The sequence below is a fragment of the Streptomyces sp. 8N616 genome (assembly GCF_052246385.1).
In the GTDB taxonomy this organism is placed as follows: Bacteria; Actinomycetota; Actinomycetes; order Streptomycetales; family Streptomycetaceae; genus Streptomyces.
In genome coordinates this window covers 1-57,671 of the sequence record NZ_JBQQBY010000024.1, presented here as the reverse complement: position 1 = coordinate 57,671, position 57,671 = coordinate 1, and the positions used below count along the sequence as shown (strand labels likewise).

Below are 57,671 nucleotides of genomic sequence, written 5' to 3'. Positions count from 1 at the left end.
TCGGCGGCGCCGACCTCATCGTCGGCACGGCCTTGCTGGACGCGGCGGGCATGGCCGCGGAACGCGCGGAGGTGGCGTAGGTGTTGAGCTACGACCCGTCGAAGGAGCCACAGCTGTGACCGCCGAGTACGACGCCGACGACGTCCCGTACTCCGCCGGGGAGCGGGAGTCGGGCGCCCTGCCCGTGGCCGGGCCGTATGCCACGGGCGGTCCCGGGCGCGATCCATCGCACCCCGGGTCCGCCGGATCCGGCGGACCCGTCACGCCCGCCGACGCGGCCGACGCCGCCCGGCTCGTCGCCTTCGGCCTCCAGCCCAAGCTCATCCCCGCGCGCGACGCCGAGTACGCCGAGCTGCTGCGGCGGCACCGCGAGGACCCCGCCTTCGCCCGGCTCGCCGATGCCGTAGCCGCCGGGCTCGGCCTCGTCGTCCTCGAGGTGTCCACGCGCGCCGGCATGGCCGTGGCCGCCGCCGAGGACTCCGTCTTCGCGGTCCGCATGGGCGACTACGCGCGTCGCGCCTCCTCCGACTCCGCAGACCGCTTTCTGCACGGACTCGCCCATCTCGCCGTCGCCGCCCTGGCCTTCCCCCGCCCCGACGACCTCGCCGACGACGGCTACGTCGGACGGATCACGGTCAACGGCGTCGATGCGTTCGTACGCCAGGCCTGCCGCCGTCTGGAGGAGCGGGCCGAGGCGGCGGGTGAGAACACCGACCCCACGACCGACGCCCCCGGCCTGGAGGCGGCCTGGCGGGTGTGGGCCCGCCGCAGTGCCACCGGTGCCACCAAGGACGCGCGGCGGCTGGCCGGTTCGACCACCGGGATCGTCGGCAAGGCCGTCGCCTTCCTCACCGACTCCGGTTTCCTGCAGCGCACCGGAGACGACGCCGGAGGCGCGTACCGCACGACCGCGCGCTATCAGCTGCAGGTCCGCGACATGGCGGGCAGCGCCGCCATGGCCGAGCTCCTCGAGCTCGGGATCGTGCCCGTCAGCGACGGCACCGCGACGCTGCTCCCGCCCGACGACACCGACGACCTCGGCCTGGTCGCGGACGCCGGTCTGCCGTTCCACAGCTGACCCTTCCGAAGCTCATCCTTCCGAATTCACGACCACAACACGACCACAACACGACCACAACGAGAGTCCGCCGCCATGTACGAGCTGTCCCGGGTCCGCCTCTACTCCATCGGGCCTGCCGGTGCGCGTTACGCCGACACCGTGCTCGACCTGCGCGGCGTGGGCGAGCCCGTGGCCAGCCCCGCCCCCACGCAGGCGGACTTCTTCGAGGACGAGCCCACGGGACCGCCGCGCAGGCCCGCGCCCGCGGGCGTGCTCTTCCTGGAGAACGGTGGTGGAAAGTCCGTACTCCTCAAGCTGATCTTCTCGGTCATGCTGCCGGGTCACCGCAACACCCTCGGCGGCGCAAGCTCCGGCGTACTGCGCAAGTTCCTGCTGGCCGACGACTGCGGGCACGTCGCTCTGGAGTGGCAGCACACCGTCACCGGCGAGTGCGTGGTCGTCGGCAAGGTCAGCGAGTGGCGGGGCCGGCAGGTCTCGGGCGATCCGCGGAAGTTCGCCGAGGCGTGGTACTCCTTCCGGCCCGGTCCCGGGATGTCCCTCGACTCATTGCCGGTCGCCGAGGCCACGGCCGTACGGCCCCCCGTAGAGGGCGTGTCCGGGGCGCGGGGCCGCCGCCGCACCATGAAGGGGTTCCGGGACGCCATCGCCGAGGCCGGCAAGGCGTATCCGAACCTCGACGTCGTCTGGGAGGAGATCCACGAGCGCTGGAACGAGCACCTCGGCGACCTCGGCCTCGACCCGGAACTCTTCCGCTACCAGCGGGAGATGAACGCCGACGAGGGCGAGGCGGCCGGTCTCTTCGCCGTCAAGAACGACTCCGACTTCACCGATCTGCTGCTGCGGGCCGTCACCGACACCCGGGACACGGACGGGCTCGCCGACCTCGTGCACGGGTTCGCGCACAAGCTGGGCCGACGGGCGGAGCTGACCGCGGAGCGGGACTTCACGGCCGGTTCGCTGGACCTGCTGTCCCGTATCGCCGAGGCCGCGGAGCAGCGCGAGCGGGCCCGCGGGGTGCACGCCGGGGCGGAGCGCCGCACCCGTACGCTCGCCCGCAGGCTCTCCGCCCGCGGCGCGGAGGAGCGCGGGCGTGCCGCCGAGCTCGCCCAGCAGGTGACCGCGGCTGCGGACGCCGCCGGTGAGGCCGAGGAAGCCAGGGGCCGCAGCCGCCTCGTCGCGGCCGAACTCGCCTACCGGCACGCCTCGCTGGCGCTCGCCGAGGGCGAGAAGGCCGCCGCGGCGCAGCGCCGCGAGCTGGCCGACGCGCGGACGCTGCACGCCGCATGGCAGGCCGCCGAAGTCGTGCTGCGGCACCGGGCCGCCGCCGACCGCTCCGCGCGCGTGGCCGCGGCGATCCGCGAGGCCGAGCGGGACGCGGCCCCGGCGCTGGCCGCCCGCGCGAAGGCCGCGTCCGACCTCGTACGGGCGCTGCACGCCGCCGCGGCGGACGGCGAGCGGCTCGCCAACGAGGAGGAGGAGCGCTCCGCCGCCCTTCAGGAAGCGGGCGAGGCGGCGCACCGCGACGCGACGGCCGCGGCCACCGGGGCCCAGCGCGCCCGCAGCGAGGCGGAGCACCTGCGGCAGCGGCTCGCCGAGGTCGAGCAGGAGACCGCGGAGGCGGTACGCGCGGGCTGGCTCGACGTCCCGCAGCCACCGCCCGGTGGTGCCCCCACCGCGCCCGACGCGGACCCGGCCCGCGCGGCGCTCGCGGCGAGCGACGCCGAGAAGTCGGCGGTCGCCGCGTGGGACAGCGCGCGCGAGACGGCCCGTCAGACCGCGGACCGCGCCAGTGAGGCGGCCGCGGACCAGAGCCGGGCAGAACTGGCCGCGGCCCGCGCCGCGGACGCCGCCGAGGCGGCGGAGTCCGCCTACGCGGCGGAGCGGCGCGCGGCGGAGTCCCTCGGCGCGGAGGAGCGCCTGGCGGAACTGCTGAGCCTCCCGAACACCCCGCTGGGCCCTGTGCCCCGGCCCCGCCGCGGCGGGGCTCCGGGCGAAGGCCAGGGCACGGTGACCCCACCTCGCCGACGCACAACTGACGGCACTGACGGCCAGGACGGCAGGCAGACCCACGCGTCCACGGACGGCACGTCACGACGCGTCGCACGCGCCGAGGCTCCCGCCGCCGCCGACCGGACCGACGCGCGGGCTGTGGCTCCCTCGACCGCCGACACGCCCTCGGACGTGGCGTCCGCCGACGCCAACGGACGCGCTGCAGACGGCGCCGGCCCGCAGACGCCTGACGGCTACTCAGCCGATGGCGATCGAATGCCGACGGGCGAGGCTCACGGTGGCCGTGTCGTCGCGTCCGAAGCCGCGGGCACCGGGACCCCGGGCACCGCGGACGCCTCCGGCGCGGACCCGTCGACCGCCGGGACCTCGCCGCGCGCGGCCGGACCCGGGGCCGCCGGCGGCCGAGCACCGGGGGTGCCCGAGGCTGACGGCCGCTCAGCCGAGGACGGCCACCGTGCGCGGGCGGACCAGCTCCTCGGAGCCCGGGGCGGGCAGCCGGGCAGCACAGGTTCGCCCGGCACGGGCACCTCCCCGCACGGGGCGGATCCGGGCGCCGGTGGGGGCGCCGCGGGCCCTGGAATCGGTGCGTCCCCAGGCGGGGCCGGGGTTGACCCCGATGACCCCGATGACCCCGATGTCCGAGCAATCAGCGGCGCGGACGCGGATGAGACAGGGAGTTCGCCAGGGGTTGACGGCAGCTCAGCCGAGGACAGCGTCCGCATGGGGGCAGGACGGCCGCATGGGGCGCGGGGCGGCCATCGCGGCACGGAGGGTTCCGGCGCGGGGGCATTCGGCAGCGGCGCGTCCTCTCGCACGGCCGGGGCTCACGGCGGTGGGCCCGCTGCTGATGGCCGCGCTCGGGCCGGGGACGGGGTCGGTGACCCCCCAACTCCGGGAGCTCACACGGCCGGTGCTGCCGACCGATCCCGGGGCGCCGGGGGCGGGGAACCGGACGCCCGTGGTGCCGACTCGTCCGACAGCGGCGCGTCCTCCCGCCCAGGCGGGCTCGGCGCCGATGAGTTCCCAGCCCGCGGCGCGGAAGGCGGTGGCGGGCGTTCCGGCGCCGGGGAGGTGCCCGCTGGTCCGGGCCGGCCGACCGCGGGTGCAGGCCCTCGCGCCGCGGACGCCGACTTCGGCCCTCTCGGCGCCGAGGAGCTCGACCGGAGTGCCGAGGCGCTCCGTGACGTGATCGAGGAGACCGTCGCGGCCGCCGAGCGGCAGCTCTTCGAGCTGCGCACCGCCGCCGCCGACGACGCCCGGATTCTCGGGGCGCTCGGCGACGGCGGGCTGCTTCCGCCGGGGCCGGACGTGCTGGCCGCGGTGGAGTACCTCGGCGAGCACGGCATCCCCGCCCTGCCCGGCTGGCGGTATCTCGCCCAGGCCGTCGACCCGGCCGACCACGCCGCGGTCATGGCCGCCCGCCCCGAGCTCGTCGACGGCGTGGTCATCACCGATCCCGATACGCACGCCCGCGCCCGCGAAGTCCTCGCCGGGGCCGCTCTCCTGCCGCGGTCCACCGTCGCCGTCGGGACCGCCGCCGCGCTGCTCGCGCCGACCCCGGGGCCCGGTGCGCAGGACGGCGGAGTGTTCCTCGTACCGCCGAACCCGGCGATGCACGACGAGCGCGCGGCCGACGACGAGCGGCTGGCCCTGCGCGCCCGCGCCACCGCGCGCGACGAGGAGATCCGGGCGCTGGCCGCCCGGCTCGCGACCGACCGTGCGCTCGCCGCGCGGCTCGCCTCCTGGCGTACGGGCTGCCCGCCCGGCCGCCTGGCCGAGCTCGCCGAGGCGGCCGGTACGGCACGCGCGGCCGCGGAGAGCGCCGAGCGGGAGCTGGCGGAGGCGCGTACGGCGCGTGCCGAGGCGGACGAGGTCGCCGCCGAGGCGGCGAGGGTCCGCGACGAGCGGCAGGAGGCCGCACAGCGGGCCCGCCGCGCGGCCGACGCCCTGGCCGGGCTGGCCTTCCGGCTCCGCGAGCGCGCGTCCTGGCAGCCGCGGCTGCGCGAACTGGCCGACGAGGCCGCCGAGTCGGAGGCCAGGGCCGCCGCCTGCCTGGAGCGGGCCAGGGCGGCGGACGAGGACCGCAGGGCCGCGCAGCGCGCGGCCGACGACGCGCGCCGCACCGCCCGCGCCCTGCGCGCCGAGCGCGCGGAGATCGCGGGCGCCCCCGAGGACGCCCCTGCCGACGCGGCCCCGGCGGGCGCCGCGCTGCCCGCGCTGCGCGAGGCGTACCGCGCGGCCTCGCAGCTGTACGAGAAGGTGGGCGTCGGCGCCGACCTGCGCGCCGAGCAGGCCAGGGCCGAGAGTGACGAGAGCGCGGCCCTCGCCGAACTCGACCGGCTCACCAACAAGGTCCGCACCCGCGCCGCCCAGCTCCTCGAAGGCACCGACGGCGCAGACGGCCCGTCCCGTCAGGCCGCCGCAGCCCGCGCGGAGTCCCTCGTACAGATGCTGGAGTCCAGGGCCTCCACCGCCAGCGAGCAGCTCGGCCGCCTCCGTGGCGAGGCCGAACGGCACGCACCGGCCGAAGGGGACGCCCACACCGAACTGCCGGAGACGATGGTCCCGGGCGACGCCGAGCACGCGAAGGAGCTCCTGCGGGTCGCCACCGCCGAGCTTGCGGCCCGTGCGGACGACCTGGAGACGGCCCGCGCCGCGTACGCCGCACTGCTGCGCGAGCACCGGGCGGCCGAGGACGCGGCGGGCGGCTTCGACGAACTGGCCGCGCTGCTGCGCGATCTGCTGCGGGATGGCCACCAGGCCCAAGCCCAAGCCCAAGCCCAGGCTCAGGCCGGGGACCAGGACGCTGAGACGCCGGAGCCGTACCGGGGCGGCCTCGAGGAGGCGCGGCAGGCCGCTGCCGAGGCCCGCCGCTCGCTGCGCGGCTGCGGGGCCGACCTCTCGTCCGCCGAGTCGGCCGTGCGCGACGCGAGCGACGTGCTCGTACGGCACGCCAACTCCACCCGCTACGAGCAGGTCCGCACCCCCGCCCGCCAGCAGATCCGCGAGCTGCCCGCCTCCGCGCTGCCCGAGCACGCGGCGGCCTGGGCCGAGGCGTTCGCGCCCCGGCTGCGCGTCCTCACCGGCGAGCTGGTGCAGCTGGAGCGGAACCGGGACAGCATCGTCGACCGGCTCCGGGGCCTGGTGGATTCCTCGCTCGCCACGCTCCGTTCGGCGCAGCGGCTCTCCAGGCTCCCCGAAGGGCTGGGGGAGTGGTCGGGGCAGGAGTTCCTGCGGATCCGCTTCGACGACCCGGATCAGGCCACGCTCACCGAGCGGCTCGGCGAGGTCATCGACGAGGCGACCCGGGCCGCCGTACGCAAGAACTCCGACCTGCGCAGGGACGGCATGTCCCTGCTGCTGCGCAGCGTCGCGGCGGCCCTCGAACCCAAGGGCGTGTCCGTCGAGATCCTCAAGCCGGACGCCGTACTGCGCGCCGAGCGGGTCCCGGTCGGGCAGATGGGCGACGTCTTCTCGGGCGGGCAGCTGCTGACCGCGGCCATCGCGCTGTACTGCACGATGGCGGCGCTGCGCAGCAACGACCGCGGCCGCGACAAGCACCGCCACGCGGGCACCCTCTTCCTGGACAACCCCATCGGCCGCGCCAACGCCACGTATCTGCTGGAGCTGCAGCGGGCCGTCGCGGATGCGCTCGGCGTCCAGCTGCTCTACACGACGGGTCTGTTCGACACCACGGCGCTGGCGGAGTTCCCGCTGGTCATCCGGCTGCGGAACGACGCGGACCTGCGGGCGGGGCTGAAGTACATCAGCGTCGAGGAGCATCTGCGCCCCGGGCTGCCGCAGCGGGCCGCGGGCGAGGAGACGGTGCACGGCGAGATCACCGCGACCCGGATGTTCAAGCGCCCGCCGGTCCCCGCGGACTGACGAGGGGCGGGGCGTTCGAGGACTGGCCGGGGACTGGCCGGACGCGACCCTTGACCCGTGGGCGTTTCCTCCTCAATGTTGCCCTTGCGGTTGCGAGCTAAGAGACACGTACCGCATGAGGAAACAACATAGGAATACGCAGAAGCCCAGGGATCCGCCCACGACGAGGAGTACCCATGGCTCACGAGGTCCGCGCAGTCGTCGCCCGACAGAAGGGCGAGCCCGTCTCGGTCGAGACGATCTCCGTACCCGAACCCGGCCCGGGCGAGGCGCTGGTGAAGGTCGAGGCGTGCGGCGTCTGCCACACCGATCTGCACTACCGCGAAGGCGGCATCAACGACGACTTCCCCTTCCTCCTCGGGCACGAGGCGGCGGGCCGGGTCGAGGCAGTCGGGGAGGGCGTCACCCACGTCGCGCCCGGCGACTTCGTCATCCTGAACTGGCGTGCCGTATGCGGCCAGTGCCGGGCCTGCCGCAAGGGCAAGCCCTGGTACTGCTTCGCGACGCACAACGCGACCCAGCCCATGACGCTGCTCGACGGCACGCCGCTCGCCCCCGCGCTCGGCATCGGCGCGTTCGCCGAGAAGACCCTGGTCGCCGCCGGGCAGTGCACCAAGGTCGACCCCCGGGCCCCCGCCACGGCCGCCGGCCTGCTCGGCTGCGGCGTCATGGCCGGCTTCGGGGCCGCGGTCAACACCGGCGCCGTGGGCCGTGGCGACTCGGTCGCCGTCATCGGGTGCGGCGGCGTCGGGATGGCCGCGGTCGCCGGATCGAGGATCGCCGGTGCGACCACCGTCATCGCCGTCGACATCGACGAGCGCAAGCTCGAACGGGCCATGAGCATGGGCGCCACCCACACCGTCAACGGCTCCACGGCCGATGTGGTGGAGTCCGTACGCGAGCTGACCGGAGGGTTCGGCGCGGACGTGGTCGTCGAGGCCGTCGGCCGCCCGGAAACCTACCGCCAGGCGTTCTACGCCCGTGACCTGGCGGGCACGGTCGTGCTCGTCGGCGTCCCGACCCCCGAGATGAAGATCGAGCTGCCGCTCCTCGACGTCTTCGGGCGCGGCGGCGCGCTCAAATCCAGCTGGTACGGCGACTGTCTGCCCTCGCGCGACTTCCCGACGCTCGTCGATCTCCATCTGCAGGGGCGCTTCGACCTCGACGCCTTCGTCTCCGAGACGATCGGGCTCGGGGACGTCGAGAAGGCCTTCGAGAAGATGCACCACGGCGATGTGCTGCGCTCGGTGGTGGTGCTGTAGTGGCCGGCGCGCTGCGCATCGAGCACCTCGTCACCAGCGGGACCTTCCGGCTCGACGGCGGCACGTGGGAGGTCGACAACAATGTGTGGCTCGTCGGAGACGACGATCAGGTCCTCGTCGTCGACCCCGCACACGACGCCGACGCGATCCGGACTGCCGTCGGCGACCGCCGCCTGGCCGCCGTCGTGTGCACCCACGCGCACAACGACCATGTGGACGCGGCCCCCGCCCTCGCCGACCGTACGGGAGCGCCCGTACTCCTCCACCCGGACGACCAGGTGCTGTGGAAGCTGGTGCACCCGCACCGGCAGCCCGACCGCGCCCTGGCCGACGGCGATGTCCTCGAGGTCGCGGGGACTGCGCTGCGTGTCCTCCACACGCCCGGGCACGCGCCGGGCGCGGTGTGCCTGTACGCGCCGGAGCTGGGCGCGCTGTTCAGCGGTGACACGCTCTTCGCGGGAGGGCCCGGCGCTACGCGGCGCTCGTTCAGCGACTTCGGCACGATCATCGCGTCGATCCGCGACCGGCTGCTCACGCTCCCGGGCGAGACGGTCGTGCACACCGGCCACGGCGAGACGACCAGCATCGGCGCCGAGGCCCCGTATCTCGAGGACTGGGTCGCCCGAGGCCGGTGACCCGCGGCTGACAGAGGCCCCGCGGCCGTCGGCTGACGGGGCCTCGCGGCCGTCCCGGCGCATCCCAGCGCGCCGACGCTTCCAGCGCGCCGACGCTTCCAGCGCGTCGGCGCCCCGGGACGCCGACCGTGAGGCTCTCCGCAGTACGGGCTCCCCACGGCCCGCATCCGGCCGTGACGAGGGAGAAGACCCCGATCGTCACGGCGAGTTCCGTGCGACAGGGTTGTTTCCTGCTGCGCAGAAAGTTGCGTGACAGTAAACGCCGCGCGTGCCGTTCCGCGTCGATTTCGGCTTCTTGACAAGGCATAGGGGCACCCTCACACTGGCGTTGCGTTCTTCGCATCCTGTTTCGCTATACGCACCGAGGTGGTCATGATGATTCCCGTGTGCCGTCTCGCTGATCTGCCGCGAGGCGAGGCCTACCGGCTCGAGACCGACCCCCCTGTCGCGGTGTTCCACACCGAGGACGGCGAGGTCTACGCGATCGACGACACCTGCACCCACCAGGACGCCGCGCTCTCCGACGGCTGGCTCGAGGGGTGCGAGGTCGAATGCCCGCTGCACGCCTCGAAATTCGACCTGCGCACCGGCAGCGTGGACGCACCCCCGGCCAGGTTTCCGGTCCGCACGCACCAGGTCCTCGTCGAGGACGGCGTGATCTACGTCCTGCTGTCCGACGCCGTGCCGAACCTCCCGCCCTGCGCCGTCGCCCGCCTCAGCGGAGGCGTCGCGTGAGGAGCGTGGCCGTCGTCGGCGCCTCGCTCGCCGGTCTCTCGGCCGCCCGCTCGCTGCGCAAGCACGGGTACGACGGGCGGCTCGTCATCATCGGCGACGAGACCCACCGCCCGTACGACAGGCCGCCGTTGTCGAAGGAGTTCCTCGCCGGAAAGGTGGACGAGGACGGCCTCGGGCTCGAGGCGGACGGCGAGGACCTCGGCGCCGAGTGGCTGCTCGGCGCGCGGGCCGCCGGGCTCGACCGCGGCGACCGCTCGGTGCGGCTCGCGGACGGCCGCGAGGTCAGGGCCGACGGGGTCGTGATCGCCACCGGGGCGGCGGCGCGGACCCTGCCGGGAAGCGACGGTCTCGCGGGGGTGCATGTGCTGCGCACCGTCGAGGACGCCCGCGCGCTCCGCGACGACCTGGCGCGCGGCGGCGGCCTGGTCGTCATCGGCGGCGGGTTCATCGGCGCCGAGGTGGCCTCGACCGCGTACGGACTCGGGCTCGACGTGACGGTCGTCGAGGCGGCGCCGACGCCGCTCGCGGGCCCGCTGGGACCGGAGATGGGCGGCGTCGTCTCCGCGCTCCACGCGGACCACGGCGTCCGGCTGCTGTGCGGCACCGGGGTCCAAGGCGTCGTCGGCAACGGGCGGGTGGGCGCGGTCCTGCTCCGGGACGGCCGCCGCATCCCGGCCGACACCGTCGTCGTCGGGGTCGGTGCCCGCCCGTGCACCGACTGGCTCGAGGGATCCGGCGTGCCGCTGGAGAACGGCGTGCGGTGCGACGCGGCCGGCGCCACAGGCGTCCCCGGCGTCGTCGCGGTCGGCGACTGTGCTGCCTGGTACGACCCCGCCGTCGGGACCCACCGCCGGGTGGAGCACTGGACCGGCGCGCGAGAACGCCCGGCGGCGGCCGTGGCGGCCCTGCTCTCCGGCGGCACGGCCGCGCCCGCCCCGCCCCGCCCGCCGTACTTCTGGTCGGACCAGTACGGCGTACGGATCCAGTTCGCGGGGCACGCCGCGCAGGCCGACAGCGTCGCCGTCGAGGAGGGCGCGGCGTCCGACCGCAGCTTCCTCGCGGTCTACCGGCGCGCGGGCCGACCGGTGGCCGTGCTCGGCGTCGACCAGGCACGGCAGTTCACCCGCTGGCGCCGGCAGCTCACCGCCCCCTGACGACCCGACCCGACGACGTCTTCTGCGAGGAGTGCACTGTGACAACAACCGGCCTGCCCGAGAGCCTGATCACCACTCTTCCGGGCGGCTTCTACACGGACGCGGACATCTTCCGCCTCGAGCAGGAGCACATCTTCGAGTCGATGTGGTTCTGCGTGGCCCGCGCCTCCGAGCTGGCCGGGCCGGGGGCGTTCCGGACCGTGGACGTGGGGCGCGAGAGCGTCCTGCTGACCCGCTCGCGGGACAACGCCGTGCGCGCCTTCTTCAACGTGTGCCGGCACCGCGGCGCGAAGCTGTGCACGCAGGAGTCCGGCGAGGTGAAGCGGGCGTTCCAGTGCCCGTACCACGCGTGGACGTACGACCTCCAGGGCAAGCTCGTGGCCGCCCCCAACCTCACGAAGATGCCGGACGTCGGCCGTACGGAATACGGGCTTGTGACGGTGGCGGTCCGGGAGTGGCTCGGCTACGTCTGGGTCTGCCTCGCGGACGCCCCGCCCTCCTTCGAGGAGCAGGTGGTCGGCGACGTCGTCGCGCGGCTCGGCGACACCGGGGCGATCGACCGGTACAACATCGCCGGTCTCGAGCTCGGGCGCCGCATCGTCTACGACGTCGGGGCGAACTGGAAGCTGATCGTCGAGAACTTCATGGAGTGCTACCACTGCGCGACGATCCACCCCGAACTCACCGAGGTGCTCCCCGAGTTCGCCGACGGCTACGCGGCGCAGTACTTCGTCGGGCACGGTGCCGCGTTCGGCGCGGAGGTCAAGGGGTTCACCGTCGACGGCTCCGAAGGGCTCGACCGCATCCCCACGGTCTCCGACGACCAGGACCGCCGGTACTACGCGATGACGGTCAAGCCGCAGGTCTTCATCAACCTGGTGCCGGACCACGTGATCTTCCACCGGATGTTCCCGGTCGCCGCCGACCGCACGGTCGTCGAGTGCGACTGGTTGTACCTCAAGGACGTGGTGGACAGCGGCAGGGACGTCAGCCGCTCCGTCGAGCTCTTCGACCGCGTGAACCGGCAGGACTTCGCCGCCTGCGAGCGCTGCCAGCCGGCCATGAGCTCCCGCCTGTACGCCAAGGGCGGCGTCCTGGTGCCCAGCGAGCACCACATCGGCGCGTTCCACACATGGGTGCTCACCCGGCTCGGCAGGCGCTGACCCGGGCAGCGCCCGTGCTGCCGACGGGTCTTCGGTTCAGGGGCAGGGGCCCGCCGACGCCGAGCGTCGTGGGCGGCGGCTCCATGGGGCGGCTCAGCCGAGGTAGCCGAGGCGGTGGCTGATCTCCTCCGCGCCCTCGAGCAGCAGCGGGGCGAGCTCGTGCATGCGCTCCTCGGTGAAGCGGTAGCCGGGCCCGGACGCGCTGATGGCGGCGACGACATCGCCGTACCGGGAGCGGATGGGCGCGGCCATGGCGTGCAGCCCCACCTCGAACTCCCCCAGCGTGAGCGAGTACCCGCGCTCGCGCGCCTCGGCGAGGGACTTCTCGAGCCGGGTCTTGGCGGTCACGGTGCGTGGTGTCACCTTCTTCATGCCGGTCTTCGCGAGCAGTTCCGCACGCTCCTTGGCCGGCAGATAGGCCAGCAGGATCTTGCCGCTGGAGGTGGCGTGCGGCGGCGTCAGCTGCCCCACCCAGTTGTGCGCGGTGACCGCTCCGGGGCCGCGCACCTGGTACAGGTTGATCGCATAGTGCTCCTGGAGGATGGCGATGTTGACCGTCTCGCCGATCTCCTCCGCAAGGCGTTCGCAGACCGGCCGGCCCTGCTGGGTGATGTCGATACGGTCGGTGACCGCACCGGCCAGGCGCACGATGCCGAAGCCGAGGCGGTACTTGCCGCGCTCCGCCGCCTGCTCGACGAGTCCGCGTGACTCCAGCGCCCCGAGCAGGCGGAACGCGGTCGATTTATGGACGTCGATCTCCGCCGCAACCTCGCTGACACCGGCCTCGCCGCGCTGGGCGAGGATCTCCAGGACGCTGACCGCGCGATCGACGGACTGCACCCCTCCGGCAGGCTGGGCTGCGTTGTCGACAGCTGCACTGTGGTTGCTCATGGTGCAACTATACGCGCGGTAACGAACAGGCCATGGGTGGTACTGCCGGAGGACCCTTGAGTGCAGGTTGCGCTGTTCGCAACCTAGTGCGTATGGCGCTACTCACGCTAGCATGCCCGGCGTATCGACGGCTCGGGGCACCCGGCCGAAGTCCCCCTGGGCCGGGCGGCCCGGGTCGGGTCCCCCAGCAGTAGCCGGGGAGTGCCCCAAGGGAGAGACGAGGCAGCAATGGTGGCCACGCAGTACGACTTCGTCATCGTCGGCGGCGGCTCGGCGGGCAGTGCTCTGGCGAACCGGCTCTCCGCGGATCCGGGCAACCGCGTGCTGGTCCTGGAAGCGGGCAGGCCCGACTACCGCTGGGACGTCTTCATCCACATGCCGGCCGCGCTGCCGTTCCCCATCGGCAGCCGCTTCTACGACTGGAAGTACGAGTCGGAGCCGGAGCCGCACATGCAGGGCCGGCGGATCTTCCACGCCCGCGGCAAGGTGCTCGGCGGGTCCAGCAGCATCAACGGGATGATCTTCCAGCGCGGAAACCCCATGGACTACGAGCGCTGGGCGTCCGACCCGGGGATGGAGACCTGGGACTACGCGCACTGCCTGCCGTACTTCAACCGGATGGAGACCTGTCTCGCCGCCGGCCCCGAGGACGCGTTCCGCGGTCACTCCGGACCCCTGGTCCTCGAGCGCGGCCCGGCCACCAATCCGCTCTTCCCGGCCTTCCTCGAGGCGGCGCAGCAGGCCGGATACCCGCTGACCGACGACGTCAACGGCTACCGCCAGGAGGGCTTCGCGCCCTTCGACCGCAACGTCCACCGCGGCCGCAGGCTGTCCGCCGCGCGCGCCTACCTCCACCCGGTCATGAACCGGCCCAACCTGGAGGTGCGGACCCGGGCCTTCGTCACGCGCGTGCTCTTCGAAGGCAAGCGCGCCGTGGGCGTCGAATACCGCCGCGGCCGCGGCGCGCCACGGCAGGTGCGCGCGGGCGAGGTCATCCTGTCCGGCGGCGCGATCAACTCACCGCAGCTGCTCCAGCTGTCGGGCGTCGGCAACGCCGGTGAACTGCGGGCGCTGGACGTCGATGTGGTGCACGACCTGCCGGGGGTGGGGGAGAACCTGCAGGACCACCTGGAGGTGTACGTCCAGTACGCCTGCAAGCAGCCCGTATCGATGCAGCCGTATCTGAAGTGGCGGCACCGGCCGTGGATCGGGCTCCAGTGGCTGCTGCGCAAGGGGCCCGGGGCGACCAACCACTTCGAGGCGGGCGGCTTCGCCCGCAGCAACGAGGACGTCGCGTACCCCAACCTGATGTTCCACTTCCTGCCCATCGCGGTCCGCTACGACGGCTCTGCGCCGTCCGGCGGGCACGGATACCAGGTGCACGTCGGACCGATGTACTCCGACGCCATCGGCTCGGTGAAGATCAGGAGCAAGGATCCGTACGTCCACCCGGCGCTGCGGTTCAACTACCTGTCCACGGAGCAGGACCGCCGCGAGTGGGTCGAGGCGGTCCGGGTCGCCCGCCACATCCTCGGGCAGGCCGCGCTGGACCCCTACAACGGCGGAGAGATCTCCCCGGGGCCGGATGTGGCCACCGACGAGGAGATCCTCGACTGGGTCGCGAAGGAGGGCGAGACGGCCCTGCACCCGTCCTGCACCTGCAAGATGGGCACCGGCGAGACGGCCGTGGTGGATCCGGGGACGCTGCGCGTTCACGGCCTGGACGGACTGCGCGTCGTGGACGCCTCGGTCATGCCGTATGTCACCAACGGCAATATCTACGCGCCGGTGATGATGGTCGCCGAGAAAGCGGCCGACCTCATTCTGGGCAACGAGCCGCTGCCGCCCTCGACGGCGGAGTTCTACCGGCACCGGCCCGGCGAGCAGCCGCCCGTCGGCCAGGAGCCCGTCGGCCAGGAGCCCGTCGTCCGGGAGCCCGCCCAGCAGACGCCCGCCGAGCACGGGCAGCGCCCCGGACCCGCCTGAGAAGGCGAGGCCATCTCACATGCGGCCCGTGCCGTATCCCCGATGCGCCGTGCAGGTCCCCCTCGCCGGGGGCCTGCCGGAGCTGCTGCGCAGGGTCCGCTACGAGGTCCTGCCCACGCAGTCCGCCGAAGACCGGGTGGTCGGCTGCGTCCCGGCCGACGTTCCGGTCGCCGTCACGGCCTCGCCCGCCAAGGGCCTCGGCCCGACCCTGGATCTGGCGGTCGCGCTGGCCGGGCACGGCTACCGCGTCGTGCCGCACCTGTCCGCCCGGCAGCTCGTCGACGACGCGCACCTCGCAGACGTCGTCGACCGGCTCCTGGCGGCCGGCATCGACGATGTGTTCGTGCCGGCCGGTGACGCCGATCCGCCGGCCGGCCGCTACGACGCGGCCCTGCCCGTGCTGCGCCGGCTGACCGAGCTGGGCAGCCCGTTCGGCCACGTCGGCATCACCGGCTATCCGGAGCGCCATCCGCATATCGACGACGACATCACCGTCCAGGCGATGTGGGACAAGCAGAGCCACGCCGGCTACATCGTCAGCAACCTGTGCCGGGCGGCTACTCCCCGGACCGGCTGCTGCGGCAGCGCCGCTGCGCTCACCGCGGCCGGGGGCTCGGGTCGTGGGCCTGCACCCGTTCACCTGCCGTCTGGCGAGGATGCCCCGGCGTTCATGCCGGGGAGGAATCGCCTCCTGAGCACGGCGATGCGGAGCATCGCCAAAGCGCGGTCGCGGAGCGTCCCGAGGCGCTACGGTCGGTGTGCGCCGGGCGAGAACCAAACCCAGTGCAGTGCAACACCTTTGTCTTTCAGGGCACCGGGCAGGTTCCGACCCGGCTGGCGTTGATCGCGTCAGACTCCCTCACTCGTCGAGCGGGAGAGCAGCGTGAGTCAGGAATCTCCCCCGCTTGCGGGGGAGAGGGTTCAAGTTCAACCAGGTCGCGGAGACGGAGCGTTGGCGCCGGGCCATGCTGAGCGGCTCGGCGCCTGAGCGCCGTCGGCGCGGGGCCTCAGCGGAAGACGACGGTCCGGCTGCCGTTGAGCATGACCCGGCTCTCGCTGTGCCACTGCACCGCGCGGGCGAGGACCTGTGCCTCGACGTCCCGGCCGATGGTGACCAGATCGTCGGGGTCGCGTGAGTGGTCGACGCGGACGACGTCCTGCTCGATGATCGGGCCCTCGTCCAGGTCGGGGGTCACGTAGTGCGCGGTGGCTCCGACGAGCTTGACGCCGCGCTCGTGCGCCTGCACGTACGGCCGTGCGCCCTTGAAGCCCGGCAGGAACGAGTGGTGGATGTTGATGGCCCGCCCTTCGAGCCGCTTGCACAGATCGTCCGAAAGGATCTGCATGTACCGGGCGAGCACCACGAGGCCGATGTCCAGTTCCTCGACGAGCGCCATCAGACGCGACTCCGCCTCGGCTTTCGTCTGCGCCGTCACCGGGATGTGGTGGAAGGGGACGCCGTAACTCTCCGCGAGCGGCTCGGCGTCGCGGTGGTTGGAGACGATCGCCGGGACATCGATGTTGAGCGCGCCGGTGCTCCGGCGGAACAGCAGGTCGTTGAGGCAGTGGCCGAACTTGGACACCATGATCAGAGTGCGGGTCGGGGCCGACGCGTCGTACAGCCGCCAGGAGATCCGGAACACCTCGGCCACCGGGACGAAACCGCGGCGCAACTCTTCCAGCGCAGTGTTCGGGTCCGAGACGCCGAACTGCACCCGCATGAAGAAGCGGTCCTGCAACCGGTCGTCGAACTGCCTGCTCTCCAGGATGTTCCCGGAGTGCCGTACCAGGAAGCCGGTCACCGCATGGACGAGCCCAGCCCGGTCGGGACACGAGAGCGTGAGGACGAACTCGCGGCCGGGGAGTGGTCGAGGGGACATCTCTCCTCCTCCGTTGATGCGTATTGCACAACAGGGTGGGTCATACGCAACATGGTCGGGGCCGTGGCGCGGCGGGTCAAGGCCTGCCGGGCAACCGCCCGGGGTCACAAATCCACAGCTCACCCCCTTGACGTACGCCCGAGCGGTGGGTGAGGGTGTTCCGACTCCAGAAAACCGATGCGTGATACGCAACGAGACCCCCTCCGCGGACGGCGGAGGGGGAGCGCGGCGCGCCGCCGCTGCGTGCAGCCGATCAGAGGAAGAGGTCGATCGTGACTGCCACCGAGACACAAGGCCCGCCGCAGCGGGGCGCGTCCGAGGGCACCACCCCGGTCATATCCGTGCGCGGGCTGTGGAAGGTCTTCGGACCGAAGACCGCCGCACAGGTGCCGGGCTCGCCCGAGCTCCGCGGTCTCTCCCGCCGCGAGCTCATGGAAAGGGCCGGCTGCACCGCGGCCGTCCGGGACGTCACGTTCGACGTCTCGCCCGGCGAGGTCTTCGTCGTCATGGGTCTGTCCGGCTCGGGTAAGTCGACGCTGGTCCGGTGTCTCACCCGGCTGATCGAGCCGACGGCGGGCGAGGTGGTCTTCGAGGGCGAGGACATCCGTGGCGCGGACGAGAAGCGGCTGCGCGAGCTGCGGCGGCGCAAGTTCTCGATGGTCTTCCAGCACTTCGGACTGCTGCCGCATCGCCGGGTCCTGGACAACGTCGCCTACGGCCTCGAAATTCGCGGGACAAACAGGGCGGAACGGACAAAGCGGGCCATGGATGTCATCGAGCTCGTCGGTCTCGCCGGGAACGAGAACTCCTACCCCGACCAGCTCTCCGGCGGCATGCAGCAGCGGGTCGGACTGGCCCGCGCCCTCGCGGTCGACCCCGATGTCCTGCTCTTCGACGAGCCGTTCTCCGCGCTCGACCCGCTCATCCGCCGCGACATGCAGAACGAGGTCATCAGGCTCCACCGCGAGGTGGGCAAGACCATGGTGTTCATCACCCACGACCTGTCGGAGGCGCTCAAGCTGGGCGACCGGATCCTGATCATGCGGGACGGCCAGATGGTCCAGTGCGGCACGGGTGACGAGCTGGTCGGCGCACCCGCCGACGACTACGTCCGGGATTTCGTCTCGGACGTACCGCGCTCGCGGGTGCTCACACTCCGCTGGATCATGCGCCCCGCCGAGCCTGACGACCCGCTCGACGGGCCGGAGCTGGGCCCGGACGTCGTGGTCCGCGAGGCGACGCGTGCCGTGCTCGCCGCCGACAAGCCCGTGAAAGTCGTCGAGGACGGGAAGCTGCTGGGCATCGTCGGCGACGAGGAGATCCTCGCGGTCGTCGCGGGTGCGGAGGGCGGGGAGTAGTGGCTGCCCTCGCCGAGACGACGGCGCGCCTGACCGCGCCGCTGAGAGGGGGCCGCAAGCTCGCGGCGGCCGCCGTCCTCGCGAGCTGGGTCGTGCTGTGGCTCCTGCTGCGCGGGACCCATACGCTCCCCCTCGGTACCGCGGAACTGACCCCGCTGCACCGCGAGTTCAACGAGATCAACGACGCCATCGGCGCGAACCGCAACAGCAACCCGGTCTTCCTCTACTTCTTCAACGAGATCCGGCTGGTCATCGACAATCTCGTGACCTTCATCCAAGCCCTGATCTCGCAGCCCGGATACGGCCGGCCGGTCCCCGTCGTCGGCTGGCTGGGCGTCGTCGCCGTCGCGGGGTACGTCTCGTGGGCCTTCGGCAATCTGCGGGTCGCGGCGCTCGCCGTCGCCGGGTTCGTCCTCCTCGGCCTTCAGGGGCTGTGGCAGGAGAGCATGGACACCCTCGCCCTCACGGTGGCGGCGGTGCTCGTCTCCCTCCTCATCGGCATCCCGCTCGGCGTGTGGGCCGGACTGTCCGACCGGGTCAACCGCCTCATCACGCCGGCGCTCGACTTCATGCAGACGATGCCGACCTTCGTCTACCTGGCCCCGCTGACGCTGTTCTTCCTCATCGGCCCGGCCTCCGCCACCATCGCCACGCTCATCTACGCGACGCCCCCGGCCATACGCCTCACCGCGCACGCGATCCGCGGGGTTCCCGAGACGACGGTCGAGGCGGCGGAGTCGATGGGCTCGACCCGGCGGCAGACGCTCCTCAAAGTGCTGCTGCCCATGTCGAAGCGCACCATCGTGCTGGGCGTGAACCAGACCATCATGGCGGCGCTGTCCATGGTCACCATCGCCGCGCTGATCGACGCGCCGGGGCTCGGCAAGACGGTCATCAAGGCCCTTGAGACCCTCGACGTGGGCGTCGCCTTCAACGCCGGACTCGCCATCGTCGTCATGGCCATCGTGCTCGACCGGGTGACGACCGCGGCCAGCGTGCGCGTCGAGGAAGCCCGGCGCAAGGGCGGCCGCTTCCGGACGTGGCGGCGTCCGCTGCTGCTGGCCGGCGGTGCGGCCACCGCCGTCTGCGTATGGCTGTCCCACACCTACGTCTGGGCGGCGGAGTTCCCCGGCGGCGTCGACCTGGGCGGCGCCATCGCCCGTACGGCGGACTCCGTGACCGCGTGGGCGCAGGACAGCCTCGCCGGGGTGACGGAAGCCCTGCGGAATGTCACCACCACGCTGCTGCTCAATCCGTTCGAGGAGCTGCTGACCGGCTCCCCGTGGTGGCTGGTCGGAGCGGTGCTGGTGGCCGTCGGCGGGCTGCTGGGCGGGTGGCGCGCGGGCGTCACCGCTGCGGTGTGCGTGGGGCTGATCGTCGCCTCCGGCCTGTGGCGGGACGGCATGACGACGCTGGCCTCCAGCCTGGCGGCGACGGTGATCGTGCTGGCCCTCGGCGTCGTCGTGGGCGTGTGGATGGGGCGCAGCACCCTGGTGGACCGGCTGATCAGGCCCGTCCTCGACGCCGGCCAGACCATGCCCCCCTTCGTCTATCTCGTGCCGTTCCTCGCCCTGTTCGGCGCCAGCCGCTTCACGGCGATCGTCGCCGCGATCGTCTACGCGGCCCCGGTGACGATCAAGATCATCGCGGATGGGGTGCGCGCGGTGCCGCCGACCACGGTGGAGGCGGCGACAGCGGCCGGCTCGAGCAGCTGGCAGATCATCACCAAGGTGCAGCTGCCGATGGCCCGCACGTCCCTGACGCTCGCGACCAACCAGGGCCTGATCTATGTGCTGTCGATGGTCGTGGTGGGCGGTCTCGTCGGGGCCGGCGCCCTCGGTTACGACGTCGTCGCCGGATTCTCGCAGGGACAGCTGTACGGCAAGGGCCTGGCGGCAGGCCTGGCCATCGTGCTGCTCGGTGTCATGTTCGACCGCATCACGCAGGCGGCGGCGCACCGGGCCGGAAGAGCGCCGCACGGGCGCTGACGCAAGAAGGGCAGGACATACGTGGTGAGGAACGTCATGACAGCAGGGCCGGCGGCGGCGGTTCGGCGCGGCGGACTGGCAGGCCTGGCGGCGCTGGCCCTCGTGCTCAGCGGCTGCGGCGGAGCCAAGGTCGGCGAGTCCGGCTCCGGAGGCGGCAAGGCCGGAGAGTGCGGCACCTTCAATCTGGCCATCAATCCCTGGGTCGGTTATGAGGCCAATGCGGCCGTCATCGCCTATGTCGCGAAGAAGGACCTCGGGTGCACGGTGGAGAAGAAGGATCTCAAGGAAGAGGTCGCCTGGCAGGGATTCGGGACGGGTGAGGTCGACGCGATCGTCGAGAACTGGGGCCACCCCGACCTGAAGAAGAAATACATGGAGCAGCAGAAGACGGCCGTATCCGCGGGAGAGACGGGCAACAAGGGAGTCATCGGCTGGTACGTGCCGCCGTGGATGGCCAAGAAGTACCCGGACATCACCGAGTGGAAGAACCTCGACAAGTACGCCAAGCTGTTCCGGACCTCGGAGTCCGGTGGCAAGGGGCAGCTGCTGGACGGGGATCCGTCTTTCGTCACCAACGACGGCGCTCTCGTGAAGAATCTGAAGCTCGACTACAAGGTGGTGTACGCGGGCAGCGAGGCCGCGCTCATCCAGGCGTTCCGTAAGGCCGAGGCCCAGAAGACGCCGGTCCTCGGGTACTTCTACGAACCCCAGTGGCTCTTCTCGGAGCTGAAGCTCGTCAAGGTGAATCTGCCGGAGTACAAGGACGGGTGCGACGCCGACCCGGAGAAGGTCGCCTGCGACTACCCCGAATACGCCCTGGACAAGATCGTCAGCAAGAAGTTCGCCGAATCCGGCAGCCCCGCTTACGACTTGGTCAAGAATTTCACCTGGACCAACGAGGACCAGAATCTCGTGGCGCAGTACATCGCGCAGGACAAGATGTCGCCCGAGAAGGCCGCGGAGAAGTGGGTCGAGGCCAACCGCGAAAAGGTCGACTCCTGGCTCGGGAAGGGCTGATCAGGGAGGTCGGCGGAAGTTTTTCCGTGCCCGGCGGGCTGCTGTGTCAGCCCGCCGGGCACGGCTGTTTTCCGGCCTGTGGCCGGCCTCTAGCAGGCCGCTGTTCCCGGCGCAACGCTCCCTCTTGACACGACCTGGGGCGACCGGCACTGTGAGTTGCGCAACCTGATGCATGTTGCGCTCACAGCAACCGGACCGGTGTGGTGTTGGAGGGGTGGCGATGGCGGGACCGCGAGTGGTCATCATCGGCGCCGGCGTCGTGGGAGCGGCGCTGGCCGACGAACTGTCCTCCCGGGGCTGGACCGAGGTGACGGTCGTCGACCAGGGCCCGCTGCCCGCCACCGGCGGCTCGTCGTCCCACGCCCCGGGCCTGGTCTTCCAGACCAACCCCTCGAAGACGATGACCGAGCTGGCCCGCTACACCGTGGAGAAGCTCTGCTCCCTCGACGTCGACGGAGAACCCTGCTTCCTGCAGGTGGGCGGTCTCGAGATCGCCACCACGCCCGAGCGCCTGGCCGAACTCCGGCGCCGGCACGGCTGGATCACCTCATGGGGCGTCGAGGCCCGGCTGGTGGGCCCGGACGAGTGCGTCGCTCGCCACCCGCTCGTCGACCGGGAGCGGGTGCTCGGCGGGCTGCTCGTCCCCACCGACGGCCTGGCCAAGGCCGTGCTCGCGGTCGAGGCCCAGATCCGCGCCGCCACGGCCCGCGGCGTACGGTTCCTCGCCCGCCACGAGGTCCTCGACATCCGTACGGACGGCGGGGACGAGAGCGGTGACCGCGTCAGCGCGGTCGTCACCGGCCAGGGCGACATCCCCGCCGACATCGTCGTGTGCTGTGCCGGCATCTGGGGCCCCAAGGTCGCCCGCATGGCCGGGATGAACCTTCCGCTGACGCCGCTCGCCCACCAGCTGGCGTGGACGGGACCGGTCCCCGCGCTGGCCGGGCAGGCACAGGAGGCAGTCCGCCCGATCCTGCGCCACCAGGACGCCGATCTGTACTACCGCGACTGCTTCGACCGGCTCGGCATCGGCTCCTACGGCCACCGCCCCATGCCCGTCGCCGCCGACGACATCGCCCCCGTCGACTCCGCCGGGCCGATGCCCTCCGTACTGCGGTTCACCGAGGACGACTTCGCCGATGCCTGGACCGAGACCCAGTCGCTGCTGCCCGCGACCCGGGAGTCCAAGGTCGAGGAGGGCATCAACGGGCTCTTCTCCTTCACCACCGACGGTCTTCCGCTCCTTGGCGAATCCCCGGAGGTGAAGGGCTTCTGGGTGGCCGAGGCCGTCTGGGTCACCCACTCCGCGGGCGTCGGCCGCGCCATGGCCGAGTGGCTCGTCGACGGCCACTGCTCCTCGTTCGACCTGCACGAGTGCGACGTCAACCGCTTCGAGCCGCACCAACTCGCCCCCGACTACGTCCTGGCGCGCGACTGCCAGAACTTCGCCGAGGTCTACGACATCATCCACCCGCTCCAGCCGCCCGGCGCCCCGCGGCCGCTGCGCACCAGCCCGTTCCACGTCCGCCAGCGGGAGCGAGGCGCCTACTTCCTCGAGGCGTCCGGCTGGGAGCGGCCCCAGTGGTACTCCGCCAACGAGCCCCTCCTGGCCCGCTGGGACATCCCGGTGCCGAACGACTGGGCCGCACGGATGTGGTCGCCCGTCGTCGGCGCCGAGGCCCTGGCCACCCGCGAGAGCGTCGCGATGTACGACATGACGGCCCTCAAGCGGCTCGAGGTCACCGGCCGCGGAGCGGCGGCGTTCCTGCAGCGCATGACCACGGCCAACGTCGCCAAGTCCGTCGGCTCCGTCACCTACGCCCTGATGCTCGATCAGGACGGCGGCATCCGGAGCGACATCACCGTCGCCCGCTTGGGGCCCGACCGCTTCCAGGTCGGCGCCAACGGCAACCTCGACCTGGACTGGCTCACCCGGCACCTGCCCGCCGACGGCTCCGTCGCCGTCCGCGACATCACCCCGGGCACCTGCTGCATCGGCCTGTGGGGACCCAAGGCGCGCGAGGTCCTCCAGCCGCTCGCCGACGAGGACTTCTCGAACGACGGGCTGCGCTACTTCCGCGCCAAGCGCGCCCACATCGGCGCCGTCCCCGTCACGGCGATGCGCCTGAGCTACGTCGGCGAGCTCGGCTGGGAGCTCTACACGACCGCCGACATGGGGCTGAAGCTGTGGGACACGCTCTGGGACGCGGCGCGGCCTCACGGCGGCATCGCGGCCGGGCGCGGCGCCTTCAACAGCCTCCGCCTGGAGAAGGGTTACCGCTCCTTCGGCACCGACATGACCTACGAACACGACCCCTACGAGGCCGGACTCGGCTTCGCGGTCAGGCTCGACAAGGGCGACTTCATCGGCAAGGCCGCCCTGGAGCGGCGCAAGGCCGACGTACGCCGCCGGCTCACCTGCCTCACCATCGACGACCCACGGGCCGTGGTGATGGGGAAGGAGCCGGTGTACGACGGCGACGCCTGCGCCGGCTACGTCACCAGCGCCGCGTACGGCTACACGATCGGCAAGGGCATCGCCTACGCCTGGCTGCCGGCCGGGCTCGCCACGCCCGGCCGCACGCTGCACATCGGCTACTTCGACCAGCGCATCCCCGCGGTCGTCGCCGAAGAGCCGCTGTCGACCCGTCGATGACCCGCCTGCGCGGCTGACCAGGGGAGGCACAAGCGCATGGAGACCCGTACCCCGGGGGCCGCCCTTCCCGAGCACCCCGACTGGCTGTGGCGCACACCCGAGCCCAGGAGTTCGTACGACGTCGTCATCGTGGGCGGAGGCGGACACGGCCTCGCCACCGCCCACTACCTCGCGAAGAACCACGGGATCACCGACGTCGCGGTCCTCGAGCGTGGCTGGCTCGCGGGCGGCAACATGGCCCGCAACACCACCATCATCCGGTCCAACTACCTGTGGGACGAGAGCTCCGGCATCTACGAGCACGCGCTGAAGCTGTGGGAGGGGCTCGAGGACGATCTCGACTACCCCATCCTGTTCTCCCAGCGCGGTGTGCTGAACCTCGCGCACAGCCTGCAGGACGTACGGGACGGCGTGCGCCGCGTGGAGGCCAACCGCCTCAACGGAGTCGATGCGGAATGGCTCGACCCGCGGCAGGTCAAGGACGTCTGCCCGATCGTCGACATCTCGCCGGACGTGCGCTACCCGGTGATGGGGGCGACGTACCAGCCGCGCGCGGGGATCGCCAAACACGACCACGTCGCCTGGGGCCTCGCCCGCGCCGCCGACGCCGCCGGAGTCGACCTCATCCAGAACTGCGAGGTCACGGGCATCGACGTGCGGGGTGGCCGGGTGACAGGGGTGCGCACCTCGCTCGGCCCGATCGCGGCGGGCAGGGTGGCGCTGTGCGCGGCGGGACACTCCTCGGTGCTGGCCGGGATGGCGGGCTTCGACCTGCCCCTCCAGAGCCACCCGCTGCAGGCTCTGGTGTCCGAACTGCTGGAGCCCGTACACCCCACGGTCGTCATGTCGAACGCGGTGCACGTGTACGTCAGTCAGGCCCACAAGGGCGAACTGGTCATGGGAGCGGGCATCGACGCGTACAACGCCTACACGCAGCGCGGCGCGTTCCACATCATCGAACGCCAGATGGCCGCGGCGCTGGAGCTGTTCCCGGCCTTCGCCCGCGCCCACGTCCTGCGTACCTGGGGCGGGATCGTCGATGTCAGCCCCGATGCCTCACCCATCGTCGGGCTGACCCCCGTGGACCACCTGTACCTCAACTGCGGCTGGGGAACCGGCGGTTTCAAGGCCACGCCGGGGGCCGGGTGGGCCTACGCCCACACCATCGCCCACGACGAGCCGCACCCGCTGAACGCCCCCTTCTCGCTGAGGCGCTTCACCACCGGCGCGCTCGTCGACGAGCACGGCGCGGCCGCGGTCGCCCACTGAACCGCACCGCCGAGGCGAGCGAAGAACAACACCGAGGAGCCCTGCGAATGCTGCTCATCCCATGCCCCTGGTGCGGGCCTCGCGACGAGGCCGAGTTCCACTACGGCGGTCAGGCGCACGTGCCCTACCCCGAGGACCCCGCGGCCCTCACCGACGAGGAGTGGGCCCGCTACCTGTTCTTCCGCGACAACCCCAAGGGGCCCTTCCCCGAGCGGTGGAGTCATGCGGCCGGCTGCCGCCGCTGGTTCAACGCCGTCCGGGACACGGGGACCAACGAGATTCTCGCCGTCTACCGCATCGGCGAGCCGAGGCCGGTGATCTCATGACCGCGCAGGAGTTCCGGCTGCCGGCCGGCGGGCGGGTCGCGCGCCATGAGCCGCTGACCTTCCGCTTCGACGGTGTGCGCTACGAGGGCTACCGGGGCGACACGCTCGCGTCCGCGCTGCTCGCGAACGGTGTCCACACCACCGGCACGAGCGTCGGACTCGGCCGCCCGCGCGGGATCTTCGCCGCCGGGAGCGAGGAGCCGAACGCCGTCGTCCAGATCGAGGCCCCCTTCCCCGAGCCGATGCTGCCCGCGACGACGGTCGAGCTGTACGACGGGCTCGAGGCGAGCAGCCTGCCGGGGCAGGGACGGCTGGCCACGGAGCCGGACCCGGCCAGGTACGACTCCGTGCACGCCCACTGCGACCTGCTCGTCGTCGGCGCCGGGCCCACCGGTCTCGCCGCAGCGGCAGCGGCCGCCCGCAGCGGCGCCCGGGTGATCCTCGCCGACGAGCAGCCCGAGCCCGGCGGCAGCCTGCTCGGCGCCGCCGATGCCTCCCAACTGCTCGGCTGGGCCGCGGAGGTGAGCGCCGAGCTCCACGTCGCGGCCGAGGTACGGGTGCTGCGCCGCACCACGGTCGTCGGCCACTACGACGACAACTACGTGCTCGCCGTCGAGCGCCGCACCAACCACCTCGGCGGTCTGGCCTCCGCTCATGTCTCGCGCGAGCGCGTATGGCGGATCCGCGCCCGCCGGGTCGTGCTGGCGACCGGCGCCCACGAGCGGTCCCTCGCCTTCGCGGGCAACGACCTGCCCGGCGTCATGCTGGCCGGAGCCGCCCGTACGTACGCGGTCCGGTACGGCGTGCTCCCCGGCCGCCGCGCGGTCGTCTTCACCACGAACGACAGCGCGTACGCCGCCGCACTCGACCTCGCCGCCGCCGGCGTGGGCATCGCGGCGGTCGTCGACACCCGCCCGGAGGCGGGGGAGTGGGCCCGTCGCGCCGCACGGGCGGGCATCGAGGTGCTGCACGGCTACGCCGTCACCGGCACCGCGGGCGAGCCGCGGGTCTCGTCGCTCACCGTCGCTCCACCCGGCCAAAGCCCCGCGGCGGCCCGCGTGTTCGTCGCAGACCTCCTCCTCGTCTCCGGCGGCTGGAACCCCGTCGTCCACCTCTTCAGCCAGGCGGGCGGGCGGCTTCGGTACGACGAGACACTCGGCTCGTTCGTGCCGGACACCTGCCGCCAGGCCGTGGAGGCCGCCGGTGCCGCACGCGGTGTCCTCGACCTTCCGGGGTGCCTGGCCGACGGCGCGGCCGCCGGGTCCCGCGCCGTCGAGGCCGAGGGCTTCACCACTCCCGGATCGCTTCCGCTCCCCGAGGTCCCCGAAGAGCCGTCCTCGCCCGCCGGGCACCTGTGGCTCGTCCCCGGAGCGGACCCCGCCCGCTCCTTCGTCGACCTCCAGCGCGATGTCACCGCCGCCGACCTCGCCCGCGCGACGGGTGCGGGGATGCGGTCGGTCGAGCACGTCAAGCGCTACACCACCGCCGGCACGGCCCACGACCAGGGCAAGACCTCGGGCGTGCTCGCGAGCGGCGTCGTCGCGCAGCTGCTCGGCGTCGGCGTCGCCGAGCTCGGTACGACGACCTTCCGCGCCCCGTACGCCCCGGTCGCCTTCGCCACGCTGGCCGGCCGGGACCGCGGTGCGCTGCACGACCCCGTACGTGTCACCGCGCTGCACGACTGGCACCTCGCGCACGGGGCGCTGTTCGAGAACGTCGGGCAGTGGAAGCGGCCGTGGTACTACCCGCTGGACGGCGAGGACATGGCGGCGGCGGTGGAGCGGGAGTGCCGTGCCGCCCGTGAAGGCGTCGCCTTCATGGACGCCTCGACGCTCGGCAAGATCGACGTTCAGGGACCGGACGCGGGTGTCTTCCTGGACCGGCTCTACACCAACATGATGAGCACCCTGAAGGTGGGCATGATCCGCTACGGCGTGATGTGCCGCGCCGACGGCATGGTCTTCGACGACGGCACCGTCATGCGGCTCGCCGAGGACCGCTTCGTGGCCACGACCACGACGGGCAACGCCGCGGCCGTCCTCGACTGGATGGAGGAGTGGCTCCAGACGGAGTGGCCGGACCTGCGCGTGCACTGCACCTCCGTCACCGAGCAGTGGGCCACCGTCGCCCTGGTCGGCCCCCGCTCCCGCGACGTGCTCGGCGGCCTCGCCCCCGGACTGGACGTGGACGCCGAGAGCTTCTCGTTCATGGCCTGGCGCGAGGCGGCCGTCTCCGGAATCCCGGCACGGGTGTGCCGGATCAGCTTCTCCGGCGAGCTGGCGTACGAGATCAACGTGCTGCCGTGGGACGCGATCGCGCTGTGGGAGGCCCTGTACGAGGCGGGGCGCCCGCTCGGCATCACGCCGTACGGCACCGAGACCATGCACGTCCTGCGGGCCGAGAAGGGCTACCCGATCGTCGGCCAGGACACCGACGGCACCGTCACCCCGCAGGACCTCGGGATGAGCTGGGTGGTGTCGAAGAAGAAGCGCGACTTCATCGGCAAGCGTTCGTACGCCCGCGCCGACACGAGCAGGCCCGACCGCAAGCACCTCGTCGGCCTCCTCCCGGACGACCCCGGCACCCTGCTGCCCGAAGGCGCGCACCTGATCGCCGGAGAACATCCCCCAGCTACCTCCCCATGGCGAAGCCAGGGGGAGTGCCCCCACCCCGAGCCGCCGGTGCCCATGCTCGGACACGTCACCTCCAGCTATCGCAGCGCGGCGCTCGGCCGGACCTTCGCCCTCGCCCTCATCAAGGGCGGCCGGGACCGGATCGGCGACCGGCTGTACGCGCCGGTCGGGGGCGAGCTGGTCCCCGTGACGGTCGCAAGCCCTGTTCTCTACGACCCCGAGGGGGCACGCCGCGATGGTTGAGACCGCTGCCCACGCTGACATCGCTGCCCACGCTGACATCGCCGCCCGCGCCGACATGGCTGCCTGCGCCGACATGGCTGCCTGCGCTGGAAGCACTGCCCGCGCTCCATCCGCCCCCCGCCGCAGCCCGTTGGTGCACGCTGCCGGACGGTTCGCCGCCGCGACACGCGCCTCCGGCGGAGCACTGCGCCTGGCCGAGTTTCCCTTCCTCACCCAGATGTCCGTGCGTCTCGACCCCAAGGGCCCCGCAGCGGACGCCGTCGGGCTCTCGCTGGGACTCCAGCTCCCGGTGGAGCCCAACACCGTCGTGCACGGCGGCGAGTTGGCGGCTCTGTGGCTGGGGCCCGACGAGTGGCTCGTCGTGGGACCCCCGGCGTCGCGGCACGACCTCGAGGTGCGGCTGCGCGCGGCAGTCGGGGCCGGGGAAGGGGCCGGGGAAGCAGGGGGTACTGTCGTGGACGTCTCGGCGCAGCGCACCACCCTGCTCGTCGCCGGTCCCCGGTCCCGGGACCTGCTGGCCCACGGCTGCTCCCTCGACCTGCACCCCCGGTCCTTCGGAGCGGACCGTTGCGCGCAGACCACACTGGCCCGCGCGCAGGTGGTGCTGGTGGCACGCGATCCGCACAAGCCGGGCTACTGGGTGCTGGTGCGCTCCTCCTTCGCCGGCTACCTGGCCGACTGGCTGCTCGACGCCGCGGCGGAGTACACCGCCCGCTGATGACGACACGGCCGCCGCGGAGCGTACCGGCGCCTCGGATGACACCGGTGCGTCAGGCCTCTGACAACCGCCGCCCCGGTGGCCGCGACCGCTCGGCCCGGCGGGCCTCCCGCCGGGCCCTGCGCCGTTCGCGCCGCAGCGCCCGCGCCGTGCTGCTGGGCTCCGACACCACGCCGTTCCGCTGGTTCCACACCTGCCGGGTCACCCACACGTCCAGCACGCTCCACGTGGCCACGACGGTGCTCGCGACCGTACTGAGCACGGCGGGGAAGGCGAACCACGAGCCCGCCAGCGTGCAGAGAAACGCGACCATGGCCTCAATCAGCGTCACGGCGACGATGATCCAGGCCCGGACGGCGGCCGCGCGCACCGGATCCGGCATCCGCGGCCGTACAGCGGGCTCCTCGGTCCACAGCCCCCTGCGCCTCTCCCCGCGCCTCTCGTCACCGCTGCCCCCGCGACCGGTCATGTCCGGTGCCCCGATGTCCGGTTCGGTGTCCATCCACCCTCACTCCCCTCACCAGGATCACGAATGGGAGGAGACCCGAAGTTCCCGGCGGACGTGTCTTTCCGGCCAACGTGGGGTCGAACGCGAAGACCGGCCGGACGGTATGGCCCACGAGCAAGGATGTGATGTCCGGTCATCATTGGACAACTCCGGATGAGGCGTCTGCGATGCTCGGGCGAACGGCCGGACAGGTCTTAGAGATGACAGGTGAGCAGTAGTAGGCTCGCGCCGTTTATGGAAACGGAATCGGAATCGGAATCGGAACACCGCCCCCGCGCGCCGGGGTTGACGTAGGGGAGGCCATGCGCTTTCGCGGGAAGTCCATCCGCAGGAAGATCGTGGGGCTGCTTCTGGTGCCGTTGGTGTCCCTCACCTCCATCTGGGCCTTCGCGACAGTGATCACGGGCCGCGAAGCGAAACAGCTTCTGGACACCGCCCAGATCGCGGACCAGGTCGGACTTCCGGCCGAGGACACCGTCCAGGCTCTCCAGCAGGAGCGTCGGCAGACCCTGGTCTACCTCGCGGACCCCCGGAGGTCGGACGGACTGCCCCGGCTCCACGCCCAGGAGCGCGCCACCGACAGGGCCGTGGAGCTGCTGCGCGCCAACTCCCGCGAGGACGACGTACGCGACGGCATGGGATCCGACTCGGACTCCCGCCTCGACAACCTCCTCGACGGGCTGGCCGGCCTCGACACCCTGCGCCGCAAGGTCGAGGAGGGCACGGTCACCCGCCCGTACGCCTTCGCCGCGTACAACTCGCTCATCGACCCCGCCTTCGACTTCCTCAGCGCCCTGCACGCCCTCGACGACGCCGACATGGACAAGCAGGGCCGCGCGCTGGTCGGCATCACCCGCGCCCGCGAGGTGCTGGCCCGCGAGGACGCCCTGCTCGCCTCGGGACTCGCGGCCGGCCGGATGAGCAAGCGCGATCTGCGGTCCTTCTCCGACCTCGTCGCCAACCGCAAACTCCTCTACACCACCAACCTGCCGGTGCTCCCCACCACGGACAGCGCCGAGTTCGAGAAGTACTGGAACGGCCCCGACACCCTCGACCTGAGATCCACCGAGGACCGGGTCATCGACGCGGGTCCCCAGCACGCCCTGGACGACGTCAACGCCGAGCGGTGGAACGCCACCGCGGGCACCGTCCTCAAGGATCTCGACCGGATGGGCACCGAAGCGGGCGAGAGCTACCGGGACCGCGCGCAGCCGGTCGCCATCGACGTCCTGATCCAGGCGGCCGTCGCGGGCGTCCTCGGCTTCGCCGCCGTGCTGGTCTCGCTCATCGTCTCCGTACGCATCGGCCGCGCCCTGGTCCGCGACCTCACCCAGCTGCGCAAGGAGGCCCACGAGGTCTCCGGCGTACGGCTGCCCAGCGTGATGCGCCGCCTCGCCGCCGGTGAGGAGGTCGACGTCGAGACCGAGGCTCCGCGCCTCGAGTACGGCCAGGACGAGATGGGCCAGGTCGGCAAGGCGCTCAACACGCTGCAGCGCGCCGCGCTCGAGGCCGCCGTCAAGCAGTCGGAGCTGCGGCGCGGCGTCTCCGAGGTCTTCGTCAACCTCGCCCGCCGCAGCCAGGTCCTGCTGCACCGCCAGCTCACCCTCCTCGACGCCATGGAACGGCGCACCGAGGACACCGAGGAACTCGCCGACCTGTTCAAGCTCGACCACCTCACCACCCGCATGCGGCGGCACGCTGAGGGCCTGGTCATCCTCTCCGGGGCCGCCCCCTCCCGGCAGTGGCGCAGACCGATCCAGCTGATGGACGTCGTCCGCGCCGCCGTCGCCGAAGTCGAGGACTACGAGCGGGTCGAGGTGCGCCGGCTGCCCCGGATGGCCGTGACCGGGCCCGCCGTCGCCGACCTCACCCACCTCATCGCCGAACTCCTCGAGAACGCCACCGTCTTCTCGCCCCCGCACACCGGCGTCCAGGTGCTCGGAGAGCGCGTCGCCAACGGCTTCACCCTCGAAATCCACGACCGCGGCCTGGGTATGCCCCCCGAAGCCCTGCTGGACGCCAACCTCCGGCTCGCCGAGACCCCCGAGTTCGAGCTCTCCGACACCGACCGGCTCGGTCTGTTCGTCGTCAGCAGGCTCGCCCGGCGCCAGGGTGTACGCGTCTCGCTGCAGACCTCCCCCTACGGCGGCACCACCGCGGTCGTCTTCATCCCCGCGGCTCTCCTCACCGACTCCCCGGCCGGGGAGTCGCCAGACGGCCGGGAACCGGGCGAGGAGACGGGGGAGCGGGAACCGGCCGGAGGCAGGCTCGCCGCGCTCGCCCAGGTCCCCGTACCCATGGCCGGGGGGAGTGGCCCCGCGCCCGTGATCGACGGCCCCGTGGAGCTGGAAGCGCCCGTCTCCGCCCTCGACGGGGACGACGACGAGGGCCTCATTTTCCGCGGCGGGCCGGGCGAGCGCGCCTTGTGGCGGGGACGAAGGCCCGGCAGGAGCGACGCGTGGCGCGAACGGCCCGCCGAGGTCGAGCCGTGGCGCGGCCCGGCCGCCCCCGTCCCCGGCCCGGCCGCCCCCGTCCCCGGCGAGCAGCACCAGCAGGCCCACGACGGTGCAGGACACGAGCAGACCCGCGACACGGGCGGGCCCGAGGAGGTGCGCCCCGACGGCCTGGTGCCGCTGCCCCGCCGCCGCCCGCCGGTCCTGGTGTCCGACCACGGCCGGCCGGTCGGAGGACGGGACCGACGGGGCCCCAGGGGCCGGAGCGAGCAGCAACGACCCGAGCCCGCGGAGACCACCGGAACGACCGGGGGAGGGCTGCCCCGCCGGGTACGGCAAGCCAGCCTCGCCCCGCAGCTCAAGGCCGATCCCGTACCGCGCGCCGGGCAGGACACCCGGCCCGCGGACATCGAACCCGAGCGCGATGCCGAGGAGGTGAGGTCCCGTATGGCCTCCCTCCAGCGCGGCTGGCAGCGCGGCAGGGCCCACACAGGCGAGGACACCGGGTCCGCCGGGGACACCGGATCAGGAACGACATCTGAGGGGGACGGTCGATGACCACACCGCACGCCGCTACGGCACACAACGGCCCGACGGGCGCGGCAGGTGAGCTGAACTGGCTCCTCGACGAACTGGTCGACCGCGTGGGCAGCATCCGCAAAGCACTGGTGCTGTCCGGCGACGGCCTGGCCAAAGGCACGTCGAAGGACCTGACGCGGGAGGACGGCGAGCACCTGGCCGCCGTCGCCTCGGGGTTCCACAGCCTCGCCAAGGGCGTGGGACGCCACTTCGAGGCGGGAACCGTCCGGCAGACCGTCGTGGAGCTCGACGAGGCCTTCCTGTTCGTCACGGCGGCCGGAGACGGCAGCTGCCTCGCCGTGCTCGCCGACGCCGACTCCGATGTCGGGCAGATCGCGTACGAGATGACGCTGATGGTCAGGCGGGTCGGCGTTCACCTGGGCACGGCGCCGAGGTCGGGACCCGTCTCCGCTGCCGGGGGGTGACGGAGCGCCATGACGAGGAACGGGGGTGTCATGAGCGGGGACGGCCGGAACGACAGCGGAACCGACGGCCGGAACGGCAGTGGCAACGACGGCCGGGACCACGGCCCCAACGCGGCGCACTGGTTCGACGACGCGGCCGGGCCGGTCGTACGCCCCTACGCGATGACGCGCGGCAGAACCCGCAGCGCGGCCGAGGACCGGCTCGACCTCATCGCGGTGGTGGTCGCCGAGTCCAGGAGCGGCGAGCCGGGCGACTCCACCGCACCGGACGGTGCCGACCATACGCTGTCCCCCGAGCACCTCGACATCGTGAACCTCTGCCGGGAGGCCCCGCAGTCGGTCGCGGAGCTCGCGACCGACCTGGACCTCCCGGTGGGGGTCGTACGGGTGCTCATCGGCGATCTCCTCGACGCGGAGCTCGTCCGGGTCTCCCGGCCGGTGCCTCCGGCAGAACTGCCCGACGAGAGCATTCTGCGTGAGGTGATCGACGGGCTCAGGGCGCTCTGACCTCCGGGGCGCCCCGCCCGAGCGCCCCTCCCGGCTCTGGAAGGCCGTTAGTCGACGGGGCGGGCCTGAACCGCGGAGCGGTGCTCCTGGTGCCCGCCGCTGGCGATCATCCGTACCTCGGCGCGGTCGCTGATCTCCGCCCGGACGATCCCGGTGTCGTCCGTGTACACCGGGTGACCACCGGGGCCGCTCCGGTCCGTGCGGTGCACCACCACGACGTCTTCGGTCGCGGGCGCCGGTTGACCGGAACTCGCGAACACAAGTTCGTATTCCTCCGCCTGTCGCATGACGCCCTCCTCTGCCGTGAACCCCCGTTCGGTGCATAGCCCTGATTGCCCAAAATGGGGTATTCCACACCTAAAGCCACCACTTCGGACAGTTCCGGACACGGAGGGTGTACGGGCATCCACGCGGCGCGCACGGAGGCCCGCACTGCGTTCCGCGGCCCGGCCCCGCCGATTCTTCGGGACCTGGGACGCGCGGGGGAGCCGGTCGCCGCTACAGTCCTTCCGGAAGGATCCCCGTACGGCGAATCGGAAGAGAGAGCCATGGTCTTCGGGCGCTCCGAGCGGCGTCGCAAGTCCTCCGTCGAACCGGTGACGCTCAAGATCCTGGTCGCGGGCGGCTTCGGTGTCGGCAAGACGACGCTGGTCGGTGCGGTGAGCGAGATCAGACCGCTGCGCACCGAGGAACTGCTCACCGAAGCGGGCCGTCCCGTGGACCCCACCGACGGGATCGAGGCGAAGCGCACCACCACCGTCGCCATGGACTTCGGGCGGATCTCACTCCGCGACGACCTGGTGCTCTATCTCTTCGGCACGCCGGGTCAGGACCGCTTCTGGTTCCTGTGGGACGAGTTGGCGCAGGGAGCGCTCGGCGCGGTCGTGCTCGCGGACACCCGCCGCCTCAGCGACTGCTTCGCCGCCATCGACTACTTCGAGCGGCGCGGCATCTCCTTCACGGTCGCCGTCAACTGCTTCGACGGGGCCAAGCGTTACCCGCCCGACGTGGTGCGCGACGCGCTCGACCTCGACCCGGGCGTGCCCGTCCTGCTGTGCGACGCGCGGGAGCGGGCGTCCGCCAAGGACGTGCTGATCTCCGTGGTCCAGCACGCGCTGGAATCCGGCTCCGACTACCGCCAGCCCGCCGCCACCTGACGGCACGTCACGGGAGTACCAACGTAACGGGAGTACGGACGCTCACGCGAGTACGGGCCCGCGCTCCACACCGTCCGGAACGCGGGCCGTACCCGTGCGGCCCGCGGCCTCGCCGGGCTGACGCCTCGACGGGCCGCCAGGCCTCTTCCGTGGCCGCGGCTACACCCCGTTCTCCCCCACCCAGCCGAAGCTGCGCTCGACGGCCTTCCGCCAGTTGCCGTACTCGCGCTCGCGTGCCTGCGGCTCCATGTGCGGCTCCCACAGCTGGTCGCGCTTCCAGTGCGCCCGCAGCTCGTCGAGGTCCTGCCACACCCCGGTGGCGAGCCCGGCCGCGTACGCCGCGCCCAGGCACGTCGTCTCGGAGATCACCGGCCGGATGACGGGCACGCCCAGCACATCCGACTGATGCTGCATCAGCAGCCCGTTGGCGGTCATGCCGCCGTCCACCTTCAGCGAGGTGATCTGCACGCCCGAGTCCTGGTACATCGCGTCCACGACCTCGCGCGTCTGCCAGCTGGTCGCCTCCAGCACGGCCCGCGCCAGGTGCGCCTTGGTCACGTACCGGGTCAGGCCCGTGACCACACCGCGCGCGTCGGAGCGCCAGTACGGGGCGAACAGGCCGGAGAAGGCCGGGACGATGTACGCCCCGCCGTTGTCCTCGACGCTCGCCGCCAGGGTCTCGATCTCGTCGGCCGAGCTGATGATGCCGAGCTGGTCGCGGAACCACTGCACCAGGGCGCCGGTGATCGCGATGGCGCCTTCGAGGCAGTAGACCGGCTGTTCGCCGCCGAGCTGGTAGCCCATGGTCGTGAGCAGCCCGCTCTTGGACGGTACGGGCCGGTTGCCGGTGTTGAGCAGCAGGAAACTGCCGGTGCCGTAGGTGTTCTTGGCCTCGCCGACGCCATAGCAGGTCTGCCCGAACACGGCCGCCTGCTGGTCGCCGAGCGCGGAGGCCACCGGCACGCCCGCCAGCTGGCCGACAGCGGTGCCGTACACCTCGGCCGAGGAGCGGATCTCCGGCAGGATCGCCTCGGGCAGGTTCATCGTGGCCAGAATGGCCGGGTCCCACTGCAGGGTCTCGAGGTTCATCAGCATCGTCCGGCCGGCGTTCGTCACGTCGGTGACGTGCACCCCGCCGTCTGTACCGCCCGTCAGATTCCAGATGAGCCAGGAGTCGATGGTGCCGAAGGCGATCTCGCCGTTCTCGGCGCGGGCGCGCAGCCCCGGCACGTTGTCCAGCAGCCAGGCGGCCTTCGGCCCTGAGAAGTAGCTGGCGAGCGGCAGCCCGGTGGCGTCGCGGAAACGGTCCTGCCCGTCCGCGCCGCCGAGTTCGTTGCACAGCGCCGCCGTTCTGGTGTCCTGCCACACGATGGCGTTGTGCACCGGCTTGCCGGTCGAACGGTCCCACAGCACCGTCGTCTCGCGCTGGTTGGTGATGCCCAGCGCGCTGAGCTGGTCGGCGCGCAGCCCCGCCTTGGCGAGTGAACCCGCCACGACGGCCTGCACCTTGGACCAGATCTCGGTGGCGTCGTGCTCGACCCAGCCGGGCTTGGGGAATATCTGCCGGTGCTCGCGCTGGTCGACGGCGACGATCGCGCCGTCCTGATTGAAGATGATGCAGCGACTTGAAGTGGTGCCTTGGTCAATCGCGGCGACGTACGTGTCCGTCATGGACGTCTCCTGACTGCGAGGCTCAGAAAGCTGCGTTGAAGATCAGGCCGGAGAGCACCGCGCCGATCAGAGGGCCCGCCACGGGTACCCACGAGTATCCCCAGTCGGACGTGCCCTTGTGCGGGATGGGCAGCAGGGCGTGGACGATACGGGGACCGAGATCGCGCGCCGGGTTGATGGCGTAGCCCGTGGGCCCGCCGAGCGAGAGCCCGATGCCGACGACGAGGAAGGACACGATGAGGATCGTGGTGCCGGATTCGCCGAGGCCCTTGGTGAGGCCGAGGGCCAGGATCGGCAGCACCAGCCCCACCGTCGCGATGGTTTCGGTGAGAAGGTTCGCGACCGGGTTCCGGATCTCCGGGATGGTCGAGAAGATGCCCAGCGTAGGCTGTTCGTTGGCGCCGAACTGGGCGACGTACGCGAGCCAGGTGAGCGCCGCCCCGATGGCCGCGCCGACCATTTGGCCGAGGATGTAGAGCGGCACCTTGTCCCAGTCGCCGGTGTCGGTGGCGATGCCGACGGTCACCGCCGGGTTGAGATGCGCACCGGACAGCGGCGCCGCGGTGTAGGCACCGGCCATGACGCCGAAGCCCCAGCCGAAGGCGATGACGATCCACCCGGCTGCCTTCGCCTTCGAGTGGTTGAGTGTGACGGCGGCGCAGACACCCGCGCCGAAGAGGATCAGGATCGCGGTGCCGATGACCTCACCGACGAATATGTCCCCAGGGGAAAATTCCATTACGGCTCCCAGTCCCTCGCCCGGGGGTGCTCATCGCCCCGGTCCTCCGTGCTGCAGGGTGCGTCTTCCCAACCCGCTTCGGAGCCTGCGGCAGGGGTGTGCTTACCCCCCCGCCCGGGCGTCCGCGACGAGCGTGCCAACACAGCGGTATCGCCCGTGGGGAGAGGGGCCGGCGGCCCCTGGGCCGACGGCCGGCGTGCGGCGATGCCGACTGACATCCGGAAGTGTTCACCGGTGCTGTTGGGGCGTCAAGGTCGCCGACAGCACCCCCTCAACCCGTGGCGTGCACACCCCGCTGGGCCCGCGCGGAGCCGGCAGGACCGGGTACCCGCAGGTCCGTACCCCGCCGCACTTCCTGCCGTAGGGAGCCCGGCCGGCCCAGCACCCAACTGGCCCCCAGCAGCGCCTTGGCCGTCTTCTTCAGCGGGGCCAGGCAGGCCGCTGCCTGGTGGTGGTCGGCCACGCTGCCCGGCGGGCACAGCACGGTCGCGAGCGACATGGTGACGGGCATCCCGCCCGCCGACCAGGGCGCGTCGAGGACCGCGCGGGCCAGCGGCTCCATCCCCTCGGGGTCGGCCAGCAGCAGGAAGTCGTCTCCGCCGATGTGTCCGACGCGGGCGGCAGAACGGGGGGCCGCCGCCTCGGCGAGCCTGCGGCCCACCGCCCGGATCAGCTCGTCGCCGGCCGCGAACCCGGCCCCGTCGTTGACCTGTTTGAAGCCGTCCACGTCCAGCCAGCTCAGCGCGAACTCCCGGCAGTCGGCGATCCGCCGGTCCACTTCGGAGTTGATCGCGTCCGAACCGGGCAGCCGGGTCAGCGGGTTGAGCCCGGCCGCCTCCTCCACCCGGCTCTCGGCCAGCGCGCGCACGATGTCGGCCAGGTGCACCACGCCCACGCAGCGGCCCTTCGCGTCGACGACCGCCACGTCGTCGGCCGTGCGGCTGCGCTCGTCGGCCGCCACCACGTCCAGCACCTCCCACGCCGTCGCGTGCGCGCCGACCGTGCGCGGCAGGTCGCCCAGGCGCGCCGCCGGCCGGTCCGCGTACAGCGCGTGCCCGTACCGCCCGGAGAGCGACAGCAGGAAGCGGTCCCGGTCCACGGCCCGTACGGGCACCCCGTCGGCGTCGACCAGCATGACGCCTGACACCTCGGGCGATCCGGTGAGCAGGGCCCGCACCTGACCGGAGGAGGCCTCCACCGGAAGCAGCGCCGCGGGCTGAAGGAACTCCCGCACGAGCGGCCCCGCGAGACCCTGTTGAGGACCGGCGGGTGCGAGCGGCGGCCGGGCCGGGCGGTACACGTCGGCGACCGGCAGCCGCGAGGGCGGCGCGAAGAGGTCGCCCTGAGCGAGCTGTGCACCGGTGTCGCGCGCCGCGGCGCACTGCAGCTCGGTCTCCACGCCCTCGACGGCCAGTTGACCGCCCGCGTCGTCGCAGAACCGCCGCAGCCCGGCGACGACCGCCCGGCAGCCGCGGTCCTCCGGCAGCCGCGCCACGACCGAGGCGTCGATTTTGACCAGGTCCGGTGCCAGGTCCGCCAGCAGCCGCAGCGGCACGTCCCCGTCGCCCACCCCGTCGGCGCAGATCCGGAAGCCCTCGTCGCGCAGCCGCTCCACCGCCGTCAGCAGGGCGCGCTGCGGAACGTGGGTGAAGGGGGCGCCGAGGTCGACGGTCACTTCCCAGGGGCGCCGGCCCACGCCGCTGACGGCCATCTCGAGGGACGCGAGTCCGCCGAGGTCGGCGGCCGTCCCGGCGAAGACGTTCACATGCAGCGGCAGGAGCGTCTCCTGCCGCGTCGCCGACAGCACGGCGAGCGCGGCGAGTTCCCCGTCGAGATCCGCGTTGCGACGGGCCTGGGCGAGCACATCGCCCTGCTCAGGGCGGGCGAGTATCTCCAACGCCGCCACCGACCCGGTCGCGAGATTCACGACGGGCTGGAAGGCGAAGCGAAGCTGGTCCGTCCATGAAGGCACGCAAGCATGATGTCCACGACTCCCCCGTATGGACGCCCGATTCACGCAGAGTTCACGAGCCTTTCCGGAGCGTACGCCGCCGTTCGCGCTGCTGTTCGCGCCGCGTGCGGACCGAGCCCCACTGGCCCTGGACCGGCCCCGGACCGAGCCCCCACCGGCCCCGGACCGCCCTCGGACCGGCCCGGACGATCCTTGAGGAGCGCGGTGCGTCAGCGGACGGCGATCACCGACGAGCCGTGTCCGAACAGCCCCTGGTTCGCGGTGATCCCGGCCCGCGCCCCCGGCACCTGTCGGTCTCCCGCCTGTCCGCGCAACTGCCAGGTCAGCTCACAGACCTGCGCGATGGCCTGGGCGGGCACGGCCTCGCCGAAGGAGGCGAGTCCGCCGCTCGGGTTGACCGGGATGCGGCCGCCGAGCGCCGTGGCCCGCTCGCGCAGCAACGCGGCGCCCTTTCCGGCGGCGCACAGCCCCAGGTCCTCGTACCACTCCAGCTCCAGGGCGGTGGACAGGTCGTACACCTCTGCGAGCGACAGGTCCCCGGGGCCGATGCCCGCCTCCTCGTACGCGGCCTGCGCGATCGAGGCGCGGAAGCTCCCGGGCGCGGGCTCCACGGCGGCCGCCGAGTCGGTGGCGATGTCGGGCAGGTCCGGCACGGTCCTCGGGTAACGCGGCGTCACCGTAGAGACGGCACGTATACGAACCGGGTCCGCGACCCCGTGCCGCCGCGCGAAGCCGATGCTCGAGAGCACCAGCGCGGCCGCCCCGTCGGAGGTCGCGCAGATGTCGAGCAGCCGCAGCGGATCGGCGACGACCGCGGACGCGGCCACCTCCTCGGCGCTGACGGCCTTGCGGTAGCGGGCGTTCGGGTTGAGCGCGCCCGCGGCCGCGTTCTTCACCTTGACCTGGGCGAAGTCCTCGGGTGTGTCGCCGTGCAGCGCCATGCGGCGGCGGGCGTACAGCGCGAAGTAGGCCGGATTCGTGGCTCCGAGGATGCGGAAGCGCAGCCAGTCCGGGTCGTCGGGGCGGCTCCCGCCCGCCGGGGCGAAGAAGCCCTTCGGCGCCGCGTCCGCCCCGACCACCAGGACCACGTCCGCCATGCCCGAAAGGATCTGCGCGCGGGCCGTGTTCACCGCCTGGGCACCGGACGCGCAGGCGGCGTACACACTGGTCACGCGCGCTCCCTGCCAGCCCAGTGCCTGGGCGAACGTCGCCCCCGCGACATAGCCGGGGTAGCCGCCGCGCACGGTGTCCGCGCCGACCACCGACCGCACGTCCGCCCAGCCGATCCCGGCGTCGGCCAGCGCCGCGCGGGCGGCCACGGTGCCGTACTCGACGAAGCCGCGCCCCCACTTGCCCCACGGGTGCATTCCCGCGCCGAGCACCGCCACGTCGCCGGTCATCCGCGCACCTCCGCCACGGGCCGCCAGTTCCAGGTCGTCCAGATGTGCTCGTCGTCCTCGCCCAGCACGCCGGGCACGACCTCGACCTCCATGCCGACCGCCAGATCGGCCACGGTCACCCCGGGCGCGGCCTGCCCGAGCACGATCATGCGCTCGGCCGCCAGCTCCACCGCGACGAGCGTGTACGGCTCCCACGCGCGGCCGGGATCGGAAACGTACGGCGCGGGCGGGCGGTAGCGGCCGTCCGTGTACGACCAGACCCTGCCCCGCCGGGACAGCGGCACCTCGGCCAGCTCGCTGCTCCCGCAGGCGGGGTTGCGGCAGAAGCGGTCCTCGCGGGGGAAGAAGACCGAGGCGCAGGCCGTGCAGCGGGTGCCGAGGAGCCGGAAGCCCCCGGCGCCCCCGACGCCCCTGCCGTCCGCCCCGTCCTCGCGGTCCTCACTGAACCAGCCGGCCACCACGGGCGTACGAGCGCGTGCCACGAGCCCTCCCGGAAAACGATCGCTGCAAGCAGAACTGACGAGCCGTCAGAAGTGTGCCACGCCCGGCCGGGGGAGAGGAATCCCGGATACAGTGCCGGCGCACCACCAGGGCACCGGCGGTCTCGGGAGGCGTGCGCATGGCGACGGCTGAACCAGCGGCACCGGCAGGGGCGCGGACACCGGCCGCTCCGGTGGCGCTGCGACTGGCAGGCGTCCGCAAGCAGTTCGGCGATGTGACCGCCGTGGCCGGTGTCGACCTCGACATCAGGGACGGCGAGTTCTTCTCCCTCCTCGGCCCCTCCGGCTCCGGGAAGACCACCCTCCTGCGGCTCGTCGCCGGGTTCGAGCGCCCCACCGCGGGCCGTATCGAGCTGGCGGGCCGCGACGTCACCGCCCTGCCCCCGCATCGCCGCGACGTGCACACGGTCTTCCAGGACTACGCGCTGTTCCCGCACATGAACGTCGAGCAGAACGTCGCCTACGCCCTCACGGTGCGCGGCGTCCGCAGAGCCGAGCGACTGGCCCGTGCCCGCGAGGCGCTCGAGACCGTACGCCTCGCCGGATACGGACCGCGCCGCCCCGCACAGCTCTCCGGCGGCCAGCGCCAGCGGGTCGCCCTCGCCCGCGCCCTCGTCGACCGCCCCCGCGTGCTGCTCCTCGACGAGCCGCTCGGCGCCCTCGACCTCAAACTGCGGCAGCGGATGCAGACCGAGCTGGGGGAGGTGCAGCGCACCACCGGCGTCACCTTCCTCCTGGTCACCCACGACCAGGAGGAGGCCCTGACGATGAGCGACCGGATCGCGGTCGTCGAGGGCGGCCGGATCGAGCAGGTCGGCACCCCCGCCGAGGTGTACGAGCGGCCCGCCACCGCCTTCGTGGCGGGCTTCGTCGGCGACACCAACCTGCTGCGCGGCCCCGACGCTTTACGCCTCGTCGGCCGCCCCGGCACGTACAGCATCCGCCCCGAGCGGATCCGGCTGGCCGCCCCGGACGGGAAGCCGGGCCCCGGCGAGCACTCCGCGCCCGGGCGGATCGCCGACGTCGTCTACGCGGGGGCGCACACGCGCGTGCGCATCGACCTCGACGGCGGCGGGCGGATCACCGCCGTCCTGCGCAGCGGGGACCGGACTCCGGGCGGCGCCGGATCCGAGGTCCTCGCCCTGTGGCCCGACGAAGCGCCTTATGAAGTACCCGACTTGACGGACTATTGACCGATCGGTGCACTCCTTTTGATGCGCTCTTTCGACGGTGCGTGAAGATCTGGATACTGACTGCTCCTCAGCACCGACCGCCGAGGAGGACCGGATGCGCACGTCGACCGTCCTGCGGGCCGCTGCCGCGGCCTGCGCCCTGCTCCTCACCGCCGCCTGCGGCTCCGACTCCGGCAGCGGATCGTCCGGCAGACCCCAGGGCTTCCAGGCCCCGGACGTCCCGATGCACAAGAAAGTCGGGGCGGGCGAGGGCCAGGTCAACATCATCGCCTGGGCGGGCTACGCCGAGGACGGCTCCAACGACCCCGAGGCCGACTGGGTCCACCCCTTCGAGAAGAAGACCGGTTGTCAGGTCAACACCAAGGTCGCGGGCACCTCGGACGAGATGGTCTCGCTGATGAAGACCGGCCAGTACGACACGGTCTCGGCCTCCGGTGACGCCACCCTGCGCCTCATCGCCTCCGGCGACGCCGCCCCGGTCAACACCTCTCTCGTCCCGAACTACCGGGACATCTTCCGCAGCCTCAAGAACCAGCCGTTCAACTCCGCCGAGGGCCGGATGTACGGCATCCCGCACGGCCGCGGCGCCAACCTCCTCATGTACCGCACCGACAAGGTGAAACCCGCTCCCGACTCCTGGAGCGCGGTCTTCGACGACGCCTCCCGCCACACCGGCCACGTCACCGCGTACGACTCGCCCATCTACATCGCCGACGCCGCCCTCTACCTCATGAAGACCCGGCCGGAGCTGGGCATCAAGGACCCCTACGCGCTCGACGAGAAGCAACTGGGCGCCGCCGTGGACCTGCTGAAGAAGCAGCGTGAGGCGATCGGCGAGTACTGGAGCGACTACCAGAAGGAGGTCAGCGCCTTCAAGAGCGGCGACAGCGTGGTCGGCACCACCTGGCAGGTCATCGCCAACCTCGCCACCGCCGACAAGGCGCCGGTCAAGGCGATCCTCCCCAAGGAGGGGTCGACCGGGTGGTCCGACACCTGGATGGTCGCGGCCCGGGCCAAGCACCCCAACTGCGCCTACAGGTGGCTCGACTGGATCGTCTCGCCCAAGGTCAACGCCCAGGTCGCCGAGTGGTTCGGGGAAGCACCGGCCAACGAGAAGGCGTGCCGGGAGACTTCCGACCCGGCCTTCTGCGACACCTTCCACGCGGGCGACGAGGCGTACTTCAAGCGCGTTCACTTCTGGACCACCCCGGTCAAGCAGTGCCTCGACGGTCGCAAGGACGCGACCTGCACCGACTACGCGCGCTGGACCAGGGCATGGACAGAGATCAAGGGCTGACATCAAGCCTTGCGTCCAGGGCCGGCTCAAAGCGTCCAGGCGGGGCCGCCGGCGGGCGGCTGAGGCTGGCGGCGCTGCTCGCGCCTCCGCTGCTGTGGCTGGCAGCGGCCTACCTCGGCTCGCTCGCGGTCCTGCTCCTCTCGGCGTTCTGGACGACCGACAGCTTCACCTCCGACGTGCTGCGGATCTGGAACACCGACAACGTCCGGCAGATCCTGACCACGCCCGTCTACCGGACCATCGCGCTGCGCACCCTCGGCATCGCGATGACCGTGACCCTCATCGACACGCTGCTCGCGCTGCCCATGGCGTTCTTCATGGCGCGCGTCGCCCCGGCGCGGCTGCGGGGCGTTCTGGTCGTCGCCGTCCTCACCCCGCTGTGGGCGAGCTACCTGGTCAAGGCGTACGCCTGGCGGGTCATACTCAGCGAGGACGGCGTGGTGAACGCCCTGGCCGCACCGCTCGGCCTGCGCGGCCCGGGCTACGGCACCACCGCCGTCGTCCTCGTACTCGCGTACCTCTGGCTCCCGTACATGATCCTGCCCGTGTACGCGGCCCTGGAGCGCCTCCCGGACCACCAGCTCGAAGCCTCGGCCGACCTCGGCGCCGGCGCCTGGCGCACCCTGCGCTCCGTCGTCCTGCCCGCGCTGCGCCCCGCGATCCTCGCGGGCTCGGTCTTCACCTTCTCGCTCAGCCTGGGCGACTACATCGCCGTACAGATCGTCGGCGGCAGGGCCCAGATGCTCGGCAACGCCATCGCCTCGCAGGTCACTCTCGACCTGCCGATGGCGGCGGCGCTGTCCGCGGTGCCCGTCGTGCTGATCCTCTGCTACCTCGCCGCCGTGCGCCGCGCCGGCGCGCTCGACGCGCTGTAACTCACCGGAGGAGTGGGGTCGTTGCAGCTCTCCCGTACCGCCCGCACCGTACTCGGCTGCGTCATGGCGCTCGGCCTCGCGGTCGTCTACGTGCCGCTGCTGCTGGTCCTGCTCAACTCCTTCAACGCCGACCGCTCCTTCGCGTGGCCGCCGTCCGGCCTCACGGGGGAGTGGTGGCGGCGGGCCTGGCACAGCGCGGGAGCCCGGGAGGCGCTGCTGATCTCGGTCGAGGCGGGGCTCGGGGCGACCGCCGTGGCGCTGGTGCTGGGCAGCCTGGCGGCGTTCGCCGTGCACCGGCACCGGTTCTTCGGGCGGCAGGCCGTCTCGTTCCTCGTCGTCCTGCCGATCGCACTGCCCGGCATCGTCACCGGCATCGCGCTCAACGCCGCCTTCCGCACGGTCCTCGAGCCGTTCGGCGTCGGCTTCGGACTCTTCACCGTGGTCGTCGGGCACGCCACCTTCTGCATCGTCGTCGTCTTCAACAACGTCGCCGCCCGGCTGCGCCGCGTCGCCCCCTCGGCCGAGGAGGCGTCAGCGGACCTGGGCGCGCGCCCGCTGCAGACCTTCCGCTACGTGACCTTTCCGGCGGTCCGGTCGGCGCTGCTGGCGGGCGGGCTGCTGGCTTTCGCGCTGTCCTTCGACGAGATCGTGGTGACCACGTTCACGGCAGGACCCGGCACCCAGACCCTGCCGATCTGGATCTACGCCAACCTGGCCCGCCCCCACCAGGCGCCGGTGGTCAACGTCGTGGCGGCGCTGCTCATCGCGCTGTCGGTGCTGCCGGTCTACATCGCCCAGCGGCTGTCCTCGGACGCGGCGGGCGGCCGCCTGTAACGCCCGGAGCCGGGAACCGCGGGTCAGGAGCCGTCGTTCTCGGCAAGCCACTTGGCGGCGATCTCCGCGAGTTCGTGATCGCGGCCCGCGAGCATCATCCGGATCATCTGCGCATCGCCGCGCAGCGACCAGGCGGGATGCCCGAAGGTGGCCGGATTGTTCTTCTCGATGAGGAAGTGCGCGGGCCAGGCGGTGCCGTAGCCGATGACGGGCAGCCCCAGCAGATAGCGCCGACGGCCGCTGAGCAGCCCGTACGTGCTGACGGCGAGTCCGGTCAGCGTGCCGGTCAGGTGAACCCAGCGTGTGGCTGCCTTGGAGTGCATGGCCACGTAGTACGGCCAGAAGTCCTCGTACGTGTCGAACGTCGGCTGCGTCATGTCCGCACCGTAGTGCAGAGGGGGAGACGGGGGGAGCCCCTGCGTCCGGCGGCGGGCGGCTGACGCCGAGCGGCCGGGGCGGCGCGGATGCGCCCGTGGCCGAAAATCGAGATCACAAAGCCACTGGTCAGGACGGCATTCCCCCGGAAACCCGAAGTCGTACAGGGAACTTGGAGGCATACATCTCGCGGGTCTGGATAGCGATGCGCTGGAGATCGTGCGCGGTTCCCGAGGCCTCAAGCCCGTCCTGGACGGCCGCGTCACAGCTCCCACGACTGGAGGTTCGCTCATCACCGCGCAACCGGTTCAGAAATTCGGAGACAATCCCGTAGAGGTCCGAGAAACCGGACATTACACCGAAGAATACGTCCCCAGCTTCGTCGAGAAGTGGGACTCTCTCATAGATTGGGAGAAGAGGGCAGAGAGCGAGGGAAACTTCTTCATCGACCTGCTGCGCAGGCGGGGGGTGAAGAGCGTACTCGACGTCGCGACGGGTACCGGTTTCCACTCGGTTCGGCTGCTGGCGGCCGGCTTCGACGCCGTGAGTGCGGACGGCAGCGCCGACATGCTCGCGATGGCCTTCAAGAACGGTATGCAGCACGGGGACCACGTCCTGCGCGTCGTCCAGGCGGACTGGCGCTGGCTCAACCGGGATGTGCACGGGGAGTACGACGCCATCGTGTGTCTCGGCAACTCTTTCACGCATCTCTTCTCGGAGCGTGACCGGCGCAAGGCACTCGCGGAATTCTACGCGATGCTGAAGCACGACGGGGTTCTCGTCCTGGACCAGCGCAATTACGATGCGATTCTGGATCAGGGGTACACGAGCAAGCACACCTATTACTACTGTGGCGATGACGTCGCAGTGGAGCCGGAGTACGTCGACGAGGGGCTGTGCCGCATGCGGTATCACTTCCCGGACAACTCCGTTTACCACCTCAACATGTTCCCGTTGCGGGCGGACTACACCCGTCGGCTCATGTCCGAGGTGGGATTCCAGCGCATTGAGACCTACGGCGACTTCCAGCACACCTACCGGGGCGAGCAGCCGGACTTCTTCATTCACGTGGCCGAGAAGGAGTACCGGATGGAAGACGATCAGGAGGGTCCGTACGCGGGTGCGGTCGGCACCGCCCGCAGCTACTACAACTCGCCCGACGCCGACACCTTCTACGCCACGGTGTGGGGCGGCGAGGACATCCACATCGGCCTCTACGAGCACCCCGACGAGGCCATCGCGGACGCCAGCCGCCGCACCGTCGAGCGCATGGCCTCGAAGCTGGAGCCGGCCGAGGACTCCGTGGTGCTGGACCTCGGTTCGGGCTTCGGCGGCTCGGCCCGGTACCTGGCCGAGACCTACGGCTGCCGGGTCCTCGCGCTCAACCTCAGCGAGGTGGAGAACGAGCGCCACAAGGAGCTGAACGCGGCCCGCGGCCTGACTCACAGGATCGACGTCGTGGACGGGTCCTTCGAGAACATCCCTTACCCGGACGCGTCCGTCGATGTCGTCTGGTCCCAGGACGCCTTCCTGCACAGCGGGAACCGCGTCCGGGTGCTGGAGGAGGCCGCACGCGTACTACGGCCCGGCGGCCACTTCATCTTCACCGACCCGATGGCGGCGGACCACTGCCCCGACGGCGTACTGCAGCCGATTCTCGACCGCATCCACCTGGACGACATGGGCTCACCCGGCTTCTATGCGCGCGAGCTGGCCCGGCTCGGCTTCACCGAGGCCGGCGGCGGCTTCGAGGAGCACTGCGAGCACCTGACGACCCACTACGGGCGGGTGCTCGAGGAGACGGAGCGCCAGGAGGCCGCAGGGCTGGCGGGGGTGGTGAGCCACGAGTATCTCGCCCAGATGAAAAAGGGCCTCGGGCACTGGGTCAACGGTGGCCGGGAGAAGCACCTCACGTGGGGGATCTTCCACTACAGGCTGGGCGGCCACTAGCTGGGCTCTTCGGGCGCACGCCCTCGCTCGCCGCGGGAGCGAGGGCGGCTTCCTTGCGGCTCACCGATGGGTGAGCGACCTCCTCGAAACGGGGAAGTCGAAGTAGGTGTCCGGGAAGAGCTCCGGCTTGTGCGTGAAGTGCCACCACTCCTCGGGGAGGTTGACGAATCCGAGGTCCTCCAGCGTGTTCTTCAGCAGGAGCCGGTTCGCGCGCTGCTCGCCCTGGATGCGCGGGTCCAGGGTGTGCGAGAGGGTGTCGAAGCAGTCGAAGCCGGTGCCCATGTCGACCGAGTTGTCGGGGAAGCGCTCTTCGCGCGGTGCGTAGCAGGGCACCAGCGGTTCGCCGGGTACGTACGGGCGGGTGGGCCGGGCCGGGAGCTTGACGATCGTCAGGTCCACCGTACTGCCCCGGCTGTGGCCGGACTTCTCCGCGATGTAGCCGTCCGCGAACAGCCTCGACTTGTCGACTTGCGGATAGAACTCGCCCTTCATGGACTGGTCGTCGAGGTCCTTCGCCCACGCGACGAAGTGGTCCACGGCCCGCTGCGGCCGGTAACAGTCGTACACCTTGAGCGAATAGCCCTTTCTCAAGAGCTTTACCTGCGCCTTGTGCAAAGCCTTGGCCGCCGGCCCGGTGAGAAGGCACAGCGGCTGGCGGTATCCGTCGATCCGCTCGCCCACGAAGTTGTGGGGTGTGATGTAGCGGATCTCGTGCAGGATCGTGGGATCGACGTCCCGCAGGACGACGAACTCCTTCGGGGCCTTCGGCTCGGGCTTCGCCTCCGCCACCGGGGGAGCGGCGGTGACAGCGGCCAGGACGGCGGCGGACAGGGCAACGGCGCGGAGTGCGGCGGCGATTCGTGGCATGCTCAAGAGATTTATCAGGCCGCGGGCTCTTGTCAGCCCTCATCAGCTACCACTTCGGCCCCAAGCAGGGCCTGTTCGGGGAGTCGATGTCGCCCGGCAGCGTCAAACTGATCTGACGCGAGGGCATCGGAAAGAAGGAGTAGCCGCGCCGGACGGGCAGGGCGGGACGGGCAGGGCGGGACGGGCAGGGCCGGACGACCGGCGGCGCACTCGTACGCAGGCGGCAGCAGCCGCAGGGAATTGGATACAGTCCGCGCGTGCCCGATGCCGAACCCGCCTCCCACTGCTCCTTCTGTGGCGCCGCCTACCCGCCCGGCGCCGCCTGGCCCCGCCGGTGCGCCGAGTGCGGCAATACGGTCTACCGCAACCCTCTGCCCGTCGCCGTAGCTCTGCAGCCCGTCGGCGGAGGCGCCCCGGGCCTCGTCGTCGTTCGCCGCACCATCGAGCCGCAGCGCGGACGGCTGGCTCTGCCAGGCGGCTTCATCGACCACGGCGAGGACTGGCGCGGCGCCGTCGTACGGGAACTGCGCGAGGAGACCGGCATCGAGGCCGCCCCGGTCGCAGTCCGCCTCGCCGACGTCCTCAGCTCGCCTGCGGGCCATCTGCTGGTCTTCGGCCTCCTGCCCCGGCGCACCGTCGACGACCTCCCGTCGTCCGCGCCCACGGACGAGACGGAGGGCTGGGAGGTTCTCGACGCGCCCGCCGAGCTCGCCTTTCCGCTGCACACCGCGGCAGCCCGCGCCTGGTTCGAAGGCCGCTACCAGAGCTGAGGGACGACAACGGGACTGCATCATGGGCACGGTCGCCCCGCAGTCGGTCAACCCGCGGCCCGCGACTCCCGACCGCGACGGATCAGCCCACCACTCCCCGTACCCGTACGGCATACGCGAGCTCTCGGCCGGCAGCGTCGCCCTCCCGCTCGACGACCACCCGCCCGTCCACCACGCGTGAGGTGAACCGCTCCAGCCGCGGCCGCTCCCAGCCGTCCCCCGCATCGGCCACCACAAGACCGCTGCCCCTGCGCCCCGCCGCCGGTGCCCACACCTCCAGCTCCACGCCCCCGCGGTCGGCTGTGCCCTCGCGGTCGGCTGTGCCCTCGCCGTCCGCCGTGTTCCTGCCGTCTGCCCCGCCGTCGCCCATGACAGGCAGCACGGAACCTGCCCGCACCAGCACCGGAATCCGCGACAGCGGCGCGTCCACCAGCACCTGCCCCGGCCCCTCGTACGCCGCCCCGGTCGCCGTGTCGTACCACCGCCCCCGCGGCAGCCGCACCGCCCGGCGAGTGGCTCCGTGTTCCATGACCGGCGCGACCAGCAGTGCATCTCCCAGCAGGAACGCGTCCTCGCAGTCGCGCAGCAACCGGTCCTCCGGAGCGCTCCACCACACCGGGCGCACATAGGGCGCCCCCGTCCGCTGGGCCACATGCGACAGCGTGACGAAGTACGGCAGGAGCCGCTCCCGCTCGCGCAGCGCCACGCGCGCGTGCTCCAGCACCTCGGGTCCGAACTCCCACGGCTCACGACGCCCCGCGAAGACCGCCGAGTGGGTGCGGAACAGCGGCAGCCACGCCGCCAGCTGGAACCAGCGCAGATACAGCTCCGGCGACGGCGAGCCGGTGAAACCCCCGACATCCGGCCCCGAGTACGGCACCCCGCTCAGCCCGAGGCCCATCACGAGCGCCAGCGAGGCCCGCATCCCCGGCCACCCGGTGGCCACATCACCGGACCACGAGCCGCCGTATCTCTGCATTCCCGCCCAGCCCGACCGGGAGAAGAGGAACGGCCGCTCCTCGGGCCGCAGTTCGCGCAGCCCTTCGTACCCGGCCCTGGCCATCCCCAGCCCGTAGACGTTGTGCGCCTCCCGGTGGTCGCCGCCCCGGCCCTCGAGGTCGTGCCTGGCCGAGCGCGGCAGCGTCGGATCGCCGAAGGCCGTGAAGGACACCGGCTCGTTCATGTCGTGCCACATCCCGGAGAAGCCCTGCGCCAGCCGCTCCGCGTACAGGCCGCCCCACCACTTGCGGACCTGCGGATCCGTGAAGTCCGGGTACACGGACTCGCCGGGCCACACCACACCGCGCACCTCGCGCCCGCGCGCGTCCCGCACGAAGGCGCCGGAGGCCGCCCCGCCGTCGTATACCGCGTTGCCGGGCTCCGCCTTCACCGCCGGGTCGATGATCGACACCAGCCGGACCCCGTCCTCCCGCAGCTCCCCTGCCAGCGCGGGCAGATCGGGAAAGCGCTCGGTGTCCACCGTGAAGACCCGGTGCCCGCGCATGTGGTCGATGTCCAGGTGCAGCGCGGACAGCGGCAGTCCGCGCTCCCGGTAGCCGGCCGCCACCCGCCGCACCTCGTCCGAACTGCCGAAGCCCCAGCGCGCGTGGTGGTAACCGAGCGCCCAGCGCGGCGGGAGCGCCGGCGCGCCCGTCAGGGACGTCCAGCCCCGCAGCACGCGCGCGGGGCCGCCGACCACCGTCCAGGAGCGCAGCGGCCCGCCGTCCATCCGCAGCTCGCAGGCGCCGGGCCGGTCGTGCCCCGAGCCCGCGCCCTCCTCACCCTCGCGCAGCTGCACCCGGCCGTCCCACGAGTTGTCGTGGAAGACCAGGTGGGTGCCCCCGTCCGCGACGACCAGCAGCACCGGCATGCAGATGTAGAGCGGGTCGTCGCCGGGCCCGAACCCGCCTCCGCCCGGGTCGGTGTTCCACAGCCGGTACGAGCCGTCCCGCAGCCGCGGCCCCGCGGCCCGCCCGCCCAGGCCGAAGAACCGCGCGTCCGCCGCCACCTCCGAGCGCTGTACCCAGCGCGACCCGCAGCCCCCCGCTTCGTCCACCGGATCCCACCAGCGCGGCGGCAGATCACGCCGCAGCACCACGCCGCCCGGCGTACGGATCTCCACCGCCCCGTGCCGGGACACCGCCACCGTCACCCGCTCCGAGACCACGCGCCAGCCGCCGTCCTTGTCCGGCTCGAGCATGGCCCGCGTGTCCGCGCCGGGACAGCCGCGCGCCAGGGCGTACGACGGCTCGGGTTCCGCCCCGTCCCAGCCGCAGAAGACCGCGCCGCCTGCGGCCACTCTCACCCGCAGGGAGGAGCGCGCGAACCGGACCACTCCGCCCCCCGGCTGCGGGTCCGCGCCCTGGGCGAGACCCGGCACACGCGCGCGTTCCGGTCCGCGTCTCGGCAAGCCGGCCGCGTCGGCGCGCTGTCTCCGCCACGCCGCCCGCACCGAACGCAGTCCCTGCGCAGTACCGACCACCTTCACCGACCGCACCAGCTCACGCGCATCCATGCTGCTCAGCCTGCCATCGGAGAAGGAGCGTACGAGGCGCGTTCAACTGCCGTTCACCCGTGGTGCGGCCACACATCATGGCCCTCCGATGTGGGGTGGTGACCCTGGTGCCTGAGTCGATCACATGGCATCGTCCTGATCAGCCGCACACGTGCAGACCCCGCACGCGCGCGCGGCGCCGCACACCACGCGGCGCACCACCAGCACACCACGCGACGAAGACGACGCGACAGCCCGGGAGCCCGCGCCATGACCGAAGCGAACACCGCACCGACGCCCGCCGGACCGCAGCCGCTGTGGCGGCCCGGAGCCGATCGCATCGCGGGCGCGCAGGTCACCCGCTTCCAGGAGTGGGCCGCCGACCGGTACGGCGCACCGCGGGCGGTGCCCGGCGACCCGGCCGCGAGCTACGCAGTGCTGCACCGCTGGTCGGTCGACGAGCTCGAGCGCTTCTGGCAGGCCGCGGCGGACTTCTTCGACGTGCGCTTCTCCACACCGTACGAGACCGTGCTCGCCGACCCCGCCATGCCCGGCGCCCGCTGGTTCCCCGGCGCGACCCTCAACTACGCCGAGCACGCCCTGCGCGCCGCCGAGGACCGCGCGCGTGCCGGCGCCCCGGCCCTCCTCCACGTCGACGAGACCCACGAGCCGCGCCCCGTCACCTGGGCCGAGCTGCGCCGCCAGGTCGGCTCGCTCGCCGCCGAACTGCGCCGCCTCGGCGTACGGCCCGGCGACCGCGTCAGCGGCTATCTGCCCAACGTGCCCCAGGCCGTCATCGCCCTCCTCGCGACCGCCTCCGTCGGCGCCGTCTGGACCTCCTGCGCCCCCGACTTCGGCGCCCGCAGCGTCCTGGACCGCTTCCAGCAGGTCGAACCCGTCATCCTCTTCGCGGTCGACGGCTACCGCTACGGCGGCAAGGAGCACGACCGCGCGGACGTCGTCGCCGAGCTGCGCCGCGAACTGCCCACCCTGCGCGCCGTGGTGCATATCCCGCTGCTGGGCGCCGATGCGCCCGAGGGCGCCCTCGACTGGTCCGAGCTGGTCTCCACAGACGCGGAGCCCGTCTTCGAGCAGGTCCCCGTCGACCACCCGCTGTGGGTCCTCTACTCCTCCGGGACCACGGGGCTGCCCAAGGCCATCGTCCAGTCCCAGGGCGGCATCCTCCTCGAACACCTCAAGCAGCTGGCGCTCCACACCGACCTGGGCTCCGCCGACCGGTTCTTCTGGTACACCTCCACCGGCTGGATGATGTGGAACTTCCTCGTCTCCGGCCTGCTCGTCGGCGCGACCGTCGTCCTCTACGACGGCAGCCCCGGCTACCCGGACACCGCCGCCCAGTGGCGCGTCGCCGAGCGCACCGGCACGACCTTCTTCGGCACATCGGCCGCGTACGTCATGGCCTGCCGCAAGGCGGACGTGCACCCGGGCCGGGATCTCGACCTCTCCCGCGTGAAGTGTGTCGCCACCACCGGGTCGCCCCTGCCGCCCGACGGTTTCCGCTGGATCCACGACGAGGTCGCCGAGGACATGTGGATCGCCTCCGTCAGCGGCGGCACGGACGTCTGCAGCTGCTTCGCCGGAGCGGTCCCCACCCTTCCCGTCTACATCGGCGAACTCCAGGCCCCCTGCCTCGGTACGGACCTCCAGGCCTGGGACCCGCACGGCAAGCCGGTCACCGACGAGGTCGGCGAGCTGATCGTCACCAACCCCATGCCGTCCATGCCGATCCGCTTCTGGAACGACCCGGACGGCAGCCGCTACCGGGAGAGCTACTTCGAGATGTTCCCCGGCGCGTGGCGGCACGGTGACTGGATCACTGTCACCTCGCGCGGCACCGTCGTCATCCACGGCCGCTCCGACTCCACCCTCAACCGGCAGGGCGTCCGCATGGGCTCCGCCGACATCTACGAGGCCGTCGAACGCCTCCCCGAGATCCGCGAGTCCCTCGTCATCGGCCTCGAACAGCCCGACGGCGGCTACTGGATGCCGCTCTTCGTCCACCTCGCAGAAGGCGCCGAACTCGACGACGCACTCCGCGACCGCATCAAGCGGACCATCCGCGAACAGCTCTCGCCGCGCCACGTCCCCGACGACATCATCGAGGCTCCCGGCGTCCCGCACACCCTCACCGGCAAGCGCATCGAGGTCCCCGTCAAACGGCTGCTCCAGGGCACCCCGCTCGACAAGGCCGTCAACCCCGGCTCCGTCGACGACATCGAACTTCTCCGCTTCTACGAGCGCGTCGCCCGCGACCGCACGGCGTAGCCGTCACGCCCCAGCCCTCATCGCCGCAACCGTCACCCTGCGTTGTCAGACTCCTCGATTACGGTGAGTGAGCAAGTGAAGCTCATGCACTGAGGGGGAGTCATGACAGGCACCAGGAAAGGCACGCACAGCGGGAGCGGTGGGGGCAAGCGGCTGCCCGGCGCGCGACGCGCCCTGCGCCGCGAAGTACCCAGCACAGTGGCCTTATTGACGGACGAGGCGGACTTCGCGGCCATGCGGCGCTACGCGACATTCGGTTTCGACGACCACGCCGCCTATCTACGGGAGATGGAGGGGCTGCTGCGCGCACTGTCGTCACAGGGCGTGCACACCACGGTCGCCCTCTTCGAGCCCCGCGAGTACGCGGAGTTCTGCGAGGAGACCCGGCTCGACCCGGACCTGCCGGACAGCCGCACTCGCTACACGGCGGATGTGGCCGGCCTCGGCGCCACCGTGCCGTACGCGGGGCAGCCGATGGAACTGCTGGTGCCCGAGCTGATCGGCGAGGCGGAGCGGCACGCCGCGCTCGAGCGCGCCACCGCCCTGCTCGCCGCGGCGGGGGACTGCGCAGACTGCGGGCAGGACCTGGGCAGGGCCGCGTACGCCAGGGCCTCGCAGGCCCTGATGCGGCTCGTCGACGCGGTGGGCACCGGTGCGCACCACGTGGTGGGCAGCGTGCCGGTTGACGGTGCACCGCTCATCGCGGTCCTTCATGCCGCGTGCGGGGACGACGGTCTTGTCCAACTCCGGGAGTCGGAGGCCCTGGTGTTCTGCACGGTCCTGGCCGCGGGCATCGTCACCGGCAGCCGCGGCGGCGTCGTTATCCGCAGCAGCACCCGTGGCGGAGGACCGCACGAAGCCGGACCGCGGGTGGCCGGACCGCAGGAAGCCGGCCCCGACGTCGTACGGGGCTGGTCGTTGAGCGACAGCTGGCTGCAGCCGCTGACCGAGGCGGAAGTGTTCGCGGCCTACTGCACCGACGCCGACACAGGAGAGCCCGTACCACCCGAGCCGGGCGTCGACTACCGGCCGGGCATCGAGCTGCCGCCACCGGAAGGAGATTGCTGAGAACCGTGCCGGCCGCTGAAACGGCGGTGGCCGCCCCGCTCGGAGCGGGGCGGCCACCAGCAGTGCACCGGAACCGGGGGTTACTCGCCCGAGAGCACCGCCTGCGCGGCGCGGCGCGCCTCGCCGGCGGTGTCCGCGGCACGCGCCGCCGAGGCCGCACGCTCGCACTGGGCGAGGGTGTGCTTGGCCAGCGTGGCGCGCACATACGGGATGGACGCGGCGCCCATGGACAGGCTTGTCACGCCGAGGCCGGTGAGCACACACGCCAGCAGCGGGTCGGACGCCGCCTCACCGCACACGCCGCAGCTCTTGCCCTCGGCCTTGGCCGACTCGGCCGAGAGCGCCACGAGGTCCAGCAGCGCGGGATGCCACGGATCCTGCAGCCGCGACACGGCACCGACCTGGCGGTCTGCGGCGAAGGTGTACTGCGCGAGGTCATTCGTGCCCAGGGACAGGAACTCGACCTCCTGCAGGATCGAGCGGGCGCGCAGCGCGGCCGACGGAATCTCCACCATCGCGCCGAACTTCGCCTGCAGACCGGCCTCGCGGCACGCGTCGGCGAACGCCTTGGCGTCGGTACGGTCCGCCACCATAGGGGCCATGACCTCGAGGTAGACGGGCAGGCCCTCGGCGGCTTTGGCGAGCGCGGTGAGCTGGGTGCGCAGGACCTCCGGGTGGTCCAGCAGCGTGCGCAGACCGCGCACGCCCAGCGCCGGGTTGGGCTCATCCGCCGGAGTGAGGAAGTCCAGCGGCTTGTCGGCACCCGCGTCCAGCACCCGTACGACCACACGGCCCTCGGGGAACGCCTCCAGCACCTGCCGGTACGCCTGGACCTGCTTCTCCTCCGACGGCGCGTTCTTGCTGTCGTCCAGGAACAGGAACTCCGTGCGGAACAGGCCGACGCCCTCGGCACCGGCGTCGACAGCCGCCGGCACATCCGCTGGCCCGCCGACGTTGGCCAGCAGCGGCACCTTGTGCCCGTCGGACGTCGCACCCGGACCGGTCGACGCGGCCAGTGCCGCCTTGCGCTCGGCCGCCGCGGCCTCCAGGGCGGCGCGCTTCTCCGCGCTCGGCTCCACGAAGATCTCACCCGTGCTGCCGTCCACGGCGATCACCGTGCCCTCGCCCAGCTCGCCCGCGCCCGGCAGCGCGACCACCGCCGGCACGCCCAGCGCCCGCGCGAGGATGGCGCTGTGGCTCGTCGGCCCGCCCTCCTCGGTCACGAAGCCGAGCACCAGGGTCGGGTCGAGCAGCGCGGTGTCGGCAGGCGCCAGGTCGCGGGCGATCAGCACGTACGGCTCGTCGCTGTCCGGCACCCCCGGCATCGGCACGCCCAGCAGCCGCGCCACGATCCGGTTGCGTACATCGTCCAGGTCCGCGACCCGGCCCGCCAGATACTCCCCGGCACCGGCGAGCAGCGCCCGGTACGCGGCGAAGGCGTCGTACACGGCCCGCTCTGCCGTGCTGCCCACGGCGATGCGCCGCTCGACGTCCGCCATCAGCTCCGGGTCCTGGGCCATCATGGCCTGCGCCTCGAGGACGGCCTGCGCCTCGCCGCCCGCCAGATTGCCGCGCGCGATCAGATCGGCAGCGACGGCTTCGACGGCCTGGCGTGCGCGACCCTGTTCGCGCGGCGCCTCGTCCGTCGGAATCTGCTTTGCCGGCGGCTCGAGCACCGCCGTGCCCATGTGCCGCACCTCGCCGATCGCCACGCCGTGGCTCACGCCGACGCCCTGCAGCGTTGTCTCCATGTCACCGTCTCCGGTCGATGCGGCGGATCGTTTCCGCCGTGGTGGATGTCGTACTCGCCGTCAAAGCGGCGCGGAGTTCACTGCCAGGCGAAGAGGGTGTCGCCGGGCTTCAGGTCGGCGTCCTCGGCGACCTCGGAGAGAGACTCGGCCGTGGCCTCCAGCGCGACGACCGGGCACACGGCGGACTTCCCGGCCGCCTCCACCGCGGCCGGGTCCCACCGCACGATGGCGTCCCCGCGCTGCACGGTGTCGCCCTTGCTGACGAGCAACTCAAAGCCCTCGCCGTTCAGTTGCACGGTGTCGATGCCCAGGTGGGTCAGCACACCGTGCCCCTCCCCGTCCACGACGACGAAGGCATGCGGGTGCAGGGACACGACGATGCCGTCAACAGGCGCGACGGCCTCATGAGGCTCACGCACGGGGTCAATCGCGGTGCCGGGCCCCACCATTGCTCCCGAGAAGACGGGATCGGGCACTGCCGCGAGTCCGATGGCACGCCCGGCGAGCGGGGACGTCACGGTGGTCATGGGCGGCCTCCCAGAGGTGGAGATGCATCATGCGCCGTCACTCCCTGTCCAGGACGGCGTGCTGATCAGAAGCGTAAGACATAGGAAGGAAGGGCTCTGCCCCGCGGAGCGCCGGTTATCGGTTTGCCTCGCGCGCGGCGCAGCATGTACTGTCGTACCCCTGCCCGCAGCCGAGGCAGCGCGGTTTGACCGCGACCGAGGCGCGGACGGCAGCACCTATCACATTCTTGTTCCTGATCCAATCCCGGATCCGATTCTGCATGCCCGCAGATGAATGGTCGGGAGGCCGGGAAATGCCTGATAGTGTTGGAAACACCGAAGGAAGCGCCCGGAGAAGCCGGTACTGAGGTTAATCGAAGTACCGTGGTTTCGAAGGAAGCGTCCGTTCCTTGAGAACTCAACAGCGTGCCAAAAGTCAACGCCAGATATGTTGATACCCCGTCTCCGGGCCGTGACGGTCTGGGGCGAGGTTCCTTTGAAGAAATACACAGCGAGGACGCTGTGAACCACTGGGTTATTCCTCTGGTGGTTCCGCTCTCGTGGTGTTGGCCCCGATATCGGGGAAGCATTCACGGAGAGTTTG

General features: G+C 72.0%; 41 protein-coding genes and 2 pseudogenes (1 of these 43 running past the window's edge). 29 read left to right on the top strand and 14 right to left on the bottom strand.

Features of this window, described 5'->3' with window-relative positions:
- From ACTWQC_RS22195 to ACTWQC_RS22160, 8 genes are all read left to right on the top strand, one after another.
- Positions 1-80 carry the final stretch of a hypothetical protein gene (locus ACTWQC_RS22195; protein ID WP_443317526.1) on the top strand. 1,492 nt of this gene lie to the left of the window's left edge, so only the last 80 of its 1,572 coding nucleotides appear in the window; its start codon lies beyond the left edge, outside the window; it ends in the stop codon at positions 78-80.
- A 98-nt stretch (positions 81-178) separates the two neighbouring features.
- Complete coding sequence (locus ACTWQC_RS22190) at positions 179-1,078, top strand: hypothetical protein (RefSeq protein WP_443317590.1); 900 nt, start codon at positions 179-181, stop codon at positions 1,076-1,078.
- 75 nt (positions 1,079-1,153) lie between these two features.
- Positions 1,154-6,976 carry a hypothetical protein gene (locus ACTWQC_RS22185; RefSeq protein ID WP_443317525.1) on the top strand — a complete coding sequence of 1,941 codons (5,823 nt, stop codon included), beginning with the start codon at positions 1,154-1,156 and terminating at the stop codon, positions 6,974-6,976.
- Positions 6,977-7,152: 176 nt separating this feature from the next.
- Complete coding sequence (locus ACTWQC_RS22180; RefSeq protein ID WP_443317524.1) at positions 7,153-8,238, top strand: S-(hydroxymethyl)mycothiol dehydrogenase; 1,086 nt, start codon at positions 7,153-7,155, stop codon at positions 8,236-8,238.
- Positions 8,238-8,873, top strand: a complete 636-nt coding sequence (locus ACTWQC_RS22175) for an MBL fold metallo-hydrolase (RefSeq protein WP_443317523.1) — start codon at positions 8,238-8,240, stop codon at positions 8,871-8,873. Before ACTWQC_RS22180 ends, ACTWQC_RS22175 begins: the two co-directional genes overlap by 1 nt.
- Before the next feature lie 372 nt (positions 8,874-9,245).
- The gene (locus tag ACTWQC_RS22170) at positions 9,246-9,608 is read left to right on the top strand and encodes a bifunctional 3-phenylpropionate/cinnamic acid dioxygenase ferredoxin subunit (protein WP_443317522.1); all 363 of its coding nucleotides are present in this window, start codon (positions 9,246-9,248) and stop codon (positions 9,606-9,608) included.
- Positions 9,605-10,762 carry an NAD(P)/FAD-dependent oxidoreductase gene (locus ACTWQC_RS22165; protein WP_443317521.1) on the top strand — a complete coding sequence of 386 codons (1,158 nt, stop codon included), beginning with the start codon at positions 9,605-9,607 and terminating at the stop codon, positions 10,760-10,762. The genes ACTWQC_RS22170 and ACTWQC_RS22165 overlap by 4 nt, the downstream gene beginning before the upstream one ends.
- 38 nt (positions 10,763-10,800) lie before the next feature.
- A complete protein-coding gene (locus ACTWQC_RS22160; protein WP_443317520.1) occupies positions 10,801-11,925 on the top strand; it encodes an aromatic ring-hydroxylating oxygenase subunit alpha in 1,125 nt (374 codons plus the stop codon).
- A 93-nt stretch (positions 11,926-12,018) separates the two neighbouring features.
- Here the strand turns inward: ACTWQC_RS22160 and ACTWQC_RS22155 are convergent, their stop codons facing one another.
- Positions 12,019-12,816, bottom strand: a complete 798-nt coding sequence (locus ACTWQC_RS22155; protein ID WP_443317519.1) for an IclR family transcriptional regulator — start codon at positions 12,814-12,816, stop codon at positions 12,019-12,021.
- Between the two features lie 228 nt (positions 12,817-13,044).
- On the opposite strand from ACTWQC_RS22155, the gene betA reads away from it, so the two are divergent.
- On the top strand, positions 13,045-14,802 hold the full coding sequence (gene betA / locus ACTWQC_RS22150; RefSeq protein WP_443317518.1) for a choline dehydrogenase: 1,758 nt from the start codon (positions 13,045-13,047) through the stop codon (positions 14,800-14,802).
- 28 nt (positions 14,803-14,830) lie between these two features.
- Positions 14,831-15,646 carry a hypothetical protein gene (locus tag ACTWQC_RS22145; RefSeq protein ID WP_443317517.1) on the top strand — a complete coding sequence of 272 codons (816 nt, stop codon included), beginning with the start codon at positions 14,831-14,833 and terminating at the stop codon, positions 15,644-15,646.
- Positions 15,647-15,809: 163 nt separating this feature from the next.
- On the opposite strand, the gene purU is transcribed toward ACTWQC_RS22145, so the two are convergent.
- On the bottom strand, positions 15,810-16,682 hold the full coding sequence (purU, locus tag ACTWQC_RS22140) for a formyltetrahydrofolate deformylase (protein WP_443317516.1): 873 nt from the start codon (positions 16,680-16,682) through the stop codon (positions 15,810-15,812).
- Positions 16,683-16,951: 269 nt separating this feature from the next.
- On the opposite strand from purU, the gene ACTWQC_RS22135 reads away from it, so the two are divergent.
- The 7 genes and pseudogenes from ACTWQC_RS22135 (at position 16,952) to ACTWQC_RS22105 (ending at position 28,890) form a co-directional block, all read left to right on the top strand.
- Entirely contained in the window at positions 16,952-18,040 is a 1,089-nt protein-coding gene (locus tag ACTWQC_RS22135) for a quaternary amine ABC transporter ATP-binding protein (protein WP_443317589.1), read from the top strand.
- Between the two features lie 41 nt (positions 18,041-18,081).
- A complete protein-coding gene (locus ACTWQC_RS22130; protein WP_443317588.1) occupies positions 18,082-20,028 on the top strand; it encodes an ABC transporter permease in 1,947 nt (648 codons plus the stop codon).
- A gap of 36 nt (positions 20,029-20,064) precedes the next feature.
- On the top strand, positions 20,065-21,045 hold the full coding sequence (locus tag ACTWQC_RS22125; RefSeq protein ID WP_443317515.1) for an ABC transporter substrate-binding protein: 981 nt from the start codon (positions 20,065-20,067) through the stop codon (positions 21,043-21,045).
- A 220-nt stretch (positions 21,046-21,265) separates the two neighbouring features.
- Positions 21,266-23,718, top strand: a pseudogene (locus tag ACTWQC_RS22120) (GcvT family protein).
- 19 nt (positions 23,719-23,737) lie between these two features.
- Positions 23,738-24,970 carry a sarcosine oxidase subunit beta family protein gene (locus tag ACTWQC_RS22115; protein WP_443317514.1) on the top strand — a complete coding sequence of 411 codons (1,233 nt, stop codon included), beginning with the start codon at positions 23,738-23,740 and terminating at the stop codon, positions 24,968-24,970.
- A 47-nt stretch (positions 24,971-25,017) separates the two neighbouring features.
- A pseudogene (locus tag ACTWQC_RS22110) lies at positions 25,018-28,172 on the top strand (sarcosine oxidase subunit delta family protein).
- A 73-nt stretch (positions 28,173-28,245) separates the two neighbouring features.
- Positions 28,246-28,890 carry a sarcosine oxidase subunit gamma gene (locus ACTWQC_RS22105; protein WP_443317587.1) on the top strand — a complete coding sequence of 215 codons (645 nt, stop codon included), beginning with the start codon at positions 28,246-28,248 and terminating at the stop codon, positions 28,888-28,890.
- 52 nt (positions 28,891-28,942) lie between these two features.
- Here ACTWQC_RS22105 and ACTWQC_RS22100 read toward each other — a convergent pair whose 3' ends face one another.
- Positions 28,943-29,392, bottom strand: coding sequence for a hypothetical protein (locus ACTWQC_RS22100; RefSeq protein WP_443317513.1), 450 nt, complete (start codon positions 29,390-29,392; stop codon positions 28,943-28,945).
- 308 nt (positions 29,393-29,700) lie between these two features.
- On the opposite strand from ACTWQC_RS22100, the gene ACTWQC_RS22095 reads away from it, so the two are divergent.
- The 3 genes from ACTWQC_RS22095 to ACTWQC_RS22085 are packed head-to-tail and all read left to right on the top strand — an operon-like array spanning position 29,701 to position 33,362.
- The gene (locus ACTWQC_RS22095; protein WP_443317512.1) at positions 29,701-32,409 is read left to right on the top strand and encodes a nitrate- and nitrite sensing domain-containing protein; all 2,709 of its coding nucleotides are present in this window, start codon (positions 29,701-29,703) and stop codon (positions 32,407-32,409) included.
- The gene (locus ACTWQC_RS22090; protein WP_443317511.1) at positions 32,406-32,855 is read left to right on the top strand and encodes a roadblock/LC7 domain-containing protein; all 450 of its coding nucleotides are present in this window, start codon (positions 32,406-32,408) and stop codon (positions 32,853-32,855) included. Before ACTWQC_RS22095 ends, ACTWQC_RS22090 begins: the two co-directional genes overlap by 4 nt.
- 30 nt (positions 32,856-32,885) lie before the next feature.
- Entirely contained in the window at positions 32,886-33,362 is a 477-nt protein-coding gene (locus ACTWQC_RS22085) for a DUF742 domain-containing protein (protein ID WP_443317510.1), read from the top strand.
- A gap of 47 nt (positions 33,363-33,409) precedes the next feature.
- Here ACTWQC_RS22085 and ACTWQC_RS22080 read toward each other — a convergent pair whose 3' ends face one another.
- Positions 33,410-33,649 carry a DUF6296 family protein gene (locus tag ACTWQC_RS22080; protein WP_443317509.1) on the bottom strand — a complete coding sequence of 80 codons (240 nt, stop codon included), beginning with the start codon at positions 33,647-33,649 and terminating at the stop codon, positions 33,410-33,412.
- A gap of 261 nt (positions 33,650-33,910) precedes the next feature.
- Between ACTWQC_RS22080 and ACTWQC_RS22075 the strand changes: the two genes are divergently transcribed.
- The gene (locus tag ACTWQC_RS22075) at positions 33,911-34,519 is read left to right on the top strand and encodes a GTP-binding protein (RefSeq protein ID WP_443317508.1); all 609 of its coding nucleotides are present in this window, start codon (positions 33,911-33,913) and stop codon (positions 34,517-34,519) included.
- Between the two features lie 159 nt (positions 34,520-34,678).
- On the opposite strand, the gene glpK is transcribed toward ACTWQC_RS22075, so the two are convergent.
- From glpK to ACTWQC_RS22050, 5 genes are all read right to left on the bottom strand, one after another.
- On the bottom strand, positions 34,679-36,190 hold the full coding sequence (gene glpK, locus ACTWQC_RS22070) for a glycerol kinase GlpK (protein ID WP_443317507.1): 1,512 nt from the start codon (positions 36,188-36,190) through the stop codon (positions 34,679-34,681).
- Between the two features lie 22 nt (positions 36,191-36,212).
- The gene (locus ACTWQC_RS22065; protein WP_443317506.1) at positions 36,213-36,929 is read right to left on the bottom strand and encodes an MIP/aquaporin family protein; all 717 of its coding nucleotides are present in this window, start codon (positions 36,927-36,929) and stop codon (positions 36,213-36,215) included.
- A 271-nt stretch (positions 36,930-37,200) separates the two neighbouring features.
- Positions 37,201-38,901 carry an EAL domain-containing protein gene (locus tag ACTWQC_RS22060; protein WP_443317505.1) on the bottom strand — a complete coding sequence of 567 codons (1,701 nt, stop codon included), beginning with the start codon at positions 38,899-38,901 and terminating at the stop codon, positions 37,201-37,203.
- A gap of 209 nt (positions 38,902-39,110) precedes the next feature.
- Complete coding sequence (locus ACTWQC_RS22055; protein WP_443317504.1) at positions 39,111-40,301, bottom strand: lipid-transfer protein; 1,191 nt, start codon at positions 40,299-40,301, stop codon at positions 39,111-39,113.
- Positions 40,298-40,783, bottom strand: a complete 486-nt coding sequence (locus ACTWQC_RS22050) for a Zn-ribbon domain-containing OB-fold protein (protein ID WP_443317503.1) — start codon at positions 40,781-40,783, stop codon at positions 40,298-40,300. Before ACTWQC_RS22050 ends, ACTWQC_RS22055 begins: the two co-directional genes overlap by 4 nt.
- 137 nt (positions 40,784-40,920) lie before the next feature.
- Between ACTWQC_RS22050 and ACTWQC_RS22045 the strand changes: the two genes are divergently transcribed.
- The 4 genes from ACTWQC_RS22045 to ACTWQC_RS22030 all read left to right on the top strand — a co-directional run bounded on the left by ACTWQC_RS22045 (position 40,921) and on the right by ACTWQC_RS22030 (position 45,000).
- Positions 40,921-41,994, top strand: coding sequence for an ABC transporter ATP-binding protein (locus ACTWQC_RS22045; RefSeq protein WP_443317502.1), 1,074 nt, complete (start codon positions 40,921-40,923; stop codon positions 41,992-41,994).
- Between the two features lie 94 nt (positions 41,995-42,088).
- The gene (locus ACTWQC_RS22040; protein ID WP_443317501.1) at positions 42,089-43,291 is read left to right on the top strand and encodes an ABC transporter substrate-binding protein; all 1,203 of its coding nucleotides are present in this window, start codon (positions 42,089-42,091) and stop codon (positions 43,289-43,291) included.
- A complete protein-coding gene (locus tag ACTWQC_RS22035) occupies positions 43,270-44,166 on the top strand; it encodes an ABC transporter permease (RefSeq protein ID WP_443317500.1) in 897 nt (298 codons plus the stop codon). Before ACTWQC_RS22040 ends, ACTWQC_RS22035 begins: the two co-directional genes overlap by 22 nt.
- A 21-nt stretch (positions 44,167-44,187) precedes the next feature.
- On the top strand, positions 44,188-45,000 hold the full coding sequence (locus ACTWQC_RS22030) for an ABC transporter permease (protein WP_443317499.1): 813 nt from the start codon (positions 44,188-44,190) through the stop codon (positions 44,998-45,000).
- Between the two features lie 23 nt (positions 45,001-45,023).
- On the opposite strand, the gene ACTWQC_RS22025 is transcribed toward ACTWQC_RS22030, so the two are convergent.
- On the bottom strand, positions 45,024-45,377 hold the full coding sequence (locus ACTWQC_RS22025) for an Mpo1-like protein (RefSeq protein ID WP_443317498.1): 354 nt from the start codon (positions 45,375-45,377) through the stop codon (positions 45,024-45,026).
- A gap of 217 nt (positions 45,378-45,594) precedes the next feature.
- Between ACTWQC_RS22025 and ACTWQC_RS22020 the strand changes: the two genes are divergently transcribed.
- Entirely contained in the window at positions 45,595-47,325 is a 1,731-nt protein-coding gene (locus ACTWQC_RS22020; protein WP_443317497.1) for a glycine/sarcosine N-methyltransferase, read from the top strand.
- 60 nt (positions 47,326-47,385) lie between these two features.
- Here the strand turns inward: ACTWQC_RS22020 and ACTWQC_RS22015 are convergent, their stop codons facing one another.
- Positions 47,386-48,192: a M15 family metallopeptidase gene (locus ACTWQC_RS22015; protein WP_443317496.1), complete on the bottom strand. Its 807-nt coding sequence runs from the start codon at positions 48,190-48,192 to the stop codon at positions 47,386-47,388.
- Positions 48,193-48,449: 257 nt separating this feature from the next.
- Between ACTWQC_RS22015 and ACTWQC_RS22010 the strand changes: the two genes are divergently transcribed.
- Complete coding sequence (locus ACTWQC_RS22010) at positions 48,450-48,962, top strand: NUDIX domain-containing protein (protein ID WP_443317495.1); 513 nt, start codon at positions 48,450-48,452, stop codon at positions 48,960-48,962.
- Positions 48,963-49,044: 82 nt separating this feature from the next.
- Here ACTWQC_RS22010 and ACTWQC_RS22005 read toward each other — a convergent pair whose 3' ends face one another.
- Positions 49,045-51,477 (bottom strand): glycoside hydrolase family 31 protein, encoded by a 2,433-nt coding sequence (locus ACTWQC_RS22005; RefSeq protein ID WP_443317494.1) that lies wholly within the window; start codon positions 51,475-51,477, stop codon positions 49,045-49,047.
- 249 nt (positions 51,478-51,726) lie between these two features.
- Here ACTWQC_RS22005 and ACTWQC_RS22000 point away from each other — a divergent pair, with 249 nt between their 5' ends.
- The gene (locus tag ACTWQC_RS22000) at positions 51,727-53,742 is read left to right on the top strand and encodes an acetoacetate--CoA ligase (RefSeq protein WP_443317493.1); all 2,016 of its coding nucleotides are present in this window, start codon (positions 51,727-51,729) and stop codon (positions 53,740-53,742) included.
- Between the two features lie 102 nt (positions 53,743-53,844).
- Complete coding sequence (locus tag ACTWQC_RS21995; protein WP_443317492.1) at positions 53,845-54,810, top strand: hypothetical protein; 966 nt, start codon at positions 53,845-53,847, stop codon at positions 54,808-54,810.
- An 80-nt stretch (positions 54,811-54,890) separates the two neighbouring features.
- Here the strand turns inward: ACTWQC_RS21995 and ptsP are convergent, their stop codons facing one another.
- Together ptsP and ACTWQC_RS21985 are read right to left on the bottom strand one after the other, a co-directional pair.
- Complete coding sequence (ptsP, locus tag ACTWQC_RS21990; protein ID WP_443317491.1) at positions 54,891-56,561, bottom strand: phosphoenolpyruvate--protein phosphotransferase; 1,671 nt, start codon at positions 56,559-56,561, stop codon at positions 54,891-54,893.
- Positions 56,562-56,638: 77 nt separating this feature from the next.
- Positions 56,639-57,088: a PTS sugar transporter subunit IIA gene (locus tag ACTWQC_RS21985; RefSeq protein ID WP_443317490.1), complete on the bottom strand. Its 450-nt coding sequence runs from the start codon at positions 57,086-57,088 to the stop codon at positions 56,639-56,641.
- Positions 57,089-57,671 lie beyond the last annotated feature (583 nt).

What these genes read in the sequence shown, in the direction of transcription:
- ACTWQC_RS22155 (WP_443317519.1), bottom strand. Translation starts at nt 12,816, where the DNA reads ATGAGCAACCACAGTGCAGCTGTCGACAACGCAGCCCAGCCTGCCGGA.
- purU (WP_443317516.1), bottom strand. Translation starts at nt 16,682, where the DNA reads ATGTCCCCTCGACCACTCCCCGGCCGCGAGTTCGTCCTCACGCTCTCG.
- ACTWQC_RS22185 (WP_443317525.1), top strand. Translation starts at nt 1,154, where the DNA reads ATGTACGAGCTGTCCCGGGTCCGCCTCTACTCCATCGGGCCTGCCGGT.
- ACTWQC_RS22095 (WP_443317512.1), top strand. Translation starts at nt 29,701, where the DNA reads ATGCGCTTTCGCGGGAAGTCCATCCGCAGGAAGATCGTGGGGCTGCTT.
- ACTWQC_RS22055 (WP_443317504.1), bottom strand. Translation starts at nt 40,301, where the DNA reads ATGACCGGCGACGTGGCGGTGCTCGGCGCGGGAATGCACCCGTGGGGC.
- ACTWQC_RS22075 (WP_443317508.1), top strand. Translation starts at nt 33,911, where the DNA reads ATGGTCTTCGGGCGCTCCGAGCGGCGTCGCAAGTCCTCCGTCGAACCG.
- ACTWQC_RS22100 (WP_443317513.1), bottom strand. Translation starts at nt 29,392, where the DNA reads ATGGACACCGAACCGGACATCGGGGCACCGGACATGACCGGTCGCGGG.
- ptsP (WP_443317491.1), bottom strand. Translation starts at nt 56,561, where the DNA reads ATGGAGACAACGCTGCAGGGCGTCGGCGTGAGCCACGGCGTGGCGATC.
- ACTWQC_RS22125 (WP_443317515.1), top strand. Translation starts at nt 20,065, where the DNA reads ATGACAGCAGGGCCGGCGGCGGCGGTTCGGCGCGGCGGACTGGCAGGC.
- ACTWQC_RS22170 (WP_443317522.1), top strand. Translation starts at nt 9,246, where the DNA reads ATGATGATTCCCGTGTGCCGTCTCGCTGATCTGCCGCGAGGCGAGGCC.
- ACTWQC_RS22025 (WP_443317498.1), bottom strand. Translation starts at nt 45,377, where the DNA reads ATGACGCAGCCGACGTTCGACACGTACGAGGACTTCTGGCCGTACTAC.
- ACTWQC_RS22115 (WP_443317514.1), top strand. Translation starts at nt 23,738, where the DNA reads ATGGAGACCCGTACCCCGGGGGCCGCCCTTCCCGAGCACCCCGACTGG.
- ACTWQC_RS22000 (WP_443317493.1), top strand. Translation starts at nt 51,727, where the DNA reads ATGACCGAAGCGAACACCGCACCGACGCCCGCCGGACCGCAGCCGCTG.
- betA (WP_443317518.1), top strand. Translation starts at nt 13,045, where the DNA reads ATGGTGGCCACGCAGTACGACTTCGTCATCGTCGGCGGCGGCTCGGCG.
- ACTWQC_RS22035 (WP_443317500.1), top strand. Translation starts at nt 43,270, where the DNA reads ATGGACAGAGATCAAGGGCTGACATCAAGCCTTGCGTCCAGGGCCGGC.
- ACTWQC_RS22015 (WP_443317496.1), bottom strand. Translation starts at nt 48,192, where the DNA reads ATGCCACGAATCGCCGCCGCACTCCGCGCCGTTGCCCTGTCCGCCGCC.
- ACTWQC_RS22180 (WP_443317524.1), top strand. Translation starts at nt 7,153, where the DNA reads ATGGCTCACGAGGTCCGCGCAGTCGTCGCCCGACAGAAGGGCGAGCCC.
- ACTWQC_RS22040 (WP_443317501.1), top strand. Translation starts at nt 42,089, where the DNA reads ATGCGCACGTCGACCGTCCTGCGGGCCGCTGCCGCGGCCTGCGCCCTG.
- ACTWQC_RS22085 (WP_443317510.1), top strand. Translation starts at nt 32,886, where the DNA reads ATGAGCGGGGACGGCCGGAACGACAGCGGAACCGACGGCCGGAACGGC.
- glpK (WP_443317507.1), bottom strand. Translation starts at nt 36,190, where the DNA reads ATGACGGACACGTACGTCGCCGCGATTGACCAAGGCACCACTTCAAGT.
- ACTWQC_RS22045 (WP_443317502.1), top strand. Translation starts at nt 40,921, where the DNA reads ATGGCGACGGCTGAACCAGCGGCACCGGCAGGGGCGCGGACACCGGCC.
- ACTWQC_RS21985 (WP_443317490.1), bottom strand. Translation starts at nt 57,088, where the DNA reads ATGACCACCGTGACGTCCCCGCTCGCCGGGCGTGCCATCGGACTCGCG.
- ACTWQC_RS22105 (WP_443317587.1), top strand. Translation starts at nt 28,246, where the DNA reads ATGGCTGCCTGCGCTGGAAGCACTGCCCGCGCTCCATCCGCCCCCCGC.
- ACTWQC_RS22080 (WP_443317509.1), bottom strand. Translation starts at nt 33,649, where the DNA reads ATGCGACAGGCGGAGGAATACGAACTTGTGTTCGCGAGTTCCGGTCAA.
- ACTWQC_RS22065 (WP_443317506.1), bottom strand. Translation starts at nt 36,929, where the DNA reads ATGGAATTTTCCCCTGGGGACATATTCGTCGGTGAGGTCATCGGCACC.
- ACTWQC_RS22090 (WP_443317511.1), top strand. Translation starts at nt 32,406, where the DNA reads ATGACCACACCGCACGCCGCTACGGCACACAACGGCCCGACGGGCGCG.
- ACTWQC_RS21995 (WP_443317492.1), top strand. Translation starts at nt 53,845, where the DNA reads ATGACAGGCACCAGGAAAGGCACGCACAGCGGGAGCGGTGGGGGCAAG.
- ACTWQC_RS22005 (WP_443317494.1), bottom strand. Translation starts at nt 51,477, where the DNA reads ATGGATGCGCGTGAGCTGGTGCGGTCGGTGAAGGTGGTCGGTACTGCG.